Annotated in this window: 60 protein-coding genes and 3 pseudogenes (2 of these 63 running past the window's edge); 43 read left to right on the top strand and 20 right to left on the bottom strand. The window is 61.3% G+C overall.

The features are described 5' to 3' along the window. The 4 genes from LB545_RS18090 to LB545_RS18075 form a co-directional block, all read left to right on the top strand. Positions 1-310, top strand: the 3' portion of a protein-coding gene (locus LB545_RS18090; protein WP_140498197.1) for a hypothetical protein. Its footprint begins 134 nt before the window's first position; 310 of the gene's 444 nt are visible here — the last part of the coding sequence; its start codon lies beyond the left edge, outside the window; it ends in the stop codon at positions 308-310. A 70-nt stretch (positions 311-380) separates the two neighbouring features. Further along, positions 381-1,169 (top strand): ATP-binding cassette domain-containing protein, encoded by a 789-nt coding sequence (locus tag LB545_RS18085; protein ID WP_140498199.1) that lies wholly within the window; start codon positions 381-383, stop codon positions 1,167-1,169. After that, positions 1,166-2,041: an ABC transporter permease gene (locus LB545_RS18080; protein WP_140498201.1), complete on the top strand. Its 876-nt coding sequence runs from the start codon at positions 1,166-1,168 to the stop codon at positions 2,039-2,041. Before LB545_RS18085 ends, LB545_RS18080 begins: the two co-directional genes overlap by 4 nt. Continuing rightward, entirely contained in the window at positions 2,041-2,667 is a 627-nt protein-coding gene (locus LB545_RS18075) for a hypothetical protein (RefSeq protein WP_224619050.1), read from the top strand. The genes LB545_RS18080 and LB545_RS18075 overlap by 1 nt, the downstream gene beginning before the upstream one ends. A gap of 101 nt (positions 2,668-2,768) precedes the next feature. Here the strand turns inward: LB545_RS18075 and LB545_RS18070 are convergent, their stop codons facing one another. Next, a complete protein-coding gene (locus LB545_RS18070) occupies positions 2,769-3,701 on the bottom strand; it encodes a LysR family transcriptional regulator (RefSeq protein WP_140498205.1) in 933 nt (310 codons plus the stop codon). Positions 3,702-3,825: 124 nt separating this feature from the next. Between LB545_RS18070 and LB545_RS18065 the strand changes: the two genes are divergently transcribed. From LB545_RS18065 to gph, 10 genes are read left to right on the top strand one after another with little or no spacing between them, the layout of a single operon-like run. Next, complete coding sequence (locus tag LB545_RS18065) at positions 3,826-4,872, top strand: class 1 fructose-bisphosphatase (RefSeq protein ID WP_140515144.1); 1,047 nt, start codon at positions 3,826-3,828, stop codon at positions 4,870-4,872. An 8-nt stretch (positions 4,873-4,880) separates the two neighbouring features. Then, positions 4,881-5,753 (top strand): phosphoribulokinase, encoded by an 873-nt coding sequence (locus tag LB545_RS18060; protein WP_140498210.1) that lies wholly within the window; start codon positions 4,881-4,883, stop codon positions 5,751-5,753. Between the two features lie 10 nt (positions 5,754-5,763). Further along, a complete protein-coding gene (tkt, locus tag LB545_RS18055) occupies positions 5,764-7,773 on the top strand; it encodes a transketolase (RefSeq protein WP_224705574.1) in 2,010 nt (669 codons plus the stop codon). Between the two features lie 11 nt (positions 7,774-7,784). Then, positions 7,785-8,864 (top strand): class II fructose-bisphosphate aldolase, encoded by a 1,080-nt coding sequence (gene fba, locus LB545_RS18050; protein WP_140566599.1) that lies wholly within the window; start codon positions 7,785-7,787, stop codon positions 8,862-8,864. A gap of 21 nt (positions 8,865-8,885) precedes the next feature. Beyond that, a complete protein-coding gene (locus tag LB545_RS18045; RefSeq protein ID WP_140498217.1) occupies positions 8,886-10,379 on the top strand; it encodes a ribulose-bisphosphate carboxylase large subunit in 1,494 nt (497 codons plus the stop codon). A gap of 18 nt (positions 10,380-10,397) precedes the next feature. Continuing rightward, positions 10,398-10,832: a ribulose bisphosphate carboxylase small subunit gene (locus LB545_RS18040; RefSeq protein ID WP_140498220.1), complete on the top strand. Its 435-nt coding sequence runs from the start codon at positions 10,398-10,400 to the stop codon at positions 10,830-10,832. Positions 10,833-10,839: 7 nt separating this feature from the next. Next, the gene (gene cbbX, locus LB545_RS18035) at positions 10,840-11,778 is read left to right on the top strand and encodes a CbbX protein (RefSeq protein WP_140566596.1); all 939 of its coding nucleotides are present in this window, start codon (positions 10,840-10,842) and stop codon (positions 11,776-11,778) included. A 60-nt stretch (positions 11,779-11,838) separates the two neighbouring features. Next, positions 11,839-12,525 carry a ribulose-phosphate 3-epimerase gene (rpe, locus tag LB545_RS18030; protein WP_140581038.1) on the top strand — a complete coding sequence of 229 codons (687 nt, stop codon included), beginning with the start codon at positions 11,839-11,841 and terminating at the stop codon, positions 12,523-12,525. 21 nt (positions 12,526-12,546) lie between these two features. Continuing rightward, positions 12,547-13,104 (top strand): thioredoxin family protein, encoded by a 558-nt coding sequence (locus LB545_RS18025; protein ID WP_224705572.1) that lies wholly within the window; start codon positions 12,547-12,549, stop codon positions 13,102-13,104. Continuing rightward, positions 13,101-13,802: a phosphoglycolate phosphatase gene (gene gph, locus LB545_RS18020; RefSeq protein ID WP_140515137.1), complete on the top strand. Its 702-nt coding sequence runs from the start codon at positions 13,101-13,103 to the stop codon at positions 13,800-13,802. Before LB545_RS18025 ends, gph begins: the two co-directional genes overlap by 4 nt. Positions 13,803-13,850: 48 nt before the next feature. Here gph and LB545_RS18015 read toward each other — a convergent pair whose 3' ends face one another. Then, positions 13,851-14,231, bottom strand: a complete 381-nt coding sequence (locus tag LB545_RS18015) for a c-type cytochrome (RefSeq protein WP_140498230.1) — start codon at positions 14,229-14,231, stop codon at positions 13,851-13,853. 360 nt (positions 14,232-14,591) lie between these two features. Between LB545_RS18015 and LB545_RS18010 the strand changes: the two genes are divergently transcribed. The 6 genes from LB545_RS18010 to LB545_RS17985 all read left to right on the top strand — a co-directional run bounded on the left by LB545_RS18010 (position 14,592) and on the right by LB545_RS17985 (position 19,340). Further along, positions 14,592-14,801, top strand: coding sequence for a hypothetical protein (locus tag LB545_RS18010; RefSeq protein WP_140498232.1), 210 nt, complete (start codon positions 14,592-14,594; stop codon positions 14,799-14,801). A gap of 31 nt (positions 14,802-14,832) precedes the next feature. Then, on the top strand, positions 14,833-15,819 hold the full coding sequence (locus LB545_RS18005; protein ID WP_140557413.1) for an ABC transporter substrate-binding protein: 987 nt from the start codon (positions 14,833-14,835) through the stop codon (positions 15,817-15,819). Positions 15,820-15,896: 77 nt separating this feature from the next. After that, positions 15,897-16,643 (top strand): ABC transporter permease, encoded by a 747-nt coding sequence (locus LB545_RS18000; protein WP_224519073.1) that lies wholly within the window; start codon positions 15,897-15,899, stop codon positions 16,641-16,643. Next, positions 16,612-17,352: an ABC transporter ATP-binding protein gene (locus LB545_RS17995; RefSeq protein ID WP_140498534.1), complete on the top strand. Its 741-nt coding sequence runs from the start codon at positions 16,612-16,614 to the stop codon at positions 17,350-17,352. Before LB545_RS18000 ends, LB545_RS17995 begins: the two co-directional genes overlap by 32 nt. Positions 17,353-17,387: 35 nt before the next feature. Continuing rightward, complete coding sequence (locus LB545_RS17990; RefSeq protein ID WP_224705570.1) at positions 17,388-18,359, top strand: quinoprotein relay system zinc metallohydrolase 2; 972 nt, start codon at positions 17,388-17,390, stop codon at positions 18,357-18,359. Positions 18,360-18,476: 117 nt separating this feature from the next. Next, positions 18,477-19,340, top strand: a complete 864-nt coding sequence (locus LB545_RS17985) for a quinoprotein dehydrogenase-associated SoxYZ-like carrier (protein ID WP_140515257.1) — start codon at positions 18,477-18,479, stop codon at positions 19,338-19,340. 52 nt (positions 19,341-19,392) lie between these two features. Here LB545_RS17985 and LB545_RS17980 read toward each other — a convergent pair whose 3' ends face one another. Further along, positions 19,393-19,746: a hypothetical protein gene (locus LB545_RS17980; protein ID WP_140498241.1), complete on the bottom strand. Its 354-nt coding sequence runs from the start codon at positions 19,744-19,746 to the stop codon at positions 19,393-19,395. Between the two features lie 812 nt (positions 19,747-20,558). Between LB545_RS17980 and LB545_RS17975 the strand changes: the two genes are divergently transcribed. From LB545_RS17975 to pqqE, 8 genes are all read left to right on the top strand, one after another. Next, positions 20,559-22,334: a methanol/ethanol family PQQ-dependent dehydrogenase gene (locus tag LB545_RS17975; protein ID WP_319023031.1), complete on the top strand. Its 1,776-nt coding sequence runs from the start codon at positions 20,559-20,561 to the stop codon at positions 22,332-22,334. A gap of 176 nt (positions 22,335-22,510) precedes the next feature. Beyond that, complete coding sequence (locus LB545_RS17970; RefSeq protein WP_140515133.1) at positions 22,511-23,035, top strand: c-type cytochrome, methanol metabolism-related; 525 nt, start codon at positions 22,511-22,513, stop codon at positions 23,033-23,035. Further along, positions 23,007-23,900: a substrate-binding domain-containing protein gene (locus LB545_RS17965; RefSeq protein WP_140566662.1), complete on the top strand. Its 894-nt coding sequence runs from the start codon at positions 23,007-23,009 to the stop codon at positions 23,898-23,900. Before LB545_RS17970 ends, LB545_RS17965 begins: the two co-directional genes overlap by 29 nt. Further along, the gene (locus tag LB545_RS17960) at positions 23,897-24,457 is read left to right on the top strand and encodes a PQQ-dependent catabolism-associated CXXCW motif protein (protein WP_224705568.1); all 561 of its coding nucleotides are present in this window, start codon (positions 23,897-23,899) and stop codon (positions 24,455-24,457) included. The genes LB545_RS17965 and LB545_RS17960 overlap by 4 nt, the downstream gene beginning before the upstream one ends. A gap of 413 nt (positions 24,458-24,870) precedes the next feature. Next, entirely contained in the window at positions 24,871-25,809 is a 939-nt protein-coding gene (pqqB, locus tag LB545_RS17955; protein WP_224705566.1) for a pyrroloquinoline quinone biosynthesis protein PqqB, read from the top strand. Beyond that, positions 25,806-26,564 carry a pyrroloquinoline-quinone synthase PqqC gene (gene pqqC / locus LB545_RS17950; RefSeq protein ID WP_140623871.1) on the top strand — a complete coding sequence of 253 codons (759 nt, stop codon included), beginning with the start codon at positions 25,806-25,808 and terminating at the stop codon, positions 26,562-26,564. The genes pqqB and pqqC overlap by 4 nt, the downstream gene beginning before the upstream one ends. After that, a complete protein-coding gene (gene pqqD / locus LB545_RS17945) occupies positions 26,561-26,854 on the top strand; it encodes a pyrroloquinoline quinone biosynthesis peptide chaperone PqqD (protein ID WP_140498256.1) in 294 nt (97 codons plus the stop codon). The genes pqqC and pqqD overlap by 4 nt, the downstream gene beginning before the upstream one ends. Continuing rightward, positions 26,851-27,972 (top strand): pyrroloquinoline quinone biosynthesis protein PqqE, encoded by a 1,122-nt coding sequence (gene pqqE, locus LB545_RS17940; protein ID WP_140557402.1) that lies wholly within the window; start codon positions 26,851-26,853, stop codon positions 27,970-27,972. Before pqqD ends, pqqE begins: the two co-directional genes overlap by 4 nt. Positions 27,973-27,981: 9 nt before the next feature. Here pqqE and folP read toward each other — a convergent pair whose 3' ends face one another. After that, positions 27,982-28,758, bottom strand: coding sequence for a dihydropteroate synthase (gene folP / locus LB545_RS17935; RefSeq protein WP_246679502.1), 777 nt, complete (start codon positions 28,756-28,758; stop codon positions 27,982-27,984). A 557-nt stretch (positions 28,759-29,315) separates the two neighbouring features. Between folP and LB545_RS17930 the strand changes: the two genes are divergently transcribed. Next, positions 29,316-30,155 (top strand): hypothetical protein, encoded by an 840-nt coding sequence (locus LB545_RS17930; protein WP_140557399.1) that lies wholly within the window; start codon positions 29,316-29,318, stop codon positions 30,153-30,155. 90 nt (positions 30,156-30,245) lie between these two features. Here the strand turns inward: LB545_RS17930 and LB545_RS17925 are convergent, their stop codons facing one another. Beyond that, positions 30,246-30,836 (bottom strand): GNAT family N-acetyltransferase, encoded by a 591-nt coding sequence (locus LB545_RS17925; RefSeq protein WP_140557397.1) that lies wholly within the window; start codon positions 30,834-30,836, stop codon positions 30,246-30,248. Positions 30,837-30,935: 99 nt separating this feature from the next. Beyond that, positions 30,936-31,847 carry a LysR family transcriptional regulator gene (locus LB545_RS17920; RefSeq protein WP_140557395.1) on the bottom strand — a complete coding sequence of 304 codons (912 nt, stop codon included), beginning with the start codon at positions 31,845-31,847 and terminating at the stop codon, positions 30,936-30,938. 277 nt (positions 31,848-32,124) lie between these two features. Here LB545_RS17920 and LB545_RS17915 point away from each other — a divergent pair, with 277 nt between their 5' ends. Together LB545_RS17915 and LB545_RS17910 are read left to right on the top strand one after the other, a co-directional pair. Next, on the top strand, positions 32,125-32,859 hold the full coding sequence (locus LB545_RS17915) for an SDR family NAD(P)-dependent oxidoreductase (protein WP_140498268.1): 735 nt from the start codon (positions 32,125-32,127) through the stop codon (positions 32,857-32,859). Positions 32,860-32,945: 86 nt separating this feature from the next. Beyond that, complete coding sequence (locus tag LB545_RS17910; protein ID WP_140672283.1) at positions 32,946-33,548, top strand: NADPH-dependent F420 reductase; 603 nt, start codon at positions 32,946-32,948, stop codon at positions 33,546-33,548. Between the two features lie 549 nt (positions 33,549-34,097). Here LB545_RS17910 and LB545_RS17905 read toward each other — a convergent pair. The 7 genes from LB545_RS17905 to LB545_RS17875 form a co-directional block, all read right to left on the bottom strand. Further along, entirely contained in the window at positions 34,098-34,361 is a 264-nt protein-coding gene (locus LB545_RS17905; protein ID WP_140557391.1) for a hypothetical protein, read from the bottom strand. A 316-nt stretch (positions 34,362-34,677) separates the two neighbouring features. Further along, a complete protein-coding gene (locus LB545_RS17900; RefSeq protein WP_181167172.1) occupies positions 34,678-35,025 on the bottom strand; it encodes a non-heme iron oxygenase ferredoxin subunit in 348 nt (115 codons plus the stop codon). A 177-nt stretch (positions 35,026-35,202) separates the two neighbouring features. Next, positions 35,203-35,727 (bottom strand): hypothetical protein, encoded by a 525-nt coding sequence (locus tag LB545_RS17895; RefSeq protein WP_140515119.1) that lies wholly within the window; start codon positions 35,725-35,727, stop codon positions 35,203-35,205. Positions 35,728-35,737: 10 nt separating this feature from the next. Continuing rightward, positions 35,738-36,847 (bottom strand): epoxide hydrolase family protein, encoded by a 1,110-nt coding sequence (locus LB545_RS17890; RefSeq protein ID WP_140623881.1) that lies wholly within the window; start codon positions 36,845-36,847, stop codon positions 35,738-35,740. A 46-nt stretch (positions 36,848-36,893) separates the two neighbouring features. Beyond that, positions 36,894-37,514: an NADPH-dependent F420 reductase gene (locus LB545_RS17885; RefSeq protein WP_224705563.1), complete on the bottom strand. Its 621-nt coding sequence runs from the start codon at positions 37,512-37,514 to the stop codon at positions 36,894-36,896. A gap of 31 nt (positions 37,515-37,545) precedes the next feature. Further along, a complete protein-coding gene (locus tag LB545_RS17880) occupies positions 37,546-38,499 on the bottom strand; it encodes an SDR family oxidoreductase (protein WP_140557386.1) in 954 nt (317 codons plus the stop codon). Between the two features lie 46 nt (positions 38,500-38,545). Next, on the bottom strand, positions 38,546-39,181 hold the full coding sequence (locus tag LB545_RS17875; protein ID WP_140557384.1) for an NADPH-dependent F420 reductase: 636 nt from the start codon (positions 39,179-39,181) through the stop codon (positions 38,546-38,548). Positions 39,182-39,321: 140 nt separating this feature from the next. On the opposite strand from LB545_RS17875, the gene LB545_RS17870 reads away from it, so the two are divergent. Next, entirely contained in the window at positions 39,322-39,909 is a 588-nt protein-coding gene (locus LB545_RS17870; protein WP_140524731.1) for a TetR/AcrR family transcriptional regulator, read from the top strand. A 133-nt stretch (positions 39,910-40,042) separates the two neighbouring features. On the opposite strand, the pseudogene LB545_RS17865 reads toward LB545_RS17870, so the two are convergent. The 5 genes and pseudogenes from LB545_RS17865 to LB545_RS17850 form a co-directional block, all read right to left on the bottom strand. Further along, positions 40,043-40,334, bottom strand: a pseudogene (locus tag LB545_RS17865) (NADP oxidoreductase coenzyme); the annotation flags it as partial. Next, positions 40,335-40,474 (bottom strand): annotated as a pseudogene (locus LB545_RS17860) (oxidoreductase); the annotation flags it as partial. A gap of 196 nt (positions 40,475-40,670) precedes the next feature. Further along, a complete protein-coding gene (locus LB545_RS30875; RefSeq protein WP_263486386.1) occupies positions 40,671-40,799 on the bottom strand; it encodes a hypothetical protein in 129 nt (42 codons plus the stop codon). A gap of 12 nt (positions 40,800-40,811) precedes the next feature. After that, positions 40,812-41,267 (bottom strand): carboxymuconolactone decarboxylase family protein, encoded by a 456-nt coding sequence (locus tag LB545_RS17855; RefSeq protein WP_140498278.1) that lies wholly within the window; start codon positions 41,265-41,267, stop codon positions 40,812-40,814. A gap of 13 nt (positions 41,268-41,280) precedes the next feature. Next, positions 41,281-41,694: a cupin domain-containing protein gene (locus LB545_RS17850; protein ID WP_140557381.1), complete on the bottom strand. Its 414-nt coding sequence runs from the start codon at positions 41,692-41,694 to the stop codon at positions 41,281-41,283. 85 nt (positions 41,695-41,779) lie between these two features. Between LB545_RS17850 and LB545_RS17845 the strand changes: the two genes are divergently transcribed. Continuing rightward, positions 41,780-43,207: a PLP-dependent aminotransferase family protein gene (locus LB545_RS17845; protein WP_140498280.1), complete on the top strand. Its 1,428-nt coding sequence runs from the start codon at positions 41,780-41,782 to the stop codon at positions 43,205-43,207. Positions 43,208-43,229: 22 nt separating this feature from the next. Here the strand turns inward: LB545_RS17845 and LB545_RS17840 are convergent, their stop codons facing one another. Then, positions 43,230-44,141, bottom strand: a complete 912-nt coding sequence (locus LB545_RS17840) for a LysR family transcriptional regulator (protein WP_140498281.1) — start codon at positions 44,139-44,141, stop codon at positions 43,230-43,232. A 90-nt stretch (positions 44,142-44,231) separates the two neighbouring features. On the opposite strand from LB545_RS17840, the gene LB545_RS17835 reads away from it, so the two are divergent. The 4 genes and pseudogenes from LB545_RS17835 to LB545_RS17820 all read left to right on the top strand — a co-directional run bounded on the left by LB545_RS17835 (position 44,232) and on the right by LB545_RS17820 (position 47,021). Further along, on the top strand, positions 44,232-45,407 hold the full coding sequence (locus LB545_RS17835) for an alkene reductase (RefSeq protein ID WP_224705561.1): 1,176 nt from the start codon (positions 44,232-44,234) through the stop codon (positions 45,405-45,407). 155 nt (positions 45,408-45,562) lie between these two features. Next, a pseudogene (locus LB545_RS17830) lies at positions 45,563-45,679 on the top strand (SDR family NAD(P)-dependent oxidoreductase); the annotation flags it as partial. Between the two features lie 164 nt (positions 45,680-45,843). Beyond that, a complete protein-coding gene (locus LB545_RS17825; protein ID WP_140632222.1) occupies positions 45,844-46,086 on the top strand; it encodes a hypothetical protein in 243 nt (80 codons plus the stop codon). A 536-nt stretch (positions 46,087-46,622) separates the two neighbouring features. Further along, a complete protein-coding gene (locus LB545_RS17820; protein WP_224705559.1) occupies positions 46,623-47,021 on the top strand; it encodes a hypothetical protein in 399 nt (132 codons plus the stop codon). A gap of 154 nt (positions 47,022-47,175) precedes the next feature. Here LB545_RS17820 and tssH read toward each other — a convergent pair whose 3' ends face one another. Beyond that, positions 47,176-49,935: a type VI secretion system ATPase TssH gene (gene tssH, locus LB545_RS17815; protein WP_224705557.1), complete on the bottom strand. Its 2,760-nt coding sequence runs from the start codon at positions 49,933-49,935 to the stop codon at positions 47,176-47,178. Positions 49,936-50,256: 321 nt separating this feature from the next. On the opposite strand from tssH, the gene tssA reads away from it, so the two are divergent. The 6 genes in view from tssA to tssF are tightly spaced (at most 45 nt apart) and all read left to right on the top strand, a layout consistent with a single transcriptional unit that may run on beyond the window. After that, positions 50,257-51,429: a type VI secretion system protein TssA gene (gene tssA, locus LB545_RS17810; RefSeq protein WP_140685155.1), complete on the top strand. Its 1,173-nt coding sequence runs from the start codon at positions 50,257-50,259 to the stop codon at positions 51,427-51,429. Positions 51,430-51,434: 5 nt separating this feature from the next. Continuing rightward, on the top strand, positions 51,435-51,974 hold the full coding sequence (gene tssB, locus LB545_RS17805; protein ID WP_140498287.1) for a type VI secretion system contractile sheath small subunit: 540 nt from the start codon (positions 51,435-51,437) through the stop codon (positions 51,972-51,974). A gap of 3 nt (positions 51,975-51,977) precedes the next feature. Further along, entirely contained in the window at positions 51,978-53,483 is a 1,506-nt protein-coding gene (gene tssC / locus LB545_RS17800; RefSeq protein WP_140498288.1) for a type VI secretion system contractile sheath large subunit, read from the top strand. Between the two features lie 45 nt (positions 53,484-53,528). Beyond that, positions 53,529-53,984 carry an Hcp family type VI secretion system effector gene (locus tag LB545_RS17795; protein ID WP_115143971.1) on the top strand — a complete coding sequence of 152 codons (456 nt, stop codon included), beginning with the start codon at positions 53,529-53,531 and terminating at the stop codon, positions 53,982-53,984. Then, complete coding sequence (gene tssE, locus LB545_RS17790) at positions 53,971-54,726, top strand: type VI secretion system baseplate subunit TssE (RefSeq protein ID WP_140498535.1); 756 nt, start codon at positions 53,971-53,973, stop codon at positions 54,724-54,726. The genes LB545_RS17795 and tssE overlap by 14 nt, the downstream gene beginning before the upstream one ends. Before the next feature lies 1 nt (position 54,727). Then, positions 54,728-54,977, top strand: partial view of a type VI secretion system baseplate subunit TssF gene (gene tssF, locus LB545_RS17785; protein WP_224705556.1) — the start only. 1,625 nt of this gene lie beyond the right edge of the window; 250 of the gene's 1,875 nt are visible here — the first part of the coding sequence; it begins with the start codon at positions 54,728-54,730; the stop codon falls past the right edge of the window.

Here is a 54,977-nt window from a genome sequence, read left to right as displayed (position 1 = left end):
GGCCGATTCCACCTATGCCGTCAATCAGAAGGATTTCGAACTGATCGCCGGCCAAGGCTATCGGTGGAAGATCACCTCCAAGGGCGGTTTCGAATACAAGTTCGTGACCGACCTGTTCCGCAATGTGTGGATGGACCAGATCGTCATCGACGATCTGGAGGTGCATATGGACGGCGGACCGGCCTGGCTGGAATTCGACGACGCGGGAACAATCCAGGTGCAATTCCACACAGTTCGCCCGGGCGAATATACCTGGTCGGTTCCCGACCTCGCCGACAAGGGCCTGAAGGGCAAGATCACGATCAAGTGAGACCAAAGGCAATGAGGCGCGCTAGATAGCAGTGCGTCCTGCCAACGCGTCCTGAAGGAGCGATCCGGGCATGCAGCATGTGAGAACAAGCGGACCGGGAGACGAGGCGGCGGCGCTCGACGTCAGTGCCGTCAGCCACTCCTATGGACCGAAGCGGGCACTCAAAGAGGTCTCGTTCTCGATCTTGCCGGCGACGTTCACCGTCCTGCTCGGCCTCAACGGGGCCGGCAAGACAACACTGTTCTCCCTGATCAGCCACCTCTATGACACGCGTCACGGCTCGATCCGCATCTTCGGCCACGACATCCGCAGCGCTTCGGGCGAAGCTCTCAGACGGGTCGGCATCGTGTTCCAGGCGCGCACGCTCGACCTCGATCTCAGCGTCTATCAGAATCTTTCCTACCATGCCTCGCTGCATGGCATTGGCGGACGCGAAGCCCGGCAGCGCATCGCCGCGCTGCTTGACACAGTCGACATGCAGGGCCGCCAGCATGACAAGGCACGCAGCCTCTCCGGCGGTCAGATGCGGCGCATCGAGATCGCCCGGGCGCTGCTTCACCGACCTTCCCTGCTCCTGCTTGACGAAGCGACCGTCGGCCTCGACATCGAGTCGCGTGCTGGCATCCTCGCCACCATCCGCAAGCTCGTCGAAACCGATGGTATCGGCGTGCTCTGGGCCACGCATCTGATCGATGAAGTCGACGATACCGATCATGTCGTCGTGCTGCGGCGGGGTGACCTGGTCGCCAGGGGCAAGGTGTCGGATGTCGTCCAGGCAAATGGAGGAAATTCCATTCGCGATGCCTTTTCGAAGCTCAGCCGCATCGACGCGGCAGGCATGGCGGAGACATCGTCATGAGCGCTCCTGCGATGCCCGGAAAAGTTGTCGGCATCAAACCGGTAGGGTCTGAACCATTCGGCCTCCGCCACTATCTCATTTGCCTGAAAGGCATCGTCCTGCGCGAGTGCCTGCGCTTCCTGCACCAACGCGAACGGTTCATTTCCTCACTGGTGCGGCCGCTCGTCTGGCTGTTCATCTTCGCCGCCGGCTTCCGCCAGGTGCTCGGCGTGTCGATCATCCCTCCTTACAAGACCTATGTGCTCTACGAGGTCTACATCACTCCGGGTCTGTGCGGCATGATCCTGCTGTTTTCCGGCATGCAGTCTTCACTGTCGATGGTCTACGACCGCGAGATGGGCAACATGCGCATCCTGCTGGTCAGCCCATTTCCGCGCTGGTTCCTGCTGGTGTCGAAGATGTTGGCCGGCGTGGCCGTATCGATCGTGCAAGTCTACGCATTTCTGATCGTCGCCTGGTTGTGGGGCGTCAGGGCGCCGCCGCTCGGCTATCTCTACGTGCTGCCGGCACTGTTTCTGTCGGGCATGATGCTTTGCGCGCTCGGCATGCTTTTGTCGTCCATGATCAAGCAACTCGAAAACTTCGCCGGCATCATGAACTTCGTCATCTTTCCAGGCTATTTCGCGTCGCCGGCGCTGTATCCTTTGTGGCGTATCCAGGAGGCAAGCCCCCTGCTCTACAAGATCTGCCTCGCCAATCCGTTCACCTATGCCGTCGAACTGATCCGCTTCGCCTTCTATGGGCAGATCGACTGGCTGTCGCTGGGCGTCGTCGCCGGTTGCACGCTGTTGTTTCTGGGCGGCGCCATCATTGCATACGATCCTTCGCGCGGCCTGATGACCCGCAAACAGGACACGGGAGGAAACGGCTGATGGCGCGAATGAGACTTGTCCACACCCTGGTTCTGATCGCCATGCTTGTCCCGATGGACGCCAGGGCGGCAAACACCGATCCCGACTGGCCTTGCATGCAGCGCAAGGTGCCGCAGCTCTCGCTCGGCCAGATCTGGAATGGGCCGGAGCTTCCCCCGGCGGCGAAGGATTGGTCGAAGGATTCGGGCGTCTCCGCGCTGGTCGAGGCGGTGGCGGCCCGACGGACGCCGATTGCCGAAGCCCAGAAGGAGATCAAGGACTTCGTGGCTTCTCTGCCGGCGGAGCAGGTCGCACCAAAGATGGCGATGCTGGTGCAGGGAATGTTCGATCACATGGACGCCGAGCGTTCGCACGTGATTTCCGGCATTTCCCGCTATGCCCACAAACAGCTCGAAATGGCGGCTGAATTGCGCAAGGAAGCATCCGACGTCGACGCCCTGCGTGCCAAAGCCGACGCCGATCCGGACGAAGTCGAACGGCGTGCCGACCAGTTGAATTTCGCGACGCGCATTTTCAACGAACGTGTCCAGTCGCTGACCTATGTCTGCGACGTGCCGACGATAATCGAGCAGCGGCTCTATCAATTGTCCAGGACCGTCTCGGAAACGCTCGGTCGGAAGAAATAGACCTTCAGTCGACCTTGCGACGGATTTCACGTCTCTTGGCAGGCGACACGTCCGGCGTCTCGCTCCGGTCGATTCCGAACGCCATCCGTCGGTCATCCCGCTCAGGAATCGGGATAAAGCTTACCGAACAGGGGCAGATACATCGCGCCCTTGCGCATCAGGAAATCGTTGAACGTAGCCATGGCCGGCGAGATTGCGTGATCGGTTCGTATCACCGAGAACCATTGTCGGCGGATCGGCATGCCGACAACGTCGAGGATGACGAGCCGGCCAGCTTCCGTTTCCGCGGCGATGGTGTGGGCAGAAATGAAGGCGATGCCCAGACCAGCCATCACCGCCTGCTTGATCGTTTCGTTCGAGCCCATCTCGACACCGAGTTCGTCGATGCGGCCAGGCACGTCGCTCAGGAATATTTCCAGCGAGATGCGGGTTCCGGAGCCGGGCTCGCGAATAAGGAAATGCTCCTCGGCAATGCGCTCTTTGGAGATATCGCGCGCCGCCGCCAGCGGGTGTTCGGGCGGCGCGATGATGACCAGCGGGTGATCGCCGAAGACCGAAGCACGCACCGGTACCTCTTTCGCCGGGCGCCCCATCAGCGCGATGTCGATGTCGTGATTCTTGAGGTTGTCGATTGTCTGGGCACGATTGCCGATGGCAAGCCGCATGTCGATGTCGGGATGTTCCTTCATGAACGCAGCCATCAACCGCGGCGCGAAATACTTGGCGGTGGAAACGACGCCGAGCCTCAAGCTACCCGTACGAACGCCCTTGATGGCGTCGATCTTGTCTTCGAGCAGACCGAGATGCTCCTCGATAGCTTGCGCTGCCTCAACGACGGCCAAACCTGCGGCAGTGGGACGCATGCCGTCCGACGTCCGGTCGAACAGAGCCAGTTGGAATTCTTCCTCCATTTGCCGCAACTGAATTGTCAGTGCTGAAGGAGACAGACCTAACGCCTTGGCCGCACTCACAATTTTTCCGTGCCTGATGATGGCCTGGATGGTCTTGAAATGCTTGAGCGTGAGGTTTCTCATGTCTCATACTAAATTATTTTTAGTACCAACGTAAAGTTATTGAATTTTACTTATCAAGTGTCGTTTGTTTTCATTCCCCCGATCCAGCCGATCCGAGGAGACGCGGCTGGATCGGGAGGTTACGATGCCAGCGGCAACGCTCGACGCTTTTCTGAACTCCTATCTCGGCCAGCCGGACGAACTTCGCTCCGCGGTCGTAACGACTGTCCGTCAGCTGACACAGGCCGCCAGCAAGATCCGCAATACCATCAATCAAGGTGTGCTCGGCGCCGCCTTTGCCGGGACCCGTGGCGCCAACGCCGACGGCGATGTCCAGAAGGATCTCGACGTCTTCTCCGACGACATCTTCCTCGACGCCATGCGCCACGCTCCGGTCGCGCTCTACGCTTCCGAGGAGCTGGAGCAGCCGGTCCTGCTCGACAGGCAAGCACCACTCGCCATTGCCATCGACCCGCTCGACGGCTCTTCCAACATCGACACCAACGTGTCGATCGGAACGATCTTCTCGCTCCTGCCCGCAACTGGCGCGCCGGATGCCGATCCGGCCGCCTCTTTTTTGCAGGCGGGCGTGAATCAGCTAGGCGCCGGTTTCTTCATCTATGGGCCGCAGTTGGCGCTCGTCCTGTCGCTCGGCAGCGGTACGCATATCTTCGTCCTGTCGGCCAGGCTCGGCACCTTCGTCCAGGCATACGAGAGCCGGATCATTCCGCAACGCACCCAGGAGTTCGCCATCAACGCCGCCAACTACCGGCACTGGGACGAGGCCGTGCGGCTCTATGTCGACGACTGCCTGGAGGGCACCGAAGGACCGCGAGAGAAGGATTTCAACATGCGCTGGATCGCCTCCCTGGTCGCCGACTGCTACCGCATATTGATGCGCGGCGGCGTGTTTCTCTACCCCGGCGACCGGCGCAAGGGCTACGGTCAGGGACGGCTGCGCCTGGTCTACGAGGCCAACCCGATTGCCTATCTCATAGAACAGGCTGCCGGTGCGGCCACCGATACGATCAACCGCATCCTGGACATCGAACCCGACAGCCTGCACCAGCGCGTGCCGATGGTCTTCGGGTCGGCGCGGGAGGTCGCGCGCGTCACCCGCTACCACACCGAGCCGAGCAACATCGGCGAACGAGCGCCGCTGTTCAGCCGCCGTGGCCTCTTCAGAGCCTGAGCAGCACCATGTCAGCCAAGCACCCCATCATCACCATCACCGGCTCGTCGGGCGCCGGCACCACTTCGGTCAAGCGTATCTTCGAGCTGATCTTCCGGCGCGAGAACATCGAGGCCGCGTTCATCGAAGGCGACGCATTCCACCGCTACGACCGCGCCGCGATGAAGGCAAAGGTGGCCGAAGAGGAGAAGGCCGGCAATCCGAACTTCACCCACTTCCATGCCGCGGCCAACGAACTCGGGATTCTCGAAGAGGTGTTCGCGGAATACGGCCGCCGGGGATCCGGAAGAACCCGCACCTACATCCATGACGAGGAAGAGGAAAAGCAGTACGGCACGCCACCGGGAAGCTTTACCGAATGGCGCGAGTTCGGTCCCAGCGACCTGCTCTTCTACGAGGGGCTGCACGGCTGTGTCGTCACCGACACGATCAATTTGGCGAAGCATGCGGATCTCAAGATCGGCGTCGTGCCGGTCATCAATCTCGAATGGATCCAGAAGATCCATCGCGATCGTTCGACACGCGGCTATTCCACCGAGGCGGTGATGGACGTGATCCTGCGCCGGATGCCCGACTATGTCCGCTACATTGTCCCGCAATTCTCGCAGACCGCCATCAATTTCCAGCGCGTGCCGATTGTCGATACGTCCAACCCCTTCATCGCGCGCTGGATTCCGACGCCTGACGAATCGATGCTGGTTATCCGCTTCGCCAATCCACGCGGCATCGATTTTCCCTATCTGCTGTCGATGATCCACGACTCGTTCATGTCGCGGCCAAATTCCATCGTGGTGCCAGGCAACAAGCTCGACCTTGCCATGCAGCTGATCCTGACGCCGCTCATCCTGCAATTGATCGAACGCAAGAGCCGTGTGTCGTGAGGAGGACGCCATGACCAGCCAAACAGCACTAAAGCCTGCCGCCACCGCCGTCGTCTCGGAGCTCGACATGGCGAACGCCATTCGCGTGCTGGCGATGGACAGCGTCCAAAAAGCGAATTCGGGACACCCCGGCATGCCGATGGGCATGGCCGATGTCGCAACGGTGCTGTTCAACCGCTTCATCAATATCGATCCTTCCAGGCCGGGCTGGCCCGACCGTGACCGTTTCGTGCTTTCAGCCGGCCATGGCTCGATGCTGCAATACGCGCTGCACTATCTGCTCGGCTATGAAGACATGCAGATCGAGGAGTTGCAGCGGTTTCGGCAACTGGGCAGCCGCACGGCCGGACATCCCGAATATGGCCACGCGCTTGGTGTCGAGACCACCACCGGCCCGCTCGGACAAGGCATTTCCACGGCGGTCGGAATGGCGCTGGCGGAGCGCATGCTTGCTGCCCGCTACGGTGCCGATCTGGTCAACCATCATACCTATGTGATTGCAGGTGACGGCTGCCTGCAGGAAGGCATCAGCCACGAGGCGATCGACCTCGCCGGCCACCTGAAGCTTTCCCGCCTGATCGTCTTCTGGGACGACAATGCGATCTCCATTGACGGGCCAACCTCCCTGTCCACGTCGATGGACCAGCCGGCGCGCTTCAAAGCCGCCGGCTGGGACGTCCAAACGGTCTCCGGCCACGACATGGAAGCCGTCGCCGCGGCTATCGAGGCGGCGCGGCAGTCGGATCGACCGTCGCTGATTGCCTGCCGCACTGTAATCGGCAAGGGCGCCCCCAATCTCGGCGGTTCGGAGAAGACGCATGGCGCGCCGCTGGGCGAAGCAGAGATCGCCGCGACCCGCGAGAACATTGGCTGGACCTTCGCGCCGTTCGAGGTGCCTGACGACGTGCTTTTCGCCTGGCGCGAAATTGCCGGCCGCGGCGAAGCGATGCGGGGCGCCTGGGAGCAGCGGCTTGCCGCCTCGCCGCAGCGAGAGGCCTTCGAGAACGCGGTCGCCGCCAGACTGCCCGACGCGGTCTTCGAAGCGCTCGATGCCTTTCGGCGAGGGCATGTCGAGAAGGCAACCAAGGTGGCAACGCGAAAAGCTTCCGAAATGGCACTGGAGGTCATCAACGGCGCCACGGAATTGACCGTCGGCGGCTCGGCCGATCTGACGCACTCGAATCTGACGATCACCAAGGGCATGAACCGCATTGCGCCGAGCGACTATGCCGGCCGCTATATTCACTACGGCATTCGTGAACACGGCATGGCCGCCGCCATGAACGGCATCGCATTGCATGGAGGCTTCGTGCCCTATGGCGGTACGTTCCTCTGCTTCGCGGACTATGCGCGTGGTGCGATACGGCTCTCCTCGCTCATGGGCCAGCGCGTCATCTACGTGATGACGCATGATTCCATCGGCCTCGGCGAGGATGGCCCGACGCATCAGCCGGTCGAGCACCTGGCGATGCTGCGTGCCACGCCGAACCTCAATGTCTTTCGCCCAGCGGATATCATCGAAACGGCGGAATGCTGGGAACTTGCGCTGAAGAGCAGGGATCGGCCGAGCGTGCTGGTGCTGTCGCGCCAGAACCTGCCGATGCTGCGTGAGGCGCACAGCGACGCGAACCGCTCCAGCCAGGGCGCATACATCCTGCGCGAGCCAGCCAGGCACCGTGCCGTCACCCTGATCGCAACCGGCTCGGAGGTCGAGATCGCGGTTGCCGCCGCCGAAAGGCTGGAGACCGAGCATGGCGTCGCCGCCGCGGTCGTCTCGATGCCATGCTGGGAGCTTTTCGAGGAGCAGGAAAGCGCCGCCCGCAAGGCCGTTCTCGGCTCCGCGCCGCGCGTCGCGGTCGAAGCGGCGGCCCGGCTGGGCTGGGACCGCTGGGTCGGCGAGACGGGCGCTGTCGTCGGCATGGCCGGTTTCGGCGCCAGCGCCCCTGCCCCCGATCTGTACCGGCATTTCAACATAACGTCCGAAGCGGTTGCTGCGGCGGCGCTGAAGCTCATCATCTAGGAGGACCCACAATGGCCCGCATCACCCTTCGCCAGCTTCTCGACCATGCCGCCGAGCACGGCTACGGCGTCCCTGCATTCAACATCAACAACATGGAACAGGGCCTCGCAATCATGGAAGCGGCCAAAGCCTGCGACGCGCCTGTCATCATCCAGGCCTCACGTGGGGCCCGGTCCTACGCCAACGACGTCATGCTGGCCAAAATGATGGAGGCATTGACTGAAATGCATCCGACCATTCCGCTGTGCATCCATCAGGACCACGGCAACGACGAGGCCACCTGCCTTTCCGCGATCCGCCACGGCTTCACCTCGGTGATGATGGACGGATCCCTGATGGCAGATGCCAAGACGCCGGCAAGCTATGCCTACAACGTCGCCGTAACCGAACGAGTCACACGCATGGCGCATTGGGTCGGGGCTTCCGTCGAAGGCGAACTGGGCGTGCTCGGATCGCTGGAAACCGGCCAGGGCGAGGCCGAGGATGGCCACGGCGCCGAGGGCGCGCTCTCCCGCGACCAACTCTTGACCGATCCCGATCAGGCGGTCGACTTCGTGGCCGCAACCCAGGTGGACGCGCTGGCGATCGCCTGCGGCACCTCGCACGGCGCTTACAAATTTACCCGCAAGCCGGACGGCGACATACTGGCCATGCAGGTGATCGAGGCGATCCACGAGAAGCTACCCAACACGCATCTGGTCATGCATGGCTCTTCCTCCGTGCCACAGGAACTGCAGGACATCATCAACAAATATGGCGGCGAGATGCCCCAGACCTTTGGCGTCCCGGTGGAGGAAATCGAGCGCGGCATCCGCTACGGCGTGCGCAAGGTCAACATCGACACCGATTGCCGCATGGCCATGGCCGGGCAGTTCCGCCGCGTCGCGACGGAGAATCCGCGCGAGTTCGATCCCCGAAAATTCCTGAAGCCCGCCATGGACGCCTTGCACGATCTTTGCCGAGACCGCTTCGAGCGTTTCGGCACGGCGTCCAACGCCTCGAAGATCAAGGTCATCGCCATGGACGAGATGGCCAAACGCTATGCCGCGGGAAAACTCGCGCCCCATATCGCAACCGCGAAAGCCGCCTGAGCAACAAACAGGAGACCTGTCATGAACAAGATCGATATGCTGCCAGCGGGTACGCTCAAGGAAGGCAAGGAACGCTACAAGTCAGGGGTCATCCCTTACAAGAAGATGGGCTACTGGGAGCCGGACTACAGGCCCAAGGAGACCGATCTGATCGCGATGTTCCGGATCACGCCGCAACCCGGCGTCGACCACGAGGAGGCAGCGGCCGCCATCGCCGGTGAATCCTCAACCGCGACTTGGACCGTGGTGTGGACCGACAGGCTGACAGCCTGCGAGCTCTACCGCGCCAAGGCGTTCAGATCCGAGCCGGTTCCAAACACCGGTCCCGGCACCAAGACCGAGCAACAGTACTTCGCCTACATCGCCTACGACCTCGACCTGTTCGAGCCGGGCTCGATCGCCAACCTGACCGCATCGATCATCGGCAACGTGTTCGGCTTCAAGGCGGTCAAGGCGCTGCGACTGGAAGACATGCGTATCCCGGTCGCGTATCTCAAAACCTTCCAGGGACCCGCAACCGGCATCGTGGTGGAGCGTGAGCGGCTCGACAAGTTTGGCCGTCCGCTGCTCGGCGCGACGACGAAGCCGAAGCTCGGCCTGTCAGGCCGCAACTATGGCCGCGTCGTTTACGAGGCCCTGAAGGGCGGCCTCGACTTCGTCAAGGACGACGAGAACATCAACTCGCAGCCCTTCATGCACTGGCGCGACCGCTTCCTCTACTGCATGGAGGCGGTGAACAAGGCTTCAGCTGCCACTGGCGAGGTCAAGGGCCATTATCTCAACGTCACCGCCGGCACCATGGAGGAGATGTACGAGCGCGCCGAATTCGCCAAACAGCTTGGCTCCTGCATCATCATGATCGATCTCGTCATCGGCTACACGGCGATCCAGTCGATGGCCAAGTGGGCACGCCGCAACGACATGATCCTGCACCTGCACCGCGCCGGCAATTCGACCTATTCGCGCCAGAAGAACCACGGCATGAATTTTCGCGTCATCTGCAAATGGATGCGCATGGCCGGCGTCGACCATATCCACGCCGGCACTGTGGTCGGCAAGCTGGAAGGCGACCCGCTCATGATCAAGGGGTTTTATGACACGCTGCGCGAGGAGCGCACGCCGCAGAATCTCGAGACCGGGCTGTTCTTCGATCAGGACTGGGCCTCGCTCAACAAGGTGATGCCCGTCGCCTCGGGCGGTATCCATGCCGGCCAGATGCACCAGTTGATCCATTATCTCGGCGAGGACGTCATCCTGCAGTTCGGTGGCGGCACGATCGGCCATCCCGACGGCATCCAGGCGGGCGCGACGGCCAATCGCGTTGCATTGGAAGCGATGATCCTGGCCCGCAACGAGGGACGCGATTATTTGCGCGAAGGAACCAAAATCCTCGAACAGGCGGCCAAATGGTGCACGCCGCTGAAGGCTGCCCTGGAGACCTGGAAGGATGTCACCTTCAACTATGAATCGACCGACACGGCCGATTTCGTGCCAACCGCAACGCCCAGCTTCTAGAAGAAAGGAACCGTCGCCATGATGACCAATCCGGGAAACAAGGTCACGCAGGGACAGTTCTCGTTCCTGCCCGACCTGACCGATGAGCAGATTTCGGCGCAGATCAAATATGCGCTGAAGAACCACTGGGCCGTCAGCGTCGAGTACACGGACGATCCGCATCCGCGAAACACCTATTGGGAAATGTACGGCAACCCGATGTTCGATTTGAGAGACCCGGCGGGCATCCTGCTCGAAGTCAACGCTTGCCGGAAAGCCTGTCCGAACATGTATGTCCGGGTAACCGCCTTCGATTCGACCAAGGGATGGGAAGCGCCGCGCATGTCGTTCATCGTCAACCGGCCGCCCAGCGAACCCGGGTTCCGGCTGCTGCGCCAGGAGCGTGACGGCCGCAGCCAGGGTTATTCGATCGTGCCTTATGCGACCGACAGGCCCGAGGGCGAGCGGAGCTAGCTGAGCCATGCTGGACACGATAGCAAAGGGCGCTGGCGCGCAGGACGAATCGGTTGATCTGCAGGCCGAGTTCGAAGCGTCCAACATCGACGAGGTGATGGACAAGCTCGATCGCGAACTCATTGGCCTGAAGCCAATCAAGAACCGCATCCGCGAGATCGCGGCTCTTCTCCTGGTCGACCGGCTTCGCCGCAAGTTCGGTCTGACCTCGGGCGCACCAACGCTACATATGAACTTTACGGGAAATCCCGGCACGGGCAAGACCACCGTGGCGCTGAGGATGGCCGAAATCCTGCATCGCCTCGGCTATATCCGGGAGGGGCACATGGTCGCGGTGACACGCGACGATCTCGTCGGCCAGTATGTGGGCCACACCGCACCCAAGACGCGCGACGTGATCAAGCGCGCCATGGGCGGCGTGCTTTTCATCGACGAGGCTTATTATCTCTACAAGCCCGAGAACGAACGCGACTACGGCCAGGAATCGATCGAGATCCTGCTGCAATGCATGGAAAACAATCGTGACGACCTGGTCGTGATCCTTGCCGGCTACAAGGACAAGATGGATCGTTTCTTCGACAGCAATCCCGGCATGCGTTCGCGCATCGCCCACCACCTCGATTTTCCCGACTACGGCGTCAGCGAGCTGAAATCGATCGCCGAGATCATGCTGGCGGAGCAGAATTACCGCCTCAGCGAAGCGGCCGCCCAGGCCCTCGAAGAGTATCTTCCGATCCGCATGAGGCTGCCGCATTTCTCCAACGCGCGCTCGGTGCGCAATGGGCTGGACCGGGCGCGGCTTCGCCAGGCCAATCGGCTTTTCGCATCGCGAAGCCGTGCCCTGACCAAGGCAGACCTTATCACCATCGAGGAATCCGATATCCGCGGCAGCCGCGTATTCGCGGAAGGGAAGCTCGAAGGCGAACCGGAGACGAAGGCGCGCTGACAGGACGAAGCCGGCTGGCGGGCGCCCCGAGACGAAAGACAGAAATTGGAGACGACGACCATGGTCACCAGGACAATCATCGCGCCCTCCGTGCTTTCCGCGGATTTCTCGCGGCTCGGCGACGAGGTCGAAGCTGTCGTTCAGGCGGGCGCCGACTGGATCCATCTCGACGTGATGGACGGGCATTTCGTGCCCAACATCACCTTCGGTCCGCCGGTCATCAAGGCGATCCGTGGCCGAACGGACAAGGTCTTCGACTGCCATCTGATGATCGCACCGGCCGACCCGTATCTGGCCGCCTTCGCCGATGCCGGTTGCGACATCATCACGGTGCATGCCGAGGCTGGACCGCATCTCGACCGCTCATTGCAGGCGATCAGGAATCTTGGGAAGAAGGCCGGAGTGTCGCTCAATCCGTCGACGCCGGAGAGTGTCATCGAGTATGTGCTCGACCGGCTCGATCTGGTGCTGCTGATGACGGTCAATCCAGGCTTCGGCGGCCAGGCTTTCATTTCAGCGATCGTCGAGAAAGTCAGACGGATCAAGGGCTTGGTTGGCCATCGCCCGATTGACATCGAGATCGACGGCGGAGTCACGGCCGAAACCGCCCCGCTGGTCACCGCGGCTGGCGCCAACGTACTGGTCGCCGGTTCGGCTGTATTCAAGGGAGGCACCGAGGCAGCCTATCGTGCCAATATCGGCGCCATCAGACAGGCGGCCGATGGCGCGATCCGGAAAGCCGCGTAAACCGTTGTCGGGGAGACGAACATGGCTGCGGTCCCACCTGTATGCGATTTCGGCTGGCCCGCCATCGATGCCGTTTTGCCCGGCGTCGACGGCACGTCGCATTCCATCTTCGGTCACGCCGGCCCGAATGGCCTGGTCGTGGCCTTCATCTGCAATCACTGCCCTTATGTGAAGGCCGTGATCTCTCGCATCGTACGCGACGCCAATGGCCTCAAGGCCGAAGGCATCGGCTTCGTCGCGATCAACTCCAACGATGCCGACACCTACCCGGACGATTCCTTCGACCACATGAAGCGCTTCGCCGTGACGAACGGCTTCAGCTTCCCTTACCTGCACGACGAGGCCCAGACTGTAGCGCGCGACTACTCAGCGGTGTGCACTCCCGATTTCTTCGGGTTCAACAGCGAACTGAGACTGCAATATCGCGGCCGGCTGGACGCGTCGCGACGCGAATCCGGACCGCTCGGGCTGCGACGCGATCTGTTCGAGGCGATGAAGCAGGTTGCTCGAACCGGCGATGGTCCGTTCGACCAGATCGCCTCGATCGGCTGCTCGATCAAGTGGAAGGATGCTGCATGAATGTCGGCGCAGGTAGGTCGCTTCGACCGCCGAAGGCGATCCTGTTCGACCTCGACGGCACACTGGTCGATTCGGCGCCTGATATAGCGGCCGCCGTCAACGAGTTGCTGGCCAGCCGCGATCTGCCGCCGTTGCGCCTGGACCAGGTCAAGGCCATGATCGGTGGCGGCGTCAGGAAATTGATCGAGCGGGCCTTCGCGGCGTCGGGAGCGCCGCTCGTCGGCAACGCGCTCGATGAGGCCAACCGCGTCATGGCGCCGATCTACAGCCGACATCTGACCGGCCTGACAAGACTGATGCCTGGCGTCAGGGAGGTTCTCACACACTTCTACGCGAAGGGAATGGCCATGGGCGTCGCGACCAACAAACCGCAGTTGGCGACTCGCGAGATCCTGCTGCATTTCGGACTGACGGAATATTTCCGTGCGATCATTGGCGGAGACGCGGTGACATGCCTGAAACCCGCGCCCGATGCTCTGCTGCTGGCGCTCGCCCAGCTTGGAGTCGACCCCTGTGACGCGCTGCTGGTCGGAGACAGTGGTGCCGATGCAGGCGCCGCGCGCGCCGCCGGCATGCCCGTCATTCTGCTGCGCGGCGGATACACCCATTTTCCGGTTGAAGAGCTTGGCGCCGACCAGGTTTGCGACAGCCTTTTCGACCTGCCTGCGGCGATGCAGGGGCTGCAAGCCGGTGCTTGATCGGGGCGAACGCCGGCCGGACGCAAGTTCGAACGGCCGGCGGCGCCGCTATTTCGAGAATTGCTTCAAATAGGCGATGACGTTGGCGATGTCTTGGTCCTGCTTGAGGCCGACGAACGCCATCTTCGTTCCTTTGACCATGGCCTTGGGATCGCGAAGGTAAGTCGTCAGCGTGGGTTCGTCCCATTTGACGCCGGACTTGCCTGCCGCGACCATCGCTTGGGAGTAACTGAACCCCGGGTGTGTGCCAGCCGTCCGGCCGATGACGCCGTTCAACGACGGGCCGACCTTGTTCTTGTCCTGGTCGGCGACATGGCAGACCTTGCATTTGGCGAAGACCTTCTCACCCGCCGCGGCATCCTGTGCCTGGGATTGGCTTGTGATGAAGGACACAGCAAACACGACTGCGAAAAATGCGATTGCGCGCATGGCATTTCCTCATGGATCGTCTGGGTGCCCTGGACGATTTTGCGCATGCCGATCTTTCATCCATTGACATGCACCTTACGCGGTGGAGTGGAGTATCCGCTTTCCCTTTGTGAAGCGGCGCCGCGCGAATCGAAAAGCTAGTTGGCGTGGGGTGAAAGTCAATCGTATAAAGGTATAGAGGCTTGGGTACCCAGGGTACCGGTATTCGTCTTTGTTGACGGCTATCGGGCGAATGCGTAGCTTCAAGACATCCGGTTTCTCCACTGGCACCTCGGGAATCCGGCAACTGGCGATTTTGTCCAGGCTCCTCATTGGGCCGGACCAGTCGAGACAGGCGTCCCGGAGCGCAAGAGGTGCTAAATGGATATGGTCGATCTCATATTAACGGTGTGCCTCAGCACCAATCCGGGCAATTGCCGAGACGAACACCTCTATTTCGAGAGCCGCGGCTCTCTGCTCCAATGCATGTTCCTTGCACCCAGCGAGATCGCGAAATGGTCTCAGGAACACCCGGCCCTCAAGGTCATGCGCTGGAAATGCGCCTTTCCGAGCAAGGAACGAGCGATCTGATTGACGTCCTGGAGCCCAGGGAGGAGGTGTCATGATGATTTCACGGCGCAACACGCTGCGTCTGGCGGTTCTCGGCACAGTCGCTGCTCTTGCCGCAAGGCCTGTCTTTGCAGCAGCCAGGATTCGCGTCGGTGTCCTGAAGTTTGGAACCGTGAGTTGGGAACTCGACACGTTGAGGCAACACAAATTCGATGTGGCGAACGGGATCGATCTGGAGATCATCGATTTCGCCGGGGAGGACGCGACCAACGTCGCCTTGCTGGCCGGTGCGATCGACATGATCGTCTCCGACTGGTTGTGGGTCTCGCGCCAACGGTCGGAAGGCGGCGACCTCACATTAGCCCCCTATTCGACCGCTGTGGGGGCGATCATGGTGAAGGAGGGGTCGCCGATCCGGACGGTCGCCGACCTCAAGCACAGGAAGATCGCCGTCGCCGGCGGCCCGCTCGACAAGAGCTGGCTCCTGATACAGGCTCTGACCAGACGCGACTACGGGGTCGACCTGTTGGCAACCAGCGACATCATCTTTGGCGCGCCACCGCTGATTTCGGAAAAGGCCATGCAGGGCGAACTCGATGCGGTGCTGAATTTCTGGCATTTTTGCGCCCGTCTCGAGGCCAACGGCTTTCGTCGATTGATGGGCGTGAACGATGCGGCGCGTGCGCTCGGCGCCTTGGGACCTGTGTCGGCACTCGGTTACGTCTTCCACGACCAATGGGCGAACGAGAACCCGGAGGCCGCCAGGGGCTTCGTCAGGGCCTCCGCGCAAGCCAAGGACCTGCTGGCCAGATCCGACGAGGAGTGGCTGCGCCTGGCGCCGATCATTCGCGCGGAAGGCAAAGAACTGGAAAAACTGCGCGACCGCTACCGCCAAGGCATCCCCAGGCGGGCGGTCGCCGAGGAAGCGGCCGACGCCGGCAAGCTCTATCACGTGCTGGCGGCGATCGGTGGCGCGAAGCTGGTCGGCAGCGCGCCCGAGATGGCGCCCGGCACATTCTGGCAGGACCGCACGGAATGACCGCACCGGAAACCAGCAACGGCACGCGAGGTGCCCCGACGAGCATGTCCGGGCGATCCAGCTTGGCGACAACGCTGATGCCCGCGCTGACCGTGGCGGTTTCCTTGCTCGGGCTTTGCCTGCTGTGGAGCCTTGCGGCGAGTGTCTGGCGGAGCCGTGCCCTCCCGGGGCCGGGACAGGTCTGGCAGGTGCTCCTCAGGGAGGCTGCGAGCGGCGACCTCTTCTATCATCTCGGCGCGACCCTCGGCCGGGTCGCCGCGGCATATATCGTCGCGATGATCATAGGATCGGTCATCGGCGTTTTGCTCGGCAGCTATCGTCGCGCCGACCGCTTTTTCAACCCATGGGTAATTCTGTTCCTCAACATCCCGGCGCTGGTGGTCATCGTCCTCGGCTACATCTGGTTCGGCCTCAACGAGGCGGCGGCGATCGGCGCGGTGGCGGTGAACAAAATCCCGAATGTCGTGGTGACGATGCGTGAGGGCGCCAGGGCGCTTGATCCGAGCTACGCCGAAATGGCCACTGTCTATCGCTTCGGTCCTCTCGATCGCATCCGCCACATCCTGCTGCCGCAATTGCAACCCTATCTTGCCGCCGCGTCACGATCCGGCATCGCCCTCATCTGGAAGATCGTCCTGGTCGTCGAACTGCTCGGCCGGTCGAACGGCGTCGGCTTCCAGATCCATCTCTATTTCCAGCTCTTCGACGTCGCCGCCATTCTTGCCTACACACTGGCTTTCGTGGCGGTGATGCTCGTCATCGAACTTCTTCTGGTGCAACCCGTTGAACGACATGCAACCCGTTGGCGCCGTCGTCCCGCTTAGGGTCGATATCGCTGAAAAGACTTTCAGGTCCGCGCAAGGCGTCTCGATCACGGCGCTTCAGGACCTTTCCTTCGAGGTCCGGCAAGGCGAATTCGCCTGCTTGCTGGGACCGTCGGGCTGCGGCAAAACCACGACGCTGCGTATCCTGCTTGGGTTGGACAAGGATTTTTCCGGATCCTTCCAGTTGCCGCAAGGAGGCTCCAACCGCATTGCGGCCGTGTTCCAGGAGCCGATCTTGCTGCCGTGGCGAACGGTGGAGCAGAATGTCAGGCTGGCCTTGCCGAAAAGCTTGAGAACGAAGAATCTTGACGGGCTCTTTGAAACTCTCGGCCTCGCCGGCATGCGTTCTCTCTATCCTGCGGAACTGTCGCTCGGCCTTGCGCGCAGGGCAGCACTTGCCAGGGCCTTCGCTACCGAGCCGGCGATGCTTGTCCTGGACGAACCCTTTGTCTCGCTCGACCACCAGACCGCCGAGCGGCTTCGTCACCTGCTTCTGTCGGTATGGTCGGCACGACCCACGACCGCCTTGATGATAACGCACGATCTACGCGAGGCGCTGATGCTGTCGGATCGCATCATCGTGCTCGCGCCGCGACCAGCACATGTGCTCGGCGTGTTCGACGTGCGGTTGCCTCGGCAACATCGCAATTCACAGGTGATGAGTGACCTTCTGCGGTCGTTCCGGCAAAGGTTCCCGGGCGTCACCTGAACGCCCTGATGGTGAAATGCATATCGGAGGACCCCATGTCGATTGATCGGCTACGACGCAGGGTTATGAGTGGCTTTGCCTGCACCGCCGTCAGCGCTGCCTTGCTGCCATGCTGCCTCGGACGAGCCGCCTTGGCCGCGGCTGTCAGCCTGCGGTTCTCGGTTGGCCAAATCGCCGACGGCGTCTTCGCCTTCCAGGGCGTGGATGAATTGATGACCGCAACAAACGACGGTGCCATCTGCAATCTGGGCGTCGTCGTCGGCACCGACGCGGTTGCCGTCATCGACAGTGGCGGCAGCCTGACCGAGGCGCACGCCTTGCTCGCCGCGATCGGAAAGATAACCGCAAAACCGGTTCGCTTCCTGATCAACACCCACATGCATCCCGATCACATTTTCGGCAATGCGGCATTCCGGGAGATCGGCGCGACCATTGTTGGCCATCGCAATCTGCCGCGTGCCCTCGAGGCGCGTGGCGCGTTCTATCTGCACAATTATCGCGAACAGGTCGGCGAAGCGCTTATGAACGGAGTCGAGATCGTTTCGCCGGCGATGCTGGTCGACGATCGCCTGGAACTCGATCTCGGCGGGCGCATGCTCGAACTGCGGGCATGGAAGGCTGCGCACACCGACAACGACCTGACCGTCTTCGACCCCGAGACCCGCACTCTCTTTGCCGGCGATCTCGTGTTCATGGGGTCCTTGCCGACGCTCGACGGATCGCTGCTTGGCTGGCTCCGCCAGATGGAGGCGCTCGCCGCGATCAGCGCCGCGCGCGTCGTTCCGGGTCATGGTCCGGTACCGGCCGACTGGCCGCAGGCGCTGGCAGGAGAACGGCGCTATTTCGAGATTCTGGCGCGCGATATCCGCAAGGCGATCGCCGACGGGACGCCGCTCCGAGAGGCCGTCAAAACCGCCGCCGGAAGCGAACGGGGCAAATGGCACCTGTTCGACGACTACAATGAGCGCAACGCAACGGCTGCTTTTGCTGAACTCGAATGGGAATAGACCACACCGACATGCGCCAGAGATCATGAAGTGGGGCGATTTGCCAACGCGTCGTCAAAGGCATATTCTAAACGCCAGCCTGGGCACCACCTCTGTTGCATTGGTGGAGGCATCGAAATGCAAAATCACGCTTACGCGAGCAGGCAGTTCGCCTTGTCGCTTGCACCATTCTTGGCCGCAATCATCTTGACCATCGGTACGCTGTTCGGCGTCTCCTCAGCCGCCAACGCACAGCAAACAACGGCTTCTTCGGAGAAGATCTGGGAAGACTTGAAAGGCGACGTGTTCGGCGACCGAGCTATTCTGGTCGATACCGGCGTGGTCAGGATCGAAGCGCCAAAGCGGGCGCAAGATGCCGCCATCGTGCCTGTCGACATCTATGTTGACCCAGCCAAGGCGCCGGACGGCATCAAATCCGTGACCTTGATCATCGACGCCAATCCTGCGCCGGTGGCGGCAACGTTCCAGATCGGCAAGGACGCCGGGGTGACACATCTGTCGACACGCGTGCGCGTCAACGATTATTCCTATTTGCGTGCCATAGCGGAGACTCAAGGCGGCCAACTCCACATGGCTCAGACCTTCGTCAAGGCGTCAGGCGGCTGCTCCGCCCCTGCGGTCAAGAACCAGGACGAGGCCATGGCGACGATGGGGCAGATGAAGTTGCGCCAGTTCCCACCCCAAGAGACGATGAGCAAGGCAGAGGAGTTGCAGTTGATGATCCGCCACCCGAACAATTCGGGCCTGCAGCGGGATCCGTTGACCCAGTATTTCATTCCCGCGCATTTTGTTCAGAAGCTGTCGATCTCGCAGGCCGGCCGGCCGATCCTCTCGATGGAAGGTGGAATATCGATTTCGGAAGACCCTAATTTCCGATTCGATTTCACGGCGCACGGCAATGGTGAAATCCAGGTCGAAGCGATCGACACGGATGGCAAGGTATTCCGCAATCAATGGCCGCTGGAGAAAACGGGGCTCTGAAGTCTCGAAATACGGTATGCCGCGCTGCCACCGCGATGGGCACGCTTGATCTTTAGAAGCAACGCACGTCGGCTTCCGACTGCGCACGCTTCAGCTCTGTACGGGCTGCCTTCGCCGGTGCGCTTTCCCGAAACAGCCCCGCGTTTTCCCCCGTCGTCAAAGACATGCTCTTGAAGGTCTCGGCCGTCTCATAGTGGTCGTAGGGAAGGATCGAGGCGATGACGTCGATCGAGCAGGAACAGCTTTCCAGCGCCTGACGCGTCTGGCCGTTCGTTCGCATGCAGCCGAGCACGTAGTCGACAACCGTTACTGTGGGATAGTCTCCCGCAGCACCTGCCGGGTTTGCGATGGCCAGTGTCGCGGTGAAGAGCAGCGGCAAGGTCGAGAATCCAACATATCTGATCATGAGAAACCTCCGGTTGGTCCGGGTTCGATGCGCCCGGACGAGATCGGCGTGCCAGTTGGCAACGCGCCGTAAAGCCAGTCAAGCACCCATGGGTTCCGTATACGACCAAAGGAGGAAAGGGCTGTCCACGAGCGATAGCTATGGATGACGACTTGATCACCGGCTCCGCGCCCAGGCTCCTACGACCGCTTCGCATCTCGCTCAATACCGGGCAACGGCGAGACTTTTTACATGCCATCCAAGATGGGCAGTGATAAACATTAGCAAATAACCTTGGTGTATATTAAAATCAAAAGATCGCCCGTAAGACTATCTTAATACCGTTCTCGGTCTCCACGGAGGCGTAAAACACTTCATATTAAGTTTGTAGTTCTGTTCATTTCTACATATTGCAGTGCATCATTTAGAATATTGCGGTGCAACAATGCACTAGGCCTTTTTTGCTTGCCTAGCCTTTTGGGATGACATAGCCTTTCCCTGTTTCCGGCTTCAAGGGCGTCACCGTCATTAGGGAGCGGCGACAGTCTTTCGTAGGCCAAAGTGAGGTGGGCAGTAACGGTGCCCTCTGCACATCTGGCTTAGGTCGTGACACGCTGCCGGAAATATTTCCCCCCCGTGAATCGCTTGGGCGAGCCCTTGTGGGCCTGACAGTCGATTCATCACTGTGAACCCCGGGAGGAATTCGGATGCGTGTACTTACGAAAGCTACGTATATTCTAACCACTGCGGCGTTTCTGTCGCTCGGCGCGGCCTATACGGCGTCGGCCAACGAGGATCTTGCAAAGCTCGCTTCGGATGCGAAGAACTGGGCGATGCAGACGGGTGACTACGCCAACACCCGCTATTCCAAACTCAACCAGATTACTGCGGATAATGTGAAGAACCTGCAGGTCAAATGGACCTTTTCCACCGGCGTGCTGCGCGGGCATGAGGGTGGACCGCTGATCATCGGCGATGTGATGTATGTCCATACGCCCTTCCCAAACAATGTCTTTGCGCTCGACCTCAAGAATGACGGGAAGATCCTCTGGAAATACGAGCCCAAGCAGGATCCGAATGTCATTCCGATCATGTGTTGCGATACGGTCAATCGCGGTGTTGCCTATGGTGACGGCAAGATCATTCTCAATCAGGCCGACACCACGGTCGTCGCCCTCGATGCAAAGACCGGCAAGGTCGTCTGGTCGGTCAAGAATGGCGACATGACCGACGGCGGCAAAGGCGAATCCGGCACGGCTGCCCCCGTCGTGGTCAAGGATAAGGTACTCATCGGCGTGTCCGGCGCCGAATTCGGCGTTCGCGGCTGGCTGGCCGCCTACAATCTGAAAGACGGCAAACTTGCCTGGAAAGCCTATTCGGAAGGTCCCGACGCCGACACCCTGATCGATCCCGAGAAAACCACCCAGCTGGGCAAGCCGGTAGGCAAGGATTCCGGCACCAACACCTGGGAAGGCGAGCAATGGAAGACAGGCGGCGGCACGACATGGGGATGGTATTCCTATGATCCCAAGCTGAACCTGGTCTACTACGGCACCGGCAATCCCTCGACATGGAACCCGGTCCAACGGCCTGGCGACAACCGCTGGTCAATGACGATCATGGCCCGCGATGCCGATACCGGTGTTGCCAAATGGCTCTACCAGATGACCCCGCATGACGAATGGGACTATGACGGCATCAACGAGATGATCCTCGTCGACGGCATGGAGGTCAATGGCGCCAAACACGACGTGCTGGTGCATTTCGATCGTAATGGTTTCGCCTACACCATGGATCGCGCCACCGGCGAGCTTCTCGTCGCCAAGAAATACGATCCAGCGGTGAACTGGGCGACGGAAGTCGTCATGGACCCAAAGAGCGAACAGTATGGTCGCCCGCAGGTCGTGGCGAAATATTCGACCCAGCAGAACGGCGAAGACACCAACTCGACGGGTATTTGCCCGGCGGCGCTTGGAACGAAGGATCAACAGCCAGCTGCCTATTCGCCGAAAACCGGCCTGTTCTATGTTCCGACCAACCATGTCTGCATGGACTATGAGCCGTACAAGGTAAGCTACACCGCCGGTCAGCCTTATGTTGGCGCCACAGTGTCGATGTACCCGGCACCTGGCGGCGACGGCAGCATGGGCAACTTCATTGCCTGGGATGCGGCCAAGGGCGAGATCGTCTGGTCGAAGCCTGAGAAGTTCTCCGTGTGGTCGGGCGCGTTGGCGACAGATGGCGACGTCGTCTTCTACGGCACGCTCGAAGGCTACATCAAGGCGGTCGATAAGGACGGCAAGGAACTTTACAAGTTCAAGACCCCGTCCGGCATCATCGGCAACATCACCACGTACGAGCATGACGGCAAGCAGTACATCGCCGTTCTGTCCGGCGTCGGTGGGTGGGCAGGTATCGGTCTGGCAGGCGGTCTGCTTTCGCCTGACAACGCTGCTGCCTGGCATGGCGCCGTCGATCAGGGCCGTGCGCAAGGCGATCAGTCCGCGGTCGTTGGTACCGCTGGTCTGGGTGCCGTCGGCGGCTACGCGGCACTTGCCGACTATACGACGCTGGGCGGTCAGCTCACCGTCTTCGGTCTCCCGGACTGACGGGCGGGGAACCTTAAGCACGCCTCAGGTCTTGTTGGACCGGAGGTTTGAAAAACGAGAGCCCGGATCATCCGAAACCATGGCCGGGCTCTCGATGCGGTTGCACCCCCGACACACCGATCAATGCCGGCCACGGCAGCAAAACCGTGTCCACGGCAAATGAAGGAAGCGTTTGAATGTCCGTTCGCATTGTAATTTCGGCTTTCGTCCTGGCTCTGCTGCCTCTGGCAAGCTCAGGCGTGGCGTGGGCCGAGGACAGCATGGAAAAAGCCAAGGCGGTGAAGCAAGAAGGCGGCAAGTATTTGGATGCGGATGGAAATCCGACCTACAAGATCGAGAACGGAACCGTCGACTGGTACACGTTCAGCGGCTACCGCCGGTATCACTCCGATTGCCATGTCTGTCACGGACAGGATGCGACAGGTTCGAGCTACGCGCCGGCCCTGGTCAACAGCTTAAAAACCATGGACTACGCCACGTTCCTCTCGATCGTCGCCGAGGGCCGCAAGAATGTCGGCGGCGGCAAGGAAAACGTCATGCCTGCCTTTGGCGACAACAAGAACGTCTATTGCTACCTGGACGATCTCTATGTCTACCTGCGCGCGCGCGCCGATGGTGCGGCGCCACGCGGCAGGCCGCCCAAGCACGAAGACAAGCCGCAGGCGGCGAAGGATGCCGAAGCATCCTGCATGGGCGGATGACATGAACGGCTGCGGTGCATTGAAGCTGCGCGTCGTTCTGCCGATTCTCGGCGCACTGGCCTTGTTGCCATCGAACGCGCAGGCGCAAGGCGCCGGCCTCGGCGCGGCGGGAGAACTGGTCGATCCCGACATTCTGCGCGTCTGCGCCGATCCTTCGAATATGCCCTTCACCGACAAGAGCGGCGAAGGCTTCGAAAACAAACTCGCCGAACTGGTAGCCGCGAAAACCGGACGGAAGTCCGTCGCCTATACCTGGTTTCCACTTGTCACCGGCTTCGTTCGCAACACGCTGGGAGCGAACCGATGCGACATCATCATGGGCTATGCCCAAGGCGATGAACTGGTGCAGAACACCAACGCCTATTATCGCTCCACCTATGTGTTGGTTTACCCGAAAGGCAACGATATCGAGGGCGTCGAAACGATCGAGGATCCCAAACTCACGGGCAAGACGATCGGGGTTGTCGAGCGCACGCCGCCAACCGCCAACATGGCCGCCAACAAGCTTCTGCGGACCGCCAAGATCTATCCGCTTGCGGTGGATACGCGTGTCACCCCCTCCATGGGGGAGGTCATGATCAAGGACATGCTGGCCCACAAGATCGACGCGGCGGTCCTGTGGGGGCCGATGGCAGGCTACTATGCCAAGCAACTTGGAGCCGATGTGGCGATTGTTCCGCTGATAAAAGAAAAAACCGGCTCGCGCATGTCTTACCGCATCACCATGGGCGTACGTCCGTCCGACCAGGAATGGAAGCGGACGCTCAACCGGGTGATCAGGGAAAACCAGGCGGAGATCAACAGGCTACTGCTGAGTTACAACGTGCCTCTGATCGACGAACATGACAATCCGATCACCCAATGAAGGGAAGGGAGACTGTTTTTTTGCTGGTCGCTGCGAGCCTTATGGGTTTGGCCGAACCGACGCGGGCTGGCGAGATCGCCGAACCCGGCGGGTACCGGATGGACGACTATCGGGCGCCGGTGCCGCCGACGTTGCGAGGCGCCAGGGTGGTGACGACGGCGGAAGCTGAAGCGCTGTGGCGAGCGAAGAAAGCTGTCTTCTTCGACGTGATGCCGAACACGCCCAAGCCGACCAATTTGCCGGCAGGAACGATATGGAGAGACAAGGTTAGAAAGGACATTCCAGGCAGTACATGGCTGGCCAACGTGGGATACGGCGCTATTTCGCAAGAGACCACCAGCTATTTTCGCCAAGGCCTCGAAGCCAAGGCCGGCACGGACAAATCGCGAGCGATTCTGTTCTATTGCATGACGAATTGCTGGATGTCCTGGAATGCCGCCAAACGGGCGATCGAGTGGGGCTACAGTTCGGTAATCTGGTATCCACTCGGCGCTGATGGGTGGGAAGGTGCAAATCTTCCGCTGGAGGTGAAAAGACCATATGAAACGAACAATTGAAGGAAGGTTATGCAATTATTCCCGGTAGTTTTGCTTTTCGATTTTTCAAAACCTACTTTTTCGTTTGTCCATTTTGAGACGTGATGGACGAGCCATTGCTTCGGTGCCCTGCAATGGTTGGCTAACAACAGGGATCGGTCCCTCCGGACTGGTATAAGAGGAGAAATGTCATGAAGAAGAACTGGAAAAAACCGACCATGTGCCAGGTTGCTGCGGGCATGGAAATTTCTCGGTATCTGCCTGCCGAAATTACTCCCAAGAGGTAGGCCGCAGAGGTGCGTGTCCCTGGCAACAGGGGCACGCATCCCCGCAAGGGTTTTGGCGAAAGGTTTTGACGCGTGTAGGGCGCGCGCGGCACTTTTCAGGGCTGCAAATTGCCTGCTGGTCAGAGAAGCCGCGGGGCGGGCGTTTTCATGCATTTGAGGATCATCGGATCGGCGGCAGGCGGCGGCTTTCCGCAATGGAATTGTAATTATCGTCTCAGTCGTGCGGCCCGCTCCGGGATGGCTGGCGTGCATTCACGAACCCAATCAAGTGTCATCGCTTCGACGGATGGGGTCGGCTGGGTTCTTTTCAATGCCTCACCCGACATTCGCCAGCAGATCGCGGCAACGCCAGAGTTGCAACCTGCGCGCGACGCGCCGCTGCGTTCGACGCCTATCCGCGCGGTGGTGCTGACCAATGCCGATGTCGATCATATCGCCGGACTGCTCAGCCTGCGCGAGCGGCAGCCTTTCGCCATCTATGCAACGGCGCAGGTTCTGGCGACGCTGGAGGCGAATTCGATTTTCAACGTTCTCGATCCGGCGGTCGTGCCGCGGCGCATCCTGCCGACAGCGAAAGAATTGGTCATCTGCGATGCCGAAGGCAGCGAGACTGGCGTGATGATCGAGAGCTTTCCGGTGCCTGGAAAGATAGCACTCTATCTGGAGGACAAAGACCATCCGGATGCCAATTTCAGCTCCGACGCCGGTGACACGATTGGAGTCCGAATTGCGGGTATCGGCAGCCGCGATTCTGTCTTCTACATCCCAGGCTGCGCGCGCATCGATGCGACGCTGCGCGCGCGTCTTTGCGATGCAGCCTGTCTTCTGTTCGACGGCACTGTCTACACCGACGACGAGATGATCGTCGCCGGCGTCGGTCAGAAAACCGGCGCGCGCATGGGGCATCTGGCGATTTCGGGAGACGCGGGTTCGGTCGCCAGCCTGGCCGATGTGAGGCTGGGCCGCCGCGTCTTCGTCCATATCAACAACACCAATCCGATCCTTGACGAGAATTCGGCCGAACACGCGGCGGTCAAGGCGGCAGGCTGGGAAGTCGCAGGCGACGGCATGGAGATGGAATTTTGAACGATTTCCGCGATGCGGCCAAAGGCGGCCTGTCCACGAGCGATCTCGAAGCCGTGCTGAGGCAGGTCGGCGCCGAGCGCTACCACAATCATCATCCCTTCCATCACAGGATGACCAGCGGCGCGCTGTCGAAGGCCGAGATGAAGGCCTGGGCGCTGAACCGTTATTGCTACCAGGCTGTCATCCCGCGCAAGGATGCCATGATCCTCGCACATGCCGAGGATCCGGCGTTTCGCGCCGCCTGGCGCAAACGTATCGAAGACCATGATGGCGAGGACGGCTGGAGCGGCGGTATCGCGCGCTGGCTGCATCTGGCAACCTCGCTCGGCTTGAACGCCGAGGCCGTGAAAAGCGAAAGGCTGGCACTGCCGGCGACACGGTTCGCCGTGGGGGCCTATCTCTCCTTTTGCTCCAACCGGACGCTGTTGGAGGCGGTCGCGTCGTCGCTGACCGAGATGTTCTCACCGCTCATCATCGGCGAGCGCGTACCGGCGATGCTGGCCAAATACGATTATATCACCGAGGATACGCTGGCCTATTTCAAGCAACGGCCCGAACAAGCCTCGCGCGACGCCGACTTCGCCCTCACCTACGTGCTCAGCCATGCTGATACGGCGGAACGCCAGCAGCAGGCAATAGATGCGCTGGTGTTCAAATGCGATATACTCTGGGCCATGCTTGATGCGCTTCAACACGCCTATGGCGAGCCGGGAAACATACCGCCCGGCGCCTTCCGCCCCGAGGCAGCCCCATGATGCTGCGCGAAAGAGCCTTGGTGTCGCTGCGATCGATACCCTTCCTGCCGAAGCACGTGCGCATACAGTACGATTCCGTGCGGCAGGCGTTCGCCGTGCTTTCACCGGAGAGAATATTCTGGCCGAACGATATCAGCCTCGACATATTGCGGCGCTGCGACGGACGGTCCACGGTCGGCGAAATCATCGCCGGCCTTGCCACGGATTATGAGGCCGAGGAGGAGGCCGTGGCGGCCGACGTCATCGCCTTCCTGCAAGAGTGGTCGGACAAGCTGCTGGTGAAGCTATGAACACGCCCCTCCTCCCTCCTATCGGCATGCTGGCGGAACTGACACATCGCTGCCCGCTGCAATGTCCTTATTGCTCCAACCCGCTCGAATTGCAGAAGGCCAATCGCGAACTCGACACACAGACCTGGCTCAGCCTGTTCTCGGAGGCCGCCGATCTCGGTGTTCTGCAGGTGCATCTGTCAGGCGGTGAGCCGACGCTGCGCCGCGACCTCGAGCAATTGATCGCCGGACTTTCAGCGCGCGGCGTCTATACAAATCTGATTACCGCGGGCGTCGGCATCGCCGAAGGCCGCATCGAAGCATTTGCCGAAGCCGGGCTCGACCATCTGCAATTGAGCTTTCAGGGCGCACGGCCTGAGACCACCGAACGCATCGGCAACCACAAAGGCAGCCACGACAAGAAGCTGGAGACGGCACGCCGCGCGCGAGCTGCCGGCTTGCCTCTCACCATCAACGCGCCGATCCATCGCCATAACATCGAGGAGGTACCGGAGTTCATCGATCTTGCCCTTTCGCTGGACGCGGAGAGGCTCGAGATCGCCAACGTCCAGTACGCTGGCTGGGCTTTGATCAATCGCGATCAGCTGATGCCCGAGCGTGCAGCAGTCGACCGGCAGGCGGAAATCGTCGCGGAAGCACGCGAGCGGCTGGCCGGCATTATCAACATCGATTTCGTGACACCAGACTATTTCGCCATCTACCCCAAACCGTGCATGGGTGGCTGGGCGCGTGACGCGTTCATGGTGGCGCCTGACGGCACCGTGCTGCCGTGCCATGCCGCGCAGACGATCCCGTCGCTCAGCTTCGAGCGTTTCAAACCACACACCCTCTCCTCGATCTGGGCCGATTCGCCGGCGTTCAATGCCTTCCGCGGCACGGACTGGATGCAGGAACCCTGTCGCGGCTGTGAACGACGCGAGATCGACTGGGGCGGTTGCCGCTGCCAGGCGATGGCGATCGCCGGCGATGCCGCCGCAACGGATCCGGCTTGCGCGAAGTCGCCGATCCACGCGCGCATGGCGATGCTGATCGACGAAGCCAAGCGTACCGCGACAGTTCCTTCGGAGGACGAACCATTCACCTACCGGCGTATCGGCGTCGTGACCGAGCCCGCCTGACAGGTTCTTTCATTCCGCCGTATTCTCGCGCTCGCGCACTGCGTCGGCGAAAGCCAGGGCATCGCGATTGATCCCGACATTGTGCACACGAAAAATCGAAGCACCCTTCAACCGCAGGATGACGCTGGTTGCAGCTGTGCCAACGTCCCGCCCTTCGTCGCTTTCGCCGACCAGGTGATGGGCAAGCCTCTTGCGCGAGGTGCCGACGAGCCATGGAAAACCAAGAGCGCGCAGTTCGCCGAAGCGAGCCATGAGTTCAAGGTTCTCCTCTCCGCTCTTGGCGAAAGCGAAGCCTGGGTCCAGCACGATGCAGTCGTCCGGAATGCCGGCGTTGCGCGCGATCTCCAGCGATCTGTTCAGGAACAGGAACTGGTCGGCGATTACATCGGCCAATTTTTTCCGGTCGCGCCCGGTGTGCATGATGACGAGGCCAGCGCCGGCTTCCGCTGCGACGTGCGCAATGTCGGGTTCGCGCTGCAGGCCGTGCACGTCGTTGACGATATGTGCACCCGCCGCGACCGCGAGACGCGCCGTCTCGGCCCGATAGGTGTCAACCGAAACGATGCAGTCGCCGTCCGACGACAGCGCCTCGATGATCGGGAGGATACGCGATTGTTCCTCAAGCGCCGAAACGCTGCCGGCGCCGGGCCTGGTGGACTCGCCCCCGACATCAATGATCGCCGCGCCCTCGCCGATCATACGCCGTGCCTGTTCGAGTGCCCGCTCCGGCCGATCGAATTCTCCACCGTCGGAAAAACTGTCCGGCGTAACGTTCAAGATCCCCATCAGTAACGATCTCGCACCAAGATCGAGATACCGTCCATGAGCAAGTTGCCAACGGTTCATCGGGCGAGCGCGGCGAGCATCGACGCCACGCCTCCCTGGTGATCGCTCGGACATAGTCTGCCGGGTGCATTCTCGCGAGGGATGCTGAGCTCCATGCCACGCAATACCGCAGTTGGTGTCGTGGTCATCGTCATTGTGGAATTCGCGTCGTATTCGATCTTTCGGTCGCCCAGGCTATCATAACCCCACAGTGCGAGAAGCGAATGTTCGGGCGCCGCAGGGTGTGCGAGAGCCGCCGAGGAAGGAACCACGGAGATGGCAATGGCAATTTCGATTTTCGGCTGGTGTCGTCAGTTCGGGCCAGAGATTAACGGAGCCATCGCTGCATAGGCGTCTGCCTCAATGAGTATGGACGGTTTCACTCATGCGCAATATGTATGAGGATTAAGCCTGCCGTGGCGCTCACATTTTTGCCCGCATCGCTAAGGCAAGTAATGCTCGTTCAATGACGCTGCTAACGCCGCCCGCCTAAGTGTCGATATCAGGGGATCTGGTCAATGACCGACAACAAGTCAGACGTTACCAAGGATTGGCAAGCGACGCAGGGCCAGAAGTCCTCCGCCACGCGTCTTCGTCTTTTCGCCGCACTCTCGTGGATCGTCGCCATTGGCGGCGAAATCTACGGGATTATGCTGCTTCGCCAGAACAAATTCGATCAGGCACACCTGCCGCTGATCATCGGCCTTCTGGTCGGCATCGCGATTTTCGCAATCGCCGGCAACTTGCTGTGGAAGGCGGCGAACAGGCATGATCCGGCCCGTGCATCCGACACGGCCAGGTTCTTCTTCCAAAACCAGCTCGGCGCAATCATCACGCTGATTGCCTTTCTCCCGCTGGTTTTCCTCATCCTCACCGACAAAAACATGGACCCGCGGACCAAGAAGGTTGCCGGCGGCGTCGGCGCTGCGCTGGCCGTGCTCGCGACGATCATGGGGATCAGCTTCAAACCCCCGTCGGTCGAACAATACACCCAGGATATGAACGCATGCGCAGCCCAGATCAAGTCGGGGCAGCCCACCACTGCCTGTTCGCCCGACGTCGCCGCTCAGGCGCAGGCGATCGCGACGGACACCGCCGCGGTGGCGGCGGCGACGCGAGACGCGAGCCACCCCGCAGGTCAGGACGTCGTCTACTGGATCGCGCCCGAAAACGGAGCCGCGAAGTCCACCGAGCCGCATGTTTTCCACCTCTGCGCAGGCGTGAGTCCGCTGAAGGACAAGACCGTGAATAGTGGCTCCGTGACGGAAGCCTACGCACAGAACGCCGTCCGCATCACGAAGCAGATCGATATGGAACAGAAGCAGTGCGGGTTCACTGCCACAACCAGCACCAATTGAACCTGCCTGCGCTCGATCGCGTCCAGCCGTTGGTCTTGTCGAGAGAATGGCGCGCAAGCGCAGATTCAGTATCGACTCGCCGGAGCAACGCTATTGGGCATGGCTCAGAGCCCTAGCAGTCCGCATCGCGTTGCTTGCCAACAGTGACGGCCCGATGTCTCGGTCGAGCGTAAAGCGCTCGCAACGCTCGCCGTCGGACTCGTCGATGAAGCTCTCGACATGTTTGAATCCAAGCTTCGCAAATATCCGCACCGAGGCAAAATTGCGCGCCGCCGCTTCGCCCGTCACCCGTTCAAGCGCCAGAGTTTCGAAAGCGTAGCGGAGAACTTCGCGCGCCGCCTCGCTGCCCAGTCCGTGCCCCCAATGCGCACGCGCGAGCACAAATCCCAATGCGGCTGCCTTGGCGTCGGTTGCGCCGAAGGACAGGGTTATTGTCCCGATCGCTTCCGAAACTCCTACTTGATCTATGGACCACTGGATCGCCGTACCGTCAGCGAAACGCTGACGCGAACGGGCGAACCATCGCTCGCCCGCGCTTATGTCGTCGGGAACAGGATCGCCGGCAAGAGAGGCGGATTCGACATCCGTCGCGCGCGCAAACCATGCCGGGATATCCCGTTTTCTCGGCGCCCGAAGCACGAGCCTTGGTGTCGTGAGCTTGGGAAATCGGACAGTTTCCATCGAAGCATTTTCCACCTGAGGCGGCGCCAATGATAGCCGGAAAGCGGCAATCATAAGCAGCCGGCAAGCCCCCCGGAAAGCCGTCGGCAAGGCAGGCCGTCAACCCGCCAGGCGTCGGTCGCGCGATATGGACAGTCCCGCGAGAAGCGGAGCGTACGCGGCGAGCCTGCGGGATACGAATTCCGTGAAGAGCCGCACGCGCTTCGTCTTGCGTGTCTCCCCCTGCGTGAGAAGCCAGAGCGTTCCGTACATGTGCAGGTCGGTACCCGGCACCCTCACCAGCAGGGGGTCGGCATCTCCGACGAAGCACGGCAGTGTCGTGATCCCGAGCCCTTGCCGTACCGCAACGATCTGTGCCTCGGCGTCCGTGGTCCTGAATGGAACCTCCGTGGTGCGAACCTCGCCCTCGCGAGCCCAGTCCGGAATTCCATGAATGCTTATGACGATCCACCGGACGGGATCGGGCGCGCCCGCATGCCAGGCGGCGAGTCGATCGCGGGACATATAGACGCCGCCGAACAACTCTGGCCCCTTCAGGCCGTGAAGATTGAGCGGCAGGGTTTTGCGGTCATAGACGACGCGGATCGCCACGTCGGCCTCTCGGTTGGTCAGATTTGCCAGCTCCCCGGACGACAAGACGTCCATCTCGATGTCCGGATGCAGACGCGCGAACTCGGCGAAATCAGGCATGAGCAGGTGTGTCGCAAGGGTCGGAGCCAATGTCACCCGCAGAAGCCCGCGCACGCTCTGGTCGCGCCCGAAGACGCGTGTCTCCAACTGGTGCGACGACGCTTCCATCTGGTTCGCGAGCTCGAGCACCTCCTCGCCCGCAGCCGTCAGGCGGTAGCCCGAAGGCAGCTTTTCGAACATCTGCGCCCCAAGGCGTTCCTCGAGCTGTCCAACGCGTCGCAGCACGGTCGAGTGGTTCACACCGAGGCGCTCGCCGGCGGCCCGCACCGAGCCTCCGCGCGCCACGGCCAGAAAATAGCGAACATCATCCCAGTCGATCATGGCGCGATCCCGCACCGCGCGGTGCGCTTTCCAAAGCCCGTATCCAACGCAGTCGTACAGCAGTGTGGGCAGTTATCATAGCTTATGTCGACGAGCGCGGCCCAATTCCGAACGACGGACACCAATTCGTCGCGGCTGGCGGCAGTCGTCCGACCGGATCGATTTTGCACCACCGATGTGCGCACTTCCGCACTCAAAGCCTGACCCCTGCAGACTTATTTCCAGGCTCTCGGGGTTCTTCCCGAACGATCAAAGGCAGAGCCTGGAAGGAAAAGTCATGGGAAAGCTAAACGGGAAGGTTGCAGTCATCACCGGCGGCGCTACCGGCATCGGCCGCGCCGCGGCAAAGCGCTTCATCGAGGAGGGCGCCTTCGTCTTCATCTTCGGCCGCCGGCAGGAAACGCTCGACGCGGCTCTGGCCGAGCTCGGGCCAAATGCCCGCGCGGTGACGGGCTCGGTCTCGGATGAGGCCGACCTCGACCGACTCTACGCGACGGTGAAGGCCGAGCGCGGAACCCTCGACATTGTCTTCGCCAATGCCGGGGCGGGAAGCCAGCTTGCGCTCGGCGAGATCACCGCCGAGCACATCGACGAAACCTTCGACACCAATGTGAAGGGTACGATCTTCACTGTCCAGAAGGCGCTGCCGCTGATGGGCCAAGGCGGTTCGATAATCCTGACCGGATCGAGCGCCGGCACCACGGGCGCCCCGGCAATGAGCGCCTACAGCGCGAGCAAGGCGGCAGTGCGCAACCTCGCGCGGACCTGGGCGGAGGACCTGAAGGGCACCGGCATCCGGGTCAACGTGCTGTCGCCCGGGGCGACCGCGACCGAACTCGCGAAAGAAGCGCTGGGCGAGGAGGGCCAGAAGGTCTTCGCCGCGATGACACCGCTCCAGCGAATGGCTGATCCGGCGGAGATCGGGGCCGTCGCCGCCTTTCTCGCGTCGTCGGACAGCAGCTTCATGACCGCCAGCGAGGTCGCCGTCGACGGCGGCCTTGCGCAACTCTGAGGCGCCACGCCCGGCCGGCACTCCATTCAATTAACCAGCGCCGTTGAGGGCCGGGAATCGACATCAACACGGATCGGAGAAGTATTATGAGCTATGCAATTGTAGGATTCGGCAAGATAGGCCAGGCCCTCGCCCAGGCCTTCGCCCGTAAGAAAATCAAGGTGGCCGTCGCGAGCCGCCGGCCGCCCGAGGCATTGGCGCCGCAGGCTCGGGCGATTGGACCCACGGTCATTGCCAAGTCGCTGCGGGATGCGCTCGAGGCCGACACAATCATCTTGGCGGTCCCGTTCTGGGAGCATCGCGAGGTCGCGAAAGCCCTGCCGAACTGGGAAGGCAAGACGGTCATCGACGCGATGAACACTTTTGGAGTTCTCCCCGAAGAGCTGGACGGTGTGCCGTCCTCCGCCTTCGTCGCGAAGGCGTTCACCGGCGCCAAGCTCGTCAAAGGGTTCAATCACCTGGCTGCGGCCACCCTGGCTGCCGATCCGATCGTCGAGGGCGGCCACCGGGTCGTCTTTCTGTCTGGTGACGACGAGGACGCGACCGCCGCCGTGGCGGCCTTGGCCAAACAACTCGGGTTCGCACCCGTCAAGCTGGGAAAGCTCGACGAGGGTGGCGCGCTTGTGCACGCACGCGGCCGCACCTGGGGCCACCTCATCTTCCAGGATTTGTTCAAGAAGGAGCAGTAGTCAATCTACAACCGCGTGATCAACGCCGAGACCTGGTCGCGCGCTAACTTCTTCGAGCAGCGCGCGACCGAATATTTGAAGACCACAAGGTCGCGAAGGCTGGGGTGGGCCTAACGGCGTATAGGCGCCGTTCGAAGAGCGGGGAGCGGTCAAGCCTGCGCCATGCGGCGGCCGCAATTGGTCGTAGAGCTTTGGGCTGCGGACTAACCGATTGCGCCGGCAGCAATGCCATGCGGCGGCGCAAAAAGGCACTTGGTTGCTGGGCAACGCCCTAAAAGGGCGGAAGTACCGCGGTCACTCTAATGATCCCTGACCAGCTGCATGAAAGCCTCTATCGGACGTAGCGTTTGGCGAACCTTCAGACACGCCGCGAAGGATTGCGTGAACGGCTTGTGATCCGAGATCGAAAGCGCCGTCAAACGATCGTCCGGAAGGTACTCGGTCCTGGAAACAATACCGGCGCCAAGGCGGCTATGGCACGGTCCACGGGCGGGCCCATCGGCGCTTCACGGTTCGGCCACAGCACGATGCCATCATATTGCTTGGCGATCACGTATCGATCACCTGGCCCATCTTGTTGTCGTCGAACTCGGCGTCGATGACCTCCAGTTCGATATTCGGATGGCGCTTGGCTTCCCAGGCGGCGGTGTCGGCGAGGCTGATCAGCCAGGGATGGTTGAAGCCATGGAAGACGAGGCCGATGCGATATTTCTTGCTGGCGTCGAGCACCGGACCTTCAGGCAACGGCAGATAATCCGTGAAAGGCGCCTTGATCTGCAGCTTGCTGTAAGGGCCGACGAAGCTGGCGCCCATGCCCGGCTTCCAGACGAATCCGCCGGCGGGGTCCCCGACCGGATAGACGTCGAGAAGTCCCGGAAACCGTCCTTTTCGAACAGCGCACTGACGTCGGCATTCGATATGCCCGCCTTGGCTCCGTCGGAGTATTTCTTGATCAGGCCATTGAGAACGGCGTGGACGGAGTCTTCGGCGAAGGCCGGAACTGTCGTCAGCGGTGCAGCAGCGAGGACGGAAAGCGCCGCGGCTGTCTTCAGCAGATGGCGACGTGATAATTTCAGCATTTTAGGTCTCCTCCATATTTGCTTTCAGCCCGGGATATATCCCGACAAGTTCAAGTCACTCCTCCTTCCACCAGGATGTGGACGTAGCCGTCCGACACCTTGGTTTCGTAGGTCTTCAGCCGCTCGGTAACGGGCGGTGAAAGCGGTGTGCCGGTGGGGATGTGGAACAGTCCCTGATGCAAAGGACACTCCACCGTCTGGCCGTCGATATAGCCTTCCGAAAGGAAGGCGTGGGCGTGCGTGCAAATGCCTGAAGTGGCGTAGAACTTGCCGGCAAGATTGAAGATGGCGATACATACCCCCTGGTGCTCGATGCGCGTCGCATCGTCGACAGGAAGACTGTCGGCACGGACCGCCTGGATCCACTGCCTGCTTTCTGGATTAGTCTGCGCGTCCATGCGCCTCCCCATGTCCGTTTGTTTCGTTTATTTTCGTTCTCTTTCCTTCGCTCGCAAATTCATTGTGGGAATAGAGATATCGATGAACCCCATGCCGAGTGATCGACCACAGGCAAGCAATCGCCGAAAATACGGCTGCATGGCAGCCGGACGCGGCGATATGTCAGGCACGGAGATCTATCGGAGGGTTCGAACCGGTCGTGCCCGAGACAATGCGCGAAGCGCCAATCTGGTGATCAGAAACAATGCCCTCACGTCCATCGCGATGCGAACGGCCGGAGGGGCCTGCAATTCGTGCACGGAACGCTCCAAAGGAGCCGGAAACGCGAACTTGGAAGCGGGCTGCCAAGGCAGCATCAAGCCGGCAATTGGCGACGATAGTGACTTGCTAGCTCGCTTCGAGGATGGAAAAATCGTCTGGGGCAGATGTACCAAAACACTGATCCCGTATGCCGAAGATCGTGGACCGTGAATGGCTCTAGCGGTAACCTTCCTTCTTCGCCCGAACGCTTCCTCGGAGATGGAGTCAGCGGGAAGCGTCATCAGAAACGTCCGTAGTCGATCACGCTGCTCTGGCTGCGCGAGCTTGCGATCGAGATATTCCACCCGCTGTTCTTCGAGCTTGGCCAGCCGCGCCTGCTCGGCACGCCGCTGGCGGGCAATCTCCACGAGCCGTGCCCGCTCGTGGGTGAAGCGGAACACGCTTGTTCGTTCAGATCGCGGCGAGCGCGATCTTTCGCAAATCGTCGGCGTAGAGTTCCGGCGTTTCCCAGGCCGGAAAATGCCCGCCACGCGGAAAGACGGTGTAACTCTGCACATTGTAGAGCCGCTCGGCCCGCTCGCGCGGCGCGAGCGCCAGATCATGTGGCCACATCGCGACGGCGGTGGGGACATGCACGAAGTCATCTGCCCGCAGCGGCGGCCGCAGCCGGGCGGCATCGTAATAGTAGCGGACAGACGACCCGATCGTGTTGGTCATCCAGTAGATCATCAGGGTGTCAATCAAGGCTTCGAGGGGCCAGACAGAGAAGACGTCGCCATCGCAGTCCGTCCAGGCCCGGAATTTCTCGACAATCCACGAGGCTAGGCCAACAGGACTGTCGGCAAGCCCAAAGGCGAGAGTTTGTGGCCTCGAGCTCTGGATCGCCTGATAGCCCCCTTCCTCCCGGCTCCACAGTTGGAGGCGCTCGTCATAGTCGATCTCGGCCTTCGACAGGGGCGATGCATCTTCTGGAATCGGCTTCGGCGCGACCGCCGAGACATGGAGAGCCAGCAAACGCGCCGGATGCCGAAGCGCCATTCGCGTGGCAAGGCCGGAGCCGATGTCAGTCCCAGCCACGACGAACCGCCCATAGCCCAGCATCGTCATTAGCTTCGGATAAAGGTCGCTGGGCTCCGCCTCGTAGGGCCGGGTTGGCCTGTCCGAGTAGCCGAAGCCGGGCATGGTGGGGATCACGACATCGAATGCCGGCGTTCCCTGGGTAAGCAGCGGTGCTATACGCTGAAACTCCACGAAGCTTGACGGCCAGCCGTTCATCAGCAGTAGCGGGATCGATCCCCTTTGGCCGCTGCGAAAATGCAGAAAGTGTATGCCATGGCCGTCGACCGTCGTCCGGAAATGGGGAAGCTGGTTAAGCCGGTCTCGTCGCTGCGCCCAGTCATAGCCGTCACGCCAGAAATCGATGAACTGGTTGAGGACGCCGCGCTCGGTTCCCATGGTCCAGTCGTCAGTTACCGCGTCGGCCCAACGCGTCCGTGCGAGGCGGCTACGAAGGTCAGCGGCCTGGTCCGCATCATAGGGAATCTGGAAGGGAGTGATCATGATCGATTCCTTGGCTGTAGTGCAGCGGAGGGCTGATGTCGGTGGTTCAGCCGATATCGACGTTCATGGCGAAGTCCCAGGTGCCGGCGCCGTTTTTGGCGAGGCCAATCATCATCAAACCGAGCGCCTCCAGCGTCTGGGCCATGTGCAAGCCGCCCACGTCGAGCGGACGCAGCCCGAGACTTTCGAGAAACGTCGAGACGCGCGCTTTCGCCTCCGCATCGTCGGCTGCGATGAACGCGTCGAGGCGTCCGCCCTTCGCAAGCACGTGACCAAAGATCGTGTTGAATGCCTTCACAAGATGCGCGCCGGCGGGGAGGCCCTTTGCGGTCTCCTGCGCGCCGGAACTGCCGTGGGGCGTGACGAGGCCTGAGAGGTCGGGGGCAACCGGGTTGGCGATGTCGACGATCACCTTGCCATCGAGCGCTTTCCCAAAGTCGACTACCGCCGCCGCGGCACCGCTGTACGGCACGGCGAGGATGACGATGTCGCCCGCGGGGGCGGCGCCGTATGTCCCGGTGGTCGCTCCGACTCCAAGTTGGTCGACGAGCACCCGCGCCTTGGCGGGGTCGCGGCTGACAACCTCGACGGTATGTCCGGCCTTGGCGGCACGGCCCGCGATCGCGGCGGCCATGGCTCCTGAGCCGATGATGCTGATAGTGCTCATGTGTTGTCTCCTTGTGAGTTGGGTGGACGGATCACGGGATCGCGATACGATCCGCCGGGAAGTAATGGCCGTTGTCGAGGTCCTCGAGCAGGCCCGGCTGAGCTGGCTCCCAGCCGAGCGTCTGGCGGGTGATGGCGTTGGACGCCGGAAGGTCCAGCGTGACCAAGTTCGCGAGAAAGCCGAAGAAGCCCGGCAACATCAGTACGTCCGCAGGGATGGGCACAGCAGGCATGCCCATACGGCTGCCAATGGCCTCAGCGATCTCGCGGAACCGGATGCCCTCGCCCTCAATCCCGTGCCAATATTTGCCAGCCGGCCCCTTCTCCAGCGCCAGGCGGAACAGGGAGGCCAGGTCGCGGGCATGCACAGCCGGCCAGAGGTTCGCGCCGTCTCCGGGGTAACCGATTACGCCCTTCTCCTTCGCGAGACCGATCAGCAGCTGGAGGAAGCCGGCATCGGTCGTGCTGTGCGCGATGGGAGGAATTCGGACGACCGAAGACCGCACGCCCCGTCCCGCTAAGCCGATCACGGCGAGTTCCACGGCGTTGCGAACCCGCAGGGTGCCCTTGTATGCTTCGCCGCCGGGAAGAGCCGGATCTTCCTCGGTGGCTGGCCGGCCCAGGCCTTCCCACCCCGGCGAGCCGATGCTCCCTGAGACGACGAGCGGCTTTCCGGTCCCCGCCAGCGCCTCGCCGTAGGCGAGCATGATCTGGAGCTCCGCGGCTGCCACGGCGTCGATCCCGCCGGAGGGCAGCAGGTCTTGCCGGTGCGCGACGTGGATGACGCCGTCGGACTCCGCCGCCGCGACCTTGAGCCGATCGAGGTCGGTGATATCCCCGCGACGTACCTTGGCGCCGAGTGCCGATACCGCAGTCGCGGACGTGTCCGACCGGGCCAGGCCAATGACCTCATGTCCGGCCGCGATGAGCTCGGGGATGACATACGAACCGATATGGCCGGTCCCGCCAGTAACGAAAACGCGCATGCTGCTGCTCCTTGGGTAATGTGATGCGAGACGTGGTGCCGCGGGCTCAGCCGAGGAGGCTGACGCGGATTGAGAAGTTGGTGTGTTTGACGGAGTGGGTCATGAGGCCCAGCCACAGCATGCAGGCGTGCTCCAGCGTTCGGGCCATAATCAGCCGCCCGGTATCCATCGGACGTAGTCCGAGGCTGTCGATGAACGCCGAGACGCGCGCCTTCGCTTGAGAGTCGTCCCCGGCGATGAACACGTCCAATGGATGGCCCCCGATTGGACCGGCAGCCAAGACCCGGGCGTTCTGGGTGTTGAACGCCTTGACGATAGTGGCATTGGCAGGAGCAACCTTGGCGATCTCCTGCGCGCCGAAACTGTCTTCAGGAGTCAAGAAACCCGTGAAGTCGGATTTGATGGGGTTGGTGATGTCGACAATGAGCTTGCCTGCCAGCTTTTCGCCGTACTGCTTCACCACGTCGAGAACGGCCGAATAGGGAACCGCCAGGATGACAATGTCCCCGACCGGAGCGGCGCCAAACGTTCCGGTCGTCGGGCCGGCTCCGACCTGCTCGGCCAGCGCCCGCGACTTGGCACCGTCGCGGCTCATCACCTCGACGGTGTGTCCGGCCTTGGCGGCAAGGTCGCCGATCGCTGCGGTCATACCGCCTGACCCGATGATGCTGATAGTGCTCATGTTCATTTTCCTTGCGGGGCGGGCGGCGCCTTTGTTGCCATTTGTGCAGACGCACTCTATTTACTGGTTCACCGATCCGCTTAGTAACCGGATCATCGATCCACATATACGGATCACCGATCCGCTTATCAAGGCATCTCATGCGAGCCGACGCAAAAAAAAATTACAGCCATATCCTCGCGGTCGCGCGTGATGTCGTCGCCGAGCACGGTATCAATGCGTCCATGCGCGATATCGCCCGTCGGGCCGAGGTCGGGTTAGCCACGCTGCTTCGTCATTTCCCGACGCGAGAAGCCCTGTTCGAGGCGCTGCTGTGTACGAATCTGGACGCACTGACTCAGAGGGCAGATGAACTCGAAACCTCGGATTCGCCTGACGAAGCGCTCATCTCCTGGTTCCAGGAGTGGTTGGCGTTCGCCCAAAGCTATAGGGGCGTCGTCGCCATGATGGCCGCCGCCCACACGAATCCGAACTCCGCTCTTTACGCTTCATGCGCAGCGGTGCACTCGGCGAGCGCGCGACTGCTGCTCCGCGCACAGGCCGAAGGCGCGGCGCGGCTCGACATGAATGGGGATGACCTGTTCGCCCTGATGACGGCGCTCGGCTGGGCGGTCGACCAACCCTCATTCGCGCCGCGGGCCGATCATCTCTTTCGCATCATTACGGGCGCCATCCTGGCGAACCCGTCGACCGGATCGGCTTCTGCTGCGCTCGACCGTCAAAACTAAGTATTCATCATACTGCTGACGAGAGGCGGAGCACTTTATCGTTTGCTTCCAAGCATCACCTCGGCCGCACGCATCGGATAGTGCTCGATCCGATGCGTGCATCGTGTCCCTGCCGGTGGGGACGTCATGTTCATCAGTCAAATTTGACCAGGTCCTTGAAGACCAGCCGGCCCCAGTTGTTCCTGCGCGCCTGCACGAGCAGTCGCCTTCGGAAAGCCCGCCTAGCTTTATCGGCGCAAAGCCGAGATTTTCCGCGAGCGTACCAATCTGCGCCGCGGCGTCTTCATCATCGCTCGCCAGGAATATGACTCTCCAGCCGCCCTTTACGGCCGGATCCTGGTCAAGGATGGCAGCGATCAAATGATTGAAACCCTTGACCAGTTTGCACCTGAGAAGGCCTGCTCAATGAACTTGGAAGACGGCTGTCAGAGTTGGGCTAGGCCGCCGTCGACCGCTACCTCGCTGTCATGAAGCTGCTGTCCGATGAGGCGAGGAAGGGTGCCGCCGCCCCGAGCTCTGCCGGATCGCCCATGCGCTGAAACGCAGTCATTGAGCCGTAAGCCTTCGGTCGCGAGTTCGGTCGCGATGCAAGCGGGAATAGCTGCAAAGTCCAAGCTGAAACGTGAGTGTACCGCTTCTCAGGCCGCATACGGAACGGCCGGTTTCGGAATCGCCGTGCACACTCCTGACCGACGACAATGGGGCTGCCGGCTTGCGAGTTGAGCCGCCTCTCCTTAGGGCCGCCATCTGTCAGGTTACGATCACCAGAAGGCGCAAGCGAACAGAGTGATTGAAAAGGAACTCGATTTGCTGTCGCGAACGAACTCGGTCGCCTCGCGCGCCAATTTGCTGTCCGGGATCTTGATCCTGGAAATCACGTTACCATTCATTATTCTGCTCCATCAATTCTCGAGAACGGCCTGGGGCGTATTCCGAAAGCTGATGGCCATTCGGTTGTAGCTGTTCATCAGGCTGATCGCGATCGTCAGGTCGACGAGCTGCTTTTCATCGAAGACGGCACGCACGGCTTCATAGGCGGCGTCCGGAACCCCGGTCTGTGCAACATTGGTCACGCTCTCGGCCCAGCGAAGCGCGGCGCGCTCTCTCTCGCTGAACAGGCTGCCGCCTTCCTGCCAGGCTTGCACCAGCGCGATCTTCTCGATCTTCACGCCCTTCTTGACGAGGTCACGCGTGTGCATGTCAAGGCAATAGGCGCAGTTGTTGATCTGGGAGACCCGCAGATAGACGAGCTCGACCAGTTCGGCAGGCAAGCCGCTCTGGAGAACATAGCCGTAGACGGTGCCGAGCGCCTTGGCGCCGCTCGGGGCGATCTGGTTGTAGTCGAGCCTCTTGGCCATCGTTCCGATCCGTTCAATTGAGGGGAGTAGTGAGGGCCTTGTCGTCGGAATCGACGACGAAGACCGCAAGCAGCTTCGCTGGCCTGGTCTTGCTGGCGTTGCGGCTGACCGAATGGGTTGCGTTGGGCAGCTCCGACCAACTCTCGCCCGCTTTGTAGATGCGGGTCTCGCCATCGTTCACCTTGGACTCGATCTCGCCCGAGACGACATAGGCGAAGATAAAGGCGGACCTGGCATGCCGGTGCGGCTGCGAAGCGGCGCCCGGCGCATAATCGACCTCGACGACGACCATCGATTTGCCGGGGATGTTGGGGATCACCTGCTCGAACTTCGGCGTGACCGTCTCCGATTGGTCGTCGCGCGCCCAGGCCGGCCCGACGATGGCAATCGCGGCGCAGGCGGCGGTGAAAATGGCACGAATTCGCATTGGCATCTCCTTGCCCGTCTAGATGCCGGCGAATCGGGCCAGGAAAAAGCACCAAGAACGCAAAAAAATCGTGTACTGAGGCTTCATGAGCAAGCCGCTGGACCTGGATTTGGATCGCGCCGCCAAGACTTCCCTTGCGGAGCAAATTCGCAAGGGCGTGGCCGTCGCAATCGAGGAAGGCGCGCTGGAACCAGGCGCACGGTTGCCCTCATGGCAGGACCTGGCAGCACAGCTGGGCGTCGCGCGCGGCACCGTCCGGACCGCCTATGAGAAGCTCGCGGCCGCCCAGTTGATCGAGGCAACGCCAGCTGAGGGAACGCGCGTCGCACAGCGCCCCCGCACCGTCGCGAAATCCGAGCCGGTGCCGGATGAAGGCTCCTTCATGCGGATTTATCAGGAGATGACACAGGGTCCCCGGATCTTCCAGATGGGCATCCCCGCAAGCGATATCTTCCCCGCCACCTTGTTCGCGCGGATACGCGCGCACGCCATCCGCGCCGAAGCCGCTGCCGCCGCCCTCTACCCCGATCCTCGCGGCGAACTCGAGTTGAGGCGGGAAATCGCTGGCTACCTCGCCGTAGCACGGGGCATCATCTGTCTGCCGTCGCAGGTCATTATCACTGGAGGTTTCGGTGCGGGGCTCGGCCTGGCGCTATCCGTTCTGAAGCTGGCGGGGGAGACCGCCTGGATCGAGGAGCCCAGTTTCCCATGGACCCGAAAGGGGCTCGAACTCGCCGGTTTGTCTCTCGCTCCGGTCCCGGTCGATTGCAACGGCATCGATCTCGATGACGCACTGTGCCAGCATCCGACCGCGAAGCTTGCCCTGGTCACACCGGGTCAACATGCGCCGCTCGGCTCGACCTTGTCGCTCGAGCGGCGCCTGCGCCTGCTCGAATGGGCAGCTTCGACCCAGGCCTGGGTGATCGAAGACGATTATCTGAGCGAGCTTCAGCTGACCGGCAGGGCCGCGCCGGCGCTCGCGTCGCTCGACCGCGACGGGCGCGTCATTCACATCGGGTCCTTCAGCAAGACAATCAGCCCGACCCTTCGGCTGGGTTTCGCAATCGTGCCGGCCAGCCTCGTATGCGCTTTCGCTGAAGTCGCGGCGTGCTTAGCGCCCGCCCCGGGGCCGGCAGTGCAGCTCGCGACCGCCGAATTCATGCGGGAGGGCCACTATATTCGCCATCTCCGCCGCACGAAGCGGGCCTATGTCGCAAGGCGCGCGACGTTGCTCGAGCAGCTTTGGGCGAATGTGAATGCCGACCAGATTGCAACGCCGGGCCTGGCCGTGCTGCTGAAGCTGCCGAGGGAAATATCGGACATTGCCGTGGCGCGCGAGGTTTCGGCCTTCGGGATGTCGCCCGCACCGCTCTCCGCGTGGTATGCGTCGCCCGCAACTGCCGAATCCGGCCTCTTGCTCGGGGTCGCCACCACGCCGGGCAAGAACCTGGCAAAATCCTGTGATCGGCTCTTCGAGGCGATTAGGCGGATCGACGGCGGACAGCCGATTTGAGACTGCTCCAAGTAAGACGTTGCTAGGCAGCGACACTCGTTGAAACAAGCGACCACTGAACGAGGCCGTCTATGGTAACGCGAATCTTCGCCGGCAGCGCCTTTGTCTGCGGCCACAGGACGCTGATCGGCAGTTCGCCGCCTGACAGGCCCTCCAGGACAATCTGAAGGGCCCCGTCTTGAAGATCGCCTTCCACCATCCATGACGGAAGTTGCGTCAGACCGTGTCCTGCCTTAGCGGCCATTAGCACCGTCTCGAAATCCTGCAGTTCATGCTTGACGGGGACGGCCTGCCGCGCTGTCGAGCCGTCGGGTTGCTTCATCAGCCAGGCGATGCGGTTGCCTTGCCGTCGTCCGACGATGCAATCGTGTCCGGCAAGATCGCTCCAGGATCGCGGAACGCCCCGCCGTGCGAGATAGCCAGGTGCTCCGACTATCACCGTCTGCTGGACCCCAATCTGTCGCGCGACGAGGTCGGTCGAATCCTCAAGATTGCCGATACGCACGGCGAGGTCGATGTTTTCGCCGATCAGGTCGACCCGCCGGTCGGTGAAGCTGACATTGAGGTTCAGCGCTGGATAGCGTTTCGCAACCCCTAACAGTACGGGCATGACGTGCAGTCGACCGAACGCCGTCGGGAGATCGATGCGGACTTCGCCGCCAGGCGTGTCCCGCGCGAGCGCGAGGGCGCTCTCGCCACGCTCAAGTTCGTCGAGTGCCGCGACGCAGTGCTCCAGCCAGGCCTCTCCGGCAGGCGTCAAGGTCAGGCGGCGGGTCGTCCGGTGGAGCAGCTTGGAGCCCAAGCGCGCCTCCAGACGCGACACCGCCCGGCCGATCGCGGACTTGGCCATGCCCATTTCCGCCGCAACCGCGGTGAAACTACCGAGCCGAATAACGGCTACGAATTCGGCGATGCCATCGAAACGCGAGTTCATCCGCCTATTGTAGCTTCAGGCCGGCACTAATCTGCTGAGGAGTATCCCTTTATATCTTCTGGAGCTTTAATTCTCCACAGGAGCCGCCCCATGCCCTCTCTATTCGATTCCTTCGATCTAGGTCCCGTCCACCTCACGAGCCGCATCGTCATGCCGCCGATGACGCGCACCCGCACCTCCGAGGGTGCTCTTCCGACAGATGGCGACCTCCCGAACGAACTGACCGTCAAATATTACGGTCAGCGAGCTAGCGCCGGCCTGATCATCTCCGAAGTCAACGACGTGGATCAGTCCAGCCACGGCTACGCGCGGATTCCCGGGATTCACTCCGAAGCCCAGAAGCAGGCCTGGCGCCCGGTGACCGAAGAGGTTCATCGTCAGGGCGGCACCATCTTCATGCAGCTGTGGCATGTCGGCCGACTGGCGCATTCCTCGCTTCTGCCGAACGGCCAGGCGCCAGTGGGCGTGACCGCGGAACAGGCCGTCGGCTCAGAGGTGTTCGCCCATGGCCCGGACGGCCGGTTGCGCTTCATGGCGGCAGAGACGCCGAGGCCGCTCAGCACCGAGGAAGTGACGGCCATGGTGGGAACCTTCGCCAAAGCCGCCGCCAATGCGCGGGAGGTCGGGTTTGACGGCATCGAGATCCATGCCGCCAACGGCTATCTGATCGAGCAGTTCATGAACTCGGTGCTCAACACCCGTACCGACCGCTACGGCGGCGGCAGCATGGAAGATCGTGCGCGCTTCCTGATGGAAGTCGTCGACGCGGTCGTGGCGGAATTCGGCGCGGGACGCGTGGGGGTTCGCCTCTCACCGTTCGGCAAATATGGTTCAATGCCCGCTGATCCGCTCGTCGAGGAGACGTTCCTGTACATCGTCGAGCAGCTCGGGCGCCGTGGCGTGGCCTATGTCCATCTGCTCTACGAACTGCTGCCCGACGGCAACATGGAATCGGCCACGTTCGAGGCGCGCCATCTCGACCACGACATGCTCGCCAAGGCGCGAGCGTCGTTCCCCGGCGCGTTCATCTGGTGCGGCGGCTTCAATGACGTCGAGCGCGCCCAGGCAGCGCTCGATACCGGGCTGGTGGACCTGATTGCCTATGGCAGGCCGTATATCGCGAACCCGGATCTCGTCGAGCGTCTTCGGAGCGGCTGGCCATTGGCCGTAGCGGACCGGTCCGTCTATTACACCCGCAATGGCGAGGTGGGGTACACGGACTTCCCCACCTATTCGAAGAATGGCGCCGCAAGCAGGGCCGCCTGACACGACGAAAGGCCGAGCAGGAGTCCGGCGCAGCGCCACGCACTCCTGCCGGTCGAGACGACCTCCATAGGTTCCGGCGGAGTCGCCCTGTGCCCGCGCAGATCCTGGATCTGGGTGCGCCTGACCGCCCTTCTTTCACTACAGGCAGAAACATCATGACAAAGCGAACATTTCTCGTCACCGGCGCCAGCAAGGGCATCGGCCGCGCGCTCTCGGCGCGGCTCGCCGCCGACGGTCATCACGTTGTCGGCATCGCTCGTGGCGATGATCCAGCGGACGAGCTTGGCGTGAAGGCCATCGCGAAATGGAAGAGCAGCCCGCCTCGAGGCCATTGGCAGGAGGCGGGCGTGAGGATTAAATATTCGCTTGTGCTAATATAAAAATGACGTAACGTAATGTCCGGCATCTTGAGGATGCGCAACCGTGGGGGAGTACGATGAGAGTTGCTATATTTTGCGCGGCTATCACGATCGCTGCGACTGGTGGCACCATTGCCAAGGAAAAGAAAGTGGTGGTCGGTGATGCTGCGGCCCTGTGCTCTACGAAGCATTCGACCAAGAAGCCGGTGAGAGATCTGGACTGCGGTTTGACTGGCACGGCCAAAATGCCGGATGGAGCAACCCCGGAAAAGCCGCGCCTCGGATACGACACCGATCCGTGGATGGTCATTGGCTTTTAAAGCTGGCTGCAGATAGCCGCCAACTTGCGGCGTGGCCGATGGTGGCCAGGTACTTGGAATGACACTCGTATCAAATTCCAGCACGACCAAACGAATTACCGCAATCCACCAGCAATCCCCAATTGCCGTGAGCCCATCGGGCGCTTGGCGAATTGGGACGTGGTTTCGGCACGACTACCTGCCGACGAAGTAGCTATCTGCGTGCCGATTGTCGCTGATTATCTATGGAATTTTTTTACTTTTGTTTTCAGTATGTTGCGTCGCAGATTGACGTATTTTCGGCGGCGTTTAAGCGGGGGTCAGTAATGATCGGGTGGTGGGCCGAACTCGACAATCCTGCCACGATGCATGACAGAGAACCGCTCGCCAAAATGGGCGACGACGGCAACATGGCATGGTGCACCGGCTGCATACGATCTGAGGCGTCACGTTTGCACTCACAAAAAGCTCCATCTCGGCCCTGCGATATTCATGGATGAGGCGTACGTGTGATGGTTGTGGTAAGGGAATGACGCTTTCTTTTCATGGAGATTGCGATGAGGGAGAGAACGATTGAAAGCGGCCTCAGCCCGCAAATGCAGGAGGCCATTCCGATAATTCGACGCGTTTTCAGACAACATGCGCCGAGGCGGCTTGAGCTTGAGCTTACTGCTGGAAAAGAGTGGTATAATCATTCCCGCTGGTCCCTGCATCATTCCGGCAATGCGGTTGATATTAGGACGAAAAAGCTGGCGGATCGCGGGACCGGTATGTTGTCAATCCTTTTAGGATACTTTTTGCAGCAGGAACTTAACTCTGAACTTGGCAAGGCCAAGTATTTAGTCCTGGTGAACAATCAAGGGCCTATGTTTCCGCATATTCACGTTCAGTATAATCCAGGGGCCAGAATGAGCACACCTGGGGACTATGACGGCAAGCGACGGCGAGAGGTCTAGCCGCCCAAAGGAACTCATTTGCGTGCTTGGTTGCCTTTTGCACGCTAGCGCGGACAAAAGCCTCGCCGCGCTCTTGCGCCATGCCGTGGAAGGCATCCTTCAATCCACCGCGGGATGCAAAAGCCGTTTGATGCGCCGGTACCATCCGCCCAAATTACTCGAAGAAATAAGTAAAGCCCCCGTCGGAGGCTCCGACGGTCACCTTCGTCATCTTTTCACCGTCAAGCGACCGGTTGAGCACGCCGCGGCTTAATTCCGGCAGAAGCGTGTTGGTTAAGATGGCATCGATCATCCGCCCGCCGGATTCGAGTTCCGTGCAGCGTGCCCTGACCAGATCGATGACGCCGTCGCCGATCACCAGTTCCGCGCCACTGGTTGCACGCAGCCGGCGAGCGATCCTGGCGAACTGATGACGGGTGATCGCCTCGATCATCGAATCCGACAGCGGGTAGTAAGGAATGGTTACCACCCGTCCAAGAAACGCCGCCGGAAAAACCTTCAGCAACGGCCGGCGCAAGGCCGTATCCAGATCTTCGAGGCCGGTCCGAACCGTGCCGTTCCTCGTCCGGTCCATGATGACTTCGGAGCCGACGTTCGAGGTGAGCAGGATCAATGTGTTCTTGAAATCGATGCGCCGCCCTTCGCTGTCGTCCATCATGCCCTTGTCGAAAACCTGGAAGAAGATTTCGTGGACGTCCGGATGCGCCTTCTCGACCTCGTCGAGCAGGATCACCGAATAGGGTTTGCGCCGAACCGCCTCTGTCAGGATGCCACCCTTGCCGTAGCCGACATAGCCGGGGGGCGCTCCCTTTAAAGTCGAGACAGTATGCGCCTCCTGAAACTCCGACATGTTGATCGAGATCAGGTTCTGTTCGCCACCATAAAGCGTCTCCGCCAAGGCCAGCGCCGTTTCGGTCTTGCCGACGCCGGAGGGGCCACAAAGCAGGAACACCCCCACCGGCTTTTCCGGCGCGCCGAGCCCGGCGCGGCTGGTCTGCACACGCTTGGCGATCATCTCCATGGCATGCTCTTGGCCAACCACGCGCTCGCACAGAGTGGCCGCGAGCCGGAGGGCTTTTTCGGTCTGGCTCGACAGCATGCGCCCCGTGGGGATGCCGGTCCAGTCCTGGACCACCGCGGCCACGGCATTTCGATCAACCGAGGGCAGGATCAGCGGCGCCTCGCCTTGCGCCTCGGCCAGTTCAGCCATGCGTTCGCGCAACCGGGTAAGATCGGCGACCGGATCAGGTGGAAGTCCATCGGCAACAGCCGTTTTCACTTTGGGATCGGATGCCTTGTCCTTGGGCGTTTGGATCTCAGGCAACTCAGACTCAGAGGCGTTGGCATCCGCTGGCGTTTCCATCGCATCGAGCGGCATACCGTCGCCGCGCAGCCGGGCACGCAATTCGAGTATCTCGGCAACTAAAACTCTTTCGCGGTCCCAACGTTGTTGCGCGGCAGCCAGCGCGACCCCTGTTTCGGCAAGTCCGGTGTCGACCCGTGCCTGCCGTTCGGTCACCTCGATCCCGATCGCCGCCTCACGATCGATGATGCCGTGCTCGACCTCCAGCGCCTGGCGCCGCCGTATGATATCCTCGAGCTCGGCCGGCGTGGCATGCTGCGAGATTGCGACCCGGGCGCAAGCGGTGTCGAGAAGGCTTACCGCCTTGTCGGGTAGTTGCCGCGCCGGGATATAGCGGTGTGACAGGCCCACTGCCGCCTCGATCGCCTCATCCAGTATCTGCACCCGGTGGTGCTGCTCGAGAACTCCGGCCACCCCGCGCAACATGAGAACGGCCACAGCTTCGGAAGGCTCGTCGATCTTTACCACCTGAAACCGACGGGTCAGCGCCGGGTCTTTTTCTATGTGCTGCTTGTATTCAGCCCAGGTCGTTGCCGCGACGGTACGCAGTTCACCGCGTGCCAGCGCCGGCTTCAGGAGATTGGCCGCGTCGCCGGTTCCAGCAGGGCCGCCTGCGCCGATCAAGGTGTGAGCTTCATCGATAAAAAGGATAACCGGTGTTTCGGACGACTGCACCTCGTCGATTACAGCCTTAAGCCGTTTTTCGAACTCGCCCTTTACGCTTGCCCCGGCCTGCATCAAACCGACATCGAGCATGCGCACGCTGACGCCCTGTAGCATCGGTGGTACATCGCCCTGGGCAATACGCAAGGCGAAGCCCTCGACGACCGCGGTCTTGCCTACCCCGGCTTCGCCCGTCAGGATCGGGTTGTTCTGCCGCCGCCGCATCAGGACATCAACGATCTGCCTGATCTCGGGGTCGCGGCCGACGACGGGATCGATCTTGCCGTCGCGGGCGCGCTGGGTCAGGTCGGTGGCGTATTTCGCCAGCGCCGAATCCCCACCCGGAGCCCGCCGTGGCATCTCCGTTGCGGAGACCGTGGTCGAGGTGCCAGCTTCGAGTGAGCCCTCCATGACATCGGCGAACCGCGCGATCACCGCGTCGGCGTCGATCTCGTCGAATGCGCCGCTGATCTTCGACAGCAGGCCTTCTAGGACCGGGGTCTTCAGGCAAGCGAGCAGAATATGCGCGCTGCGGACTTCCTCGACGCTGAACTCAAGCGTCGCCAAGTTCCAGGCCTCCTGGATGGCATGAAAGATGTGGTCGGAAAATTCCTCGATCGATGTGGCGCCGTATGGCAGCTTGTCCACGGCGCGGGTCATATCGGCCGTGAGCCGGCTGGCATCCACTCCCGCATCGGCGATGATCATTTGCACGTCCGAGCGATCGGAAAGCACCAGTTGCTCGATGAAGTGGACGAGTTCGACGTAAGGGTTGCCGCGCAGCTTGGCGGTGTCCGCGGCTGCCTTGAAGGCGCGCACGCCGACAGGATTGAGCTTGCCGACCAGTTCCTTACGCTTGAAGCTCTGTGACGACCGGCGCTGTTCCATCGAACCTGCTCCTGCAATCTGCCAGTCGACAACCTGCCACATAAGCCGTCGCTTGACAAAGCGCCCGATGGACGGCGTCGCCAAAGCCGTTCGCGGGGCCGTCAGCCTTTGGAAGCCCAGACCACTGGCGGCAGAAGATTTCGCGCATCCATGTGGTGCATTTTACCGACTGGGTTCAGCAGTCTCGCCAAGCCATCCCATAGCGAATACGCGGTGGTCAGCTTTCGTTAGTTTTTAAGCAGCGGCTTTAATTGGCGTACGGCACGTCAGTGTGGTAACCTTGGGTCAGGTGCCGTTGAGGGCCGGTCGCTGGGGGTCTGTGTGATTGATGTCGCACTTTGGCTTACTCCGCTCGACGGTGAAAATCCGTCAGGGGAGGATTTGCGCAACGACCCGGCCTTCCATGAGCTGGAGCGACTGACGGAACAGCAGAAGAAAGTCGAGTTCCAAGGCAGCAAAAACACTGAAGTCGACGTTCCGATAGACTGGCCTACCGTGCTTACCAGGGCTGAAGAGCTGCGGTCTCACGGCCGGGACCTGCGCCTTCTCGTCATTGTTACGCGTGGACTGGCCAACGAGCATCGGTTGGCCGGCCTGGCTGCCGGCCTGACCCTCATCGCGCAAACCGTCGATCAGCATTGGACGACCATGCATCCGGCCCTGCGGCCCGGTGCCACGCCGCGCGAAGCAGCCTTGCGCCGCATTAATGCGCTTACCGACCTTCAGAACAGCCAGGACGGTCTACTCAAAGATTTGCGGAAAATGACATTCTTTGCGCCGCGCGCCATTGGGCCGATCCTGGGCGCGGATCTGGAGAAGGGTTCGCTTGACGAGCGGGTCATGCTGCAGGAGGCTGCTTCGGGACTGAATGCGGCCGAGAAGGCGAAGCTGGCAAGCGAGCACAGCCAACTGGTGAACCGGGTGCGCAGCGCATGCGCGGCGCTGATTGATCAGGCCGGGCCAGAAATGACGTTGCTCATAGCCGACGCCCGCGCCGCGATCGCCGCTCTCGAGAGCGTCGAAGCCGCCTTTAACTCCCGCCTCGAAGGCGCTGGCGCCACGCTTCCCGAGTTAAAGCGGTTTCTGCAGCGTCTGCTGACGACCCTCGAACGAAACGCGACCGGTGCCACTGCCGCGAACGGCCTCGCAAAGCCGGTCGCGACGCCAGCAGAACCGGCAGCACGTGTTCGCAACGGCGATGGAGCCGATACGATGGCAAGCGTGGCAAGCTACGCAGAATCCGGCGACAGCGGCCTGCCCGACCGGATCTCCTCGCGCGACGATGTCGTCAAATGCCTCGATCTCGTCGTCGCCTTCTATGACAGCACCGAACCGTCCAGCCCGATCCCGCACCTGGCGCGGCGCGTGCGCCGAATGGTGCATATGGATTTCGTTGAACTGATGGAAGATCTCGCCCCGTCGGGACTGAAGGAATTTCGGCTTCTTGCCGGCGTTCCCGATGTCAAGAAGACGGCACAGAAAGATGAAAGGTAAGACACATGCCAGCCGAAAGCAAAGCCAAGGTCATCGAACGAAATCGCGCGCCACGGGTGCAGATCGCCTATGACGTGGAAACCTACGGCAGCCCGACGACGATCGAACTGCCGTTTGTCATGGGCGTGATGGCCGACCTTTCCGGTGCTTCGCAAACCAAGGAAGCGTCAAAGTCGGTTCTGGACCGCTCCTTCGTCGAGACCGACGCGAACCGCTTCCCCAAGTTCATGGAGGCGCTCGGACCCCGCGTCAAAGCGCGGGTGAAGAACACGCTGCCGCAGGCCGAAGGCCAAGAGCGCGACGAGGAACTGGCGCTCGATCTCACCTTCACCAAAATGGGCGATTTCGCCCCCGACAAGATCGCCGAGCAGGTTCCGCAACTGGCCGAGATCCTCAAGATGCGTCGTCAGCTCGAGGAATTGCTGGGCTTCATGGATGGCCGCGTAGACGCCGAAAAGCGTATCGCGCAGTTGCTGAACAACGAGCCACTTCTTGGCAAGATCGCCAGCCAGGCGCTGACTGACGACGACAAGGCGGGAGAATAAACCATGGCCGAACAGCAAAAGACCGCCACCCTCGCCGCCGAGGCTGAAGCCATAGACCTTGGAGAATTCAGTGGACTCCTCGAGAAGGATTTCAAGGTCAAGAAAGACGACAGCGAGAAGCTGCAGCAACTCGTGCGCAATCTCGCGCTCGCAGCGCAGTCCCGTTCCGACACCACAACCATCTCGTCCAATGCCATCAAGTCGATCAAGTCGCTGATCGCCGGTATCGACAAGATGCTGACGGCTCAGGTCAACGAGATCCTGCACGCGCCGGAAGTGCGCGAAATGGAAGGCACATGGCGCGGCCTGTGGTACCTCGTCAACAACACCGAGACCGACCAGAAGCTTAAAATCCGGGTGATGAACATCTCCAAGGAGCAGCTGGCCGACACGCTCGAAGACTACGAAGGCCAGATGTGGGATCAGAGTCCGATCTTCAAGAAAGTCTACACAGACGAATATTCGATGCTTGGCGGTGAGCCGATCGGCTGCGTGATCGGCGCCTACGAATTTTCCAACCACCCGCGCGATGTCGGTCTGCTACGCAACATCTCCGGCATCTGCGCTTCTGCGCACACGCCTTTTATCGCGGCCGCCTCGCCTCGACTGTTTCGTATGGATAGCTGGCAGGAATTGCCGAACCCTCAGGATTTGCAGCAGATCGTTTCCAACCCGGCCTATGCCTCCTGGCAGTCGCTGCGCGAAAGCGAGGATGCTCGCTACATCGGGCTGACCATGCCCCGCGTCCTGGCCCGGCTGCCATATGGCACGGACACCGTTCCGGTGAAGGGCTTCACCTTCGAGGAAGAGGTGCAGGGCGATCACAACAAGTATGTCTGGATGAACGCCGCCTTCCCGATGGGCGTCAACATCAACCGCAGCCACAAGCTGTTTGGCTGGGGTACCCAGATCCGCGGCGTCGAGAACGGCGGAACGGTGCTTAATTTGCCGGTGCACAGCTTCCCGACCGATGATGGGTCGATAGCGATGAAATGCCCCACGGAAGTCGCCATTGATGACCGGCGTGAGGCGGAACTCGCCAAGCTTGGCCTGATGCCGATCCTGCACCGGAAGAACACGGATCTTGCGGCTTTCATCGGTGCCCATTCGTTACAGGACGACGAAACGCGCGCCGGCCGACTGGTGGACCCCGATGCGCAGTCTAATGAGCGGCTGAGCGCCAACTTGCCCTACTTGTTCCCGGTTTCGCGCTTTGCGCACTATCTCAAAGCCATAGCGCGAGACAAGGTCGGGTCGTTTAAGGAACGCTCCGACATGCAGATCTGGTTGACCGAGTGGATCAACCGCTACGTGCTGGCCAACCCGGCCTTTGCCGACGACAAGGCGCGCGCCAAGCGCCCGCTCGCCGCCGCCGAGGTCCAAGTGGACAGCGTGGAGGGGCGGCCGGGCTACTACAACGCCCGCTTCTATCTGCGCCCGCATTACCAGCTGGAGGGCATCAATGCCTCGCTTCGACTGGTGTCGGAACTGCCGTCCGTTAAGACTTGATTGCAGCAACAACAATCTTTTTTTTGACAATGGTGGAGAGAGACAATGCCAGTAAAGATTGATGGTTTTCTGAAGGTTCCCGATATCAAGGGCCCCAGCACCCGCGACGGCCACGATGATGAGATCGAAATCCATGGCGTCGACTACAAGATGGTCGCACCCTATGACCCGAATTCGCTCTCACGTCGGGGGCGCGTGTCCATGGGCATGATCAAGTTCATCAAACACTACGACAAATCTTCGCCTTATCTCAAGAAAGCCTTGTTCGAGAACAAGGCCCTCGATGAAGTGGTGTTCTCGGCACGTCGGACGATCGATGGCGAGACTAAGGATTATCTGGTCGTCACCCTCACCGACGCCTCGATCATGGAATACGACATGTCGCAGGCCGAGGATGAGGAAGACCTGATCCAGGAAGAGGTCAGCTTCGCCTACAAGAAGATCAAGTTCGTCTATGACGGCAATGATGAAGCCGAAATGGATGTCTATGTCGGCAAGTGAGGGTCGGCGACCCGACGCTGGCAAGCAGCACAGTACCGGCAGCTTGCGGGCAAAAAGCGAGGCCGTCCAGCCGTCGCTTTGGGATCGCCTCGTCAATGACCTGCCTGGTCTGACCTCGGAGATAGACGGGCTGCGCCATGTCTTGCTCGACGAGCTTGGCGCCGACCGTGTCGACGCCCTCGTTGGCGCCAGCGCGCGGGCCATCGACGCTGATGCCGAACTCACAGCCGAGCAAAAACGGCGTCTGCATCGATTGGCCTTTCAGACCCAGCATCGGGTCGAGATCGAAAGTCGCGGCGTTGTGGTGTCAGCCCGCGTGCTCAGAGAAGCAGTGCGGCGTGACGTCGAGGCGCTCTTCAATACCGAGCGCTTCGAGGCCACGCCGCTCCTGTCCGATCTGGAAAATGAACAGGTATCGGACAACCCACCGTCGCTCGCAGATTTCCCGGAGGTGCGCCGGAGCGTGGTCAATTACGGCGTCCCCTCCTTCTCGGGCAGGTCTTCGCGCGACTTTGATCGCGATGTGCTGGCGCGTGAGATCCGTGCGGTGCTCGCCACCTTCGAGCCCCGCCTCAAGGAAAGCGCAACAAAGGTCACAGTGACGCTTGGCGACAAGACCGCCGGCCTCAAGATCGAGATTGACGGTGTGCTGATCATAACCCCGACACCGGAACGCATGCGCCTGCGCACTACGATCAATCTCGATAACGGCGCGGCGCGGACCGAAATCAGGGACGCCTGAGATGGATCGGGTCTTCGTCGAATATTACGAGGAGGAGTTGACCCACATCCGCGGCCTTGCGGCCGAATTTGCCGATATGCATCCAGCGGTCGCGCGCAACCTTTCCCTCGACACGGTCCCCTGTCCGGACCCCTATGTTGAGCGGCTGCTGGATGGCGTGGCTTTCCTCGCGGCGCGCACCCGGCTAAAGGTCGACGCCGAGCGTTCGCGATTTTCGCGCAGTGTGCTCGACGTTCTTTATCCCGATCTGG

The organism is Mesorhizobium sp. BR1-1-6 (assembly GCF_020165355.1).
In the GTDB taxonomy this organism is placed as follows: domain Bacteria; phylum Pseudomonadota; class Alphaproteobacteria; order Rhizobiales; family Rhizobiaceae; genus Mesorhizobium.
This window is presented reverse-complemented; position numbering and strand designations above follow the sequence as displayed.

Coding starts and splice junctions, on each gene's coding strand:
- LB545_RS18085 (WP_140498199.1), top strand. CDS start 381: ATGCAGCATGTGAGAACAAGCGGACCGGGAGACGAGGCGGCGGCGCTC.
- LB545_RS18080 (WP_140498201.1), top strand. CDS start 1,166: ATGAGCGCTCCTGCGATGCCCGGAAAAGTTGTCGGCATCAAACCGGTA.
- LB545_RS18075 (WP_224619050.1), top strand. CDS start 2,041: ATGGCGCGAATGAGACTTGTCCACACCCTGGTTCTGATCGCCATGCTT.
- LB545_RS18070 (WP_140498205.1), bottom strand. CDS start 3,701: ATGAGAAACCTCACGCTCAAGCATTTCAAGACCATCCAGGCCATCATC.
- LB545_RS18065 (WP_140515144.1), top strand. CDS start 3,826: ATGCCAGCGGCAACGCTCGACGCTTTTCTGAACTCCTATCTCGGCCAG.
- LB545_RS18060 (WP_140498210.1), top strand. CDS start 4,881: ATGTCAGCCAAGCACCCCATCATCACCATCACCGGCTCGTCGGGCGCC.
- tkt (WP_224705574.1), top strand. CDS start 5,764: ATGACCAGCCAAACAGCACTAAAGCCTGCCGCCACCGCCGTCGTCTCG.
- fba (WP_140566599.1), top strand. CDS start 7,785: ATGGCCCGCATCACCCTTCGCCAGCTTCTCGACCATGCCGCCGAGCAC.
- LB545_RS18045 (WP_140498217.1), top strand. CDS start 8,886: ATGAACAAGATCGATATGCTGCCAGCGGGTACGCTCAAGGAAGGCAAG.
- LB545_RS18040 (WP_140498220.1), top strand. CDS start 10,398: ATGATGACCAATCCGGGAAACAAGGTCACGCAGGGACAGTTCTCGTTC.
- cbbX (WP_140566596.1), top strand. CDS start 10,840: ATGCTGGACACGATAGCAAAGGGCGCTGGCGCGCAGGACGAATCGGTT.
- rpe (WP_140581038.1), top strand. CDS start 11,839: ATGGTCACCAGGACAATCATCGCGCCCTCCGTGCTTTCCGCGGATTTC.
- LB545_RS18025 (WP_224705572.1), top strand. CDS start 12,547: ATGGCTGCGGTCCCACCTGTATGCGATTTCGGCTGGCCCGCCATCGAT.
- gph (WP_140515137.1), top strand. CDS start 13,101: ATGAATGTCGGCGCAGGTAGGTCGCTTCGACCGCCGAAGGCGATCCTG.
- LB545_RS18015 (WP_140498230.1), bottom strand. CDS start 14,231: ATGCGCGCAATCGCATTTTTCGCAGTCGTGTTTGCTGTGTCCTTCATC.
- LB545_RS18010 (WP_140498232.1), top strand. CDS start 14,592: ATGGATATGGTCGATCTCATATTAACGGTGTGCCTCAGCACCAATCCG.
- LB545_RS18005 (WP_140557413.1), top strand. CDS start 14,833: ATGATGATTTCACGGCGCAACACGCTGCGTCTGGCGGTTCTCGGCACA.
- LB545_RS18000 (WP_224519073.1), top strand. CDS start 15,897: ATGCCCGCGCTGACCGTGGCGGTTTCCTTGCTCGGGCTTTGCCTGCTG.
- LB545_RS17995 (WP_140498534.1), top strand. CDS start 16,612: ATGCAACCCGTTGGCGCCGTCGTCCCGCTTAGGGTCGATATCGCTGAA.
- LB545_RS17990 (WP_224705570.1), top strand. CDS start 17,388: ATGTCGATTGATCGGCTACGACGCAGGGTTATGAGTGGCTTTGCCTGC.
- LB545_RS17985 (WP_140515257.1), top strand. CDS start 18,477: ATGCAAAATCACGCTTACGCGAGCAGGCAGTTCGCCTTGTCGCTTGCA.
- LB545_RS17980 (WP_140498241.1), bottom strand. CDS start 19,746: ATGATCAGATATGTTGGATTCTCGACCTTGCCGCTGCTCTTCACCGCG.
- LB545_RS17975 (WP_319023031.1), top strand. CDS start 20,559: ATGCAGACGGGTGACTACGCCAACACCCGCTATTCCAAACTCAACCAG.
- LB545_RS17970 (WP_140515133.1), top strand. CDS start 22,511: ATGTCCGTTCGCATTGTAATTTCGGCTTTCGTCCTGGCTCTGCTGCCT.
- LB545_RS17965 (WP_140566662.1), top strand. CDS start 23,007: ATGCCGAAGCATCCTGCATGGGCGGATGACATGAACGGCTGCGGTGCA.
- LB545_RS17960 (WP_224705568.1), top strand. CDS start 23,897: ATGAAGGGAAGGGAGACTGTTTTTTTGCTGGTCGCTGCGAGCCTTATG.
- pqqB (WP_224705566.1), top strand. CDS start 24,871: ATGCATTTGAGGATCATCGGATCGGCGGCAGGCGGCGGCTTTCCGCAA.
- pqqD (WP_140498256.1), top strand. CDS start 26,561: ATGATGCTGCGCGAAAGAGCCTTGGTGTCGCTGCGATCGATACCCTTC.
- pqqE (WP_140557402.1), top strand. CDS start 26,851: ATGAACACGCCCCTCCTCCCTCCTATCGGCATGCTGGCGGAACTGACA.
- folP (WP_246679502.1), bottom strand. CDS start 28,758: ATGGGGATCTTGAACGTTACGCCGGACAGTTTTTCCGACGGTGGAGAA.
- LB545_RS17930 (WP_140557399.1), top strand. CDS start 29,316: ATGACCGACAACAAGTCAGACGTTACCAAGGATTGGCAAGCGACGCAG.
- LB545_RS17925 (WP_140557397.1), bottom strand. CDS start 30,836: ATGGAAACTGTCCGATTTCCCAAGCTCACGACACCAAGGCTCGTGCTT.
- LB545_RS17920 (WP_140557395.1), bottom strand. CDS start 31,847: ATGATCGACTGGGATGATGTTCGCTATTTTCTGGCCGTGGCGCGCGGA.
- LB545_RS17915 (WP_140498268.1), top strand. CDS start 32,125: ATGGGAAAGCTAAACGGGAAGGTTGCAGTCATCACCGGCGGCGCTACC.
- LB545_RS17910 (WP_140672283.1), top strand. CDS start 32,946: ATGAGCTATGCAATTGTAGGATTCGGCAAGATAGGCCAGGCCCTCGCC.
- LB545_RS17905 (WP_140557391.1), bottom strand. CDS start 34,361: ATGGGCGCCAGCTTCGTCGGCCCTTACAGCAAGCTGCAGATCAAGGCG.
- LB545_RS17900 (WP_181167172.1), bottom strand. CDS start 35,025: ATGGACGCGCAGACTAATCCAGAAAGCAGGCAGTGGATCCAGGCGGTC.
- LB545_RS17890 (WP_140623881.1), bottom strand. CDS start 36,847: ATGATCACTCCCTTCCAGATTCCCTATGATGCGGACCAGGCCGCTGAC.
- LB545_RS17885 (WP_224705563.1), bottom strand. CDS start 37,514: ATGAGCACTATCAGCATCATCGGCTCAGGAGCCATGGCCGCCGCGATC.
- LB545_RS17880 (WP_140557386.1), bottom strand. CDS start 38,499: ATGCGCGTTTTCGTTACTGGCGGGACCGGCCATATCGGTTCGTATGTC.
- LB545_RS17875 (WP_140557384.1), bottom strand. CDS start 39,181: ATGAGCACTATCAGCATCATCGGGTCAGGCGGTATGACCGCAGCGATC.
- LB545_RS17870 (WP_140524731.1), top strand. CDS start 39,322: ATGCGAGCCGACGCAAAAAAAAATTACAGCCATATCCTCGCGGTCGCG.
- LB545_RS30875 (WP_263486386.1), bottom strand. CDS start 40,799: ATGAATGGTAACGTGATTTCCAGGATCAAGATCCCGGACAGCAAATTG.
- LB545_RS17855 (WP_140498278.1), bottom strand. CDS start 41,267: ATGGCCAAGAGGCTCGACTACAACCAGATCGCCCCGAGCGGCGCCAAG.
- LB545_RS17850 (WP_140557381.1), bottom strand. CDS start 41,694: ATGCGAATTCGTGCCATTTTCACCGCCGCCTGCGCCGCGATTGCCATC.
- LB545_RS17845 (WP_140498280.1), top strand. CDS start 41,780: ATGAGCAAGCCGCTGGACCTGGATTTGGATCGCGCCGCCAAGACTTCC.
- LB545_RS17840 (WP_140498281.1), bottom strand. CDS start 44,141: ATGAACTCGCGTTTCGATGGCATCGCCGAATTCGTAGCCGTTATTCGG.
- LB545_RS17835 (WP_224705561.1), top strand. CDS start 44,232: ATGCCCTCTCTATTCGATTCCTTCGATCTAGGTCCCGTCCACCTCACG.
- LB545_RS17825 (WP_140632222.1), top strand. CDS start 45,844: ATGAGAGTTGCTATATTTTGCGCGGCTATCACGATCGCTGCGACTGGT.
- LB545_RS17820 (WP_224705559.1), top strand. CDS start 46,623: ATGAGGGAGAGAACGATTGAAAGCGGCCTCAGCCCGCAAATGCAGGAG.
- tssH (WP_224705557.1), bottom strand. CDS start 49,935: ATGGAACAGCGCCGGTCGTCACAGAGCTTCAAGCGTAAGGAACTGGTC.
- tssB (WP_140498287.1), top strand. CDS start 51,435: ATGCCAGCCGAAAGCAAAGCCAAGGTCATCGAACGAAATCGCGCGCCA.
- tssC (WP_140498288.1), top strand. CDS start 51,978: ATGGCCGAACAGCAAAAGACCGCCACCCTCGCCGCCGAGGCTGAAGCC.
- LB545_RS17795 (WP_115143971.1), top strand. CDS start 53,529: ATGCCAGTAAAGATTGATGGTTTTCTGAAGGTTCCCGATATCAAGGGC.
- tssE (WP_140498535.1), top strand. CDS start 53,971: ATGTCGGCAAGTGAGGGTCGGCGACCCGACGCTGGCAAGCAGCACAGT.